The sequence below is a fragment of the Xanthomonas sp. F14 genome (genome assembly GCF_014199865.1).
On the sequence record NZ_JACHOM010000004.1, the window covers coordinates 514007 to 569471 of the forward strand.

51 protein-coding genes, 1 other RNA gene and 1 pseudogene (1 of these 53 only partly in view) are annotated in these 55465 nt (G+C 66.9%); 31 read left to right on the top strand and 22 right to left on the bottom strand.

Going from position 1 to position 55465, the window contains the following annotated elements; all coding sequences use genetic code 11:
- The first annotated feature begins 405 nt into the window (after window positions 1–405).
- Window positions 406–1436, top strand: a pseudogene (locus tag GGR73_RS16320) (integron integrase).
- Window positions 1437–1452: 16 nt separating this feature from the next.
- On the opposite strand, the gene ilvD reads toward GGR73_RS16320, so the two are convergent.
- On the bottom strand, window positions 1453–3291 hold the full coding sequence (gene ilvD, locus GGR73_RS16325; RefSeq protein ID WP_184457896.1) for a dihydroxy-acid dehydratase: 1839 nt from the start codon (window positions 3289–3291) through the stop codon (window positions 1453–1455).
- Window positions 3292–3682: 391 nt separating this feature from the next.
- Here ilvD and GGR73_RS16330 point away from each other — a divergent pair, with 391 nt between their 5' ends.
- Both GGR73_RS16330 and GGR73_RS16335 read left to right on the top strand, forming a co-directional pair.
- A complete protein-coding gene (locus GGR73_RS16330) occupies window positions 3683–5050 on the top strand; it encodes a glycoside hydrolase family 5 protein (protein ID WP_126965403.1) in 1368 nt (455 codons plus the stop codon).
- Window positions 5051–5095: 45 nt separating this feature from the next.
- Window positions 5096–5362, top strand: a complete 267-nt coding sequence (locus GGR73_RS16335) for a YkgJ family cysteine cluster protein (protein ID WP_039513263.1) — start codon at window positions 5096–5098, stop codon at window positions 5360–5362.
- A 13-nt stretch (window positions 5363–5375) separates the two neighbouring features.
- On the opposite strand, the gene GGR73_RS16340 is transcribed toward GGR73_RS16335, so the two are convergent.
- Together GGR73_RS16340 and GGR73_RS16345 are read right to left on the bottom strand one after the other, a co-directional pair.
- Window positions 5376–6272, bottom strand: a complete 897-nt coding sequence (locus GGR73_RS16340; protein WP_046345395.1) for a DUF2167 domain-containing protein — start codon at window positions 6270–6272, stop codon at window positions 5376–5378.
- Between the two features lie 80 nt (window positions 6273–6352).
- The gene (locus GGR73_RS16345; protein WP_167763553.1) at window positions 6353–6898 is read right to left on the bottom strand and encodes a gamma carbonic anhydrase family protein; all 546 of its coding nucleotides are present in this window, start codon (window positions 6896–6898) and stop codon (window positions 6353–6355) included.
- Window positions 6899–7039: 141 nt separating this feature from the next.
- Here GGR73_RS16345 and GGR73_RS16350 point away from each other — a divergent pair, with 141 nt between their 5' ends.
- The 5 genes from GGR73_RS16350 (at window position 7040) to GGR73_RS16370 (ending at window position 10979) form a co-directional block, all read left to right on the top strand.
- Window positions 7040–7210, top strand: coding sequence for a hypothetical protein (locus GGR73_RS16350; protein ID WP_155412948.1), 171 nt, complete (start codon window positions 7040–7042; stop codon window positions 7208–7210).
- 80 nt (window positions 7211–7290) lie between these two features.
- A complete protein-coding gene (locus tag GGR73_RS16355; protein WP_146093122.1) occupies window positions 7291–7854 on the top strand; it encodes a hypothetical protein in 564 nt (187 codons plus the stop codon).
- A 101-nt stretch (window positions 7855–7955) separates the two neighbouring features.
- A complete protein-coding gene (locus GGR73_RS16360) occupies window positions 7956–9479 on the top strand; it encodes an Ig-like domain-containing protein (RefSeq protein WP_184457898.1) in 1524 nt (507 codons plus the stop codon).
- A 45-nt stretch (window positions 9480–9524) separates the two neighbouring features.
- Window positions 9525–10004, top strand: coding sequence for a hypothetical protein (locus tag GGR73_RS16365; protein ID WP_146093121.1), 480 nt, complete (start codon window positions 9525–9527; stop codon window positions 10002–10004).
- 552 nt (window positions 10005–10556) lie between these two features.
- Window positions 10557–10979, top strand: a complete 423-nt coding sequence (locus GGR73_RS16370; RefSeq protein WP_184457900.1) for a hypothetical protein — start codon at window positions 10557–10559, stop codon at window positions 10977–10979.
- A gap of 642 nt (window positions 10980–11621) precedes the next feature.
- Here the strand turns inward: GGR73_RS16370 and GGR73_RS16375 are convergent.
- Complete coding sequence (locus GGR73_RS16375) at window positions 11622–11882, bottom strand: hypothetical protein (RefSeq protein WP_184457902.1); 261 nt, start codon at window positions 11880–11882, stop codon at window positions 11622–11624.
- Window positions 11883–11930: 48 nt separating this feature from the next.
- Here GGR73_RS16375 and GGR73_RS16380 point away from each other — a divergent pair, with 48 nt between their 5' ends.
- The 6 genes from GGR73_RS16380 (at window position 11931) to GGR73_RS16405 (ending at window position 19147) form a co-directional block, all read left to right on the top strand.
- Window positions 11931–13241: an MFS transporter gene (locus GGR73_RS16380; RefSeq protein ID WP_184457905.1), complete on the top strand. Its 1311-nt coding sequence runs from the start codon at window positions 11931–11933 to the stop codon at window positions 13239–13241.
- Window positions 13242–13379: 138 nt separating this feature from the next.
- Window positions 13380–14624 (top strand): HD-GYP domain-containing protein, encoded by a 1245-nt coding sequence (locus GGR73_RS16385; protein ID WP_184457907.1) that lies wholly within the window; start codon window positions 13380–13382, stop codon window positions 14622–14624.
- Between the two features lie 585 nt (window positions 14625–15209).
- Entirely contained in the window at window positions 15210–15686 is a 477-nt protein-coding gene (locus tag GGR73_RS16390) for a MarR family winged helix-turn-helix transcriptional regulator (protein ID WP_126965400.1), read from the top strand.
- A 121-nt stretch (window positions 15687–15807) separates the two neighbouring features.
- Entirely contained in the window at window positions 15808–16836 is a 1029-nt protein-coding gene (locus GGR73_RS16395; protein WP_425523989.1) for a SphA family protein, read from the top strand.
- Between the two features lie 33 nt (window positions 16837–16869).
- A complete protein-coding gene (locus GGR73_RS16400; protein WP_184457909.1) occupies window positions 16870–17637 on the top strand; it encodes a coniferyl-alcohol dehydrogenase in 768 nt (255 codons plus the stop codon).
- Between the two features lie 28 nt (window positions 17638–17665).
- Window positions 17666–19147: a benzaldehyde dehydrogenase gene (locus GGR73_RS16405; RefSeq protein WP_184457911.1), complete on the top strand. Its 1482-nt coding sequence runs from the start codon at window positions 17666–17668 to the stop codon at window positions 19145–19147.
- A 305-nt stretch (window positions 19148–19452) separates the two neighbouring features.
- On the opposite strand, the gene GGR73_RS16410 is transcribed toward GGR73_RS16405, so the two are convergent.
- Window positions 19453–20349 (bottom strand): helix-turn-helix domain-containing protein, encoded by an 897-nt coding sequence (locus tag GGR73_RS16410; protein ID WP_184457912.1) that lies wholly within the window; start codon window positions 20347–20349, stop codon window positions 19453–19455.
- 98 nt (window positions 20350–20447) lie between these two features.
- On the opposite strand from GGR73_RS16410, the gene pobA reads away from it, so the two are divergent.
- On the top strand, window positions 20448–21632 hold the full coding sequence (gene pobA / locus GGR73_RS16415) for a 4-hydroxybenzoate 3-monooxygenase (RefSeq protein WP_184457914.1): 1185 nt from the start codon (window positions 20448–20450) through the stop codon (window positions 21630–21632).
- 258 nt (window positions 21633–21890) lie between these two features.
- Window positions 21891–22403 carry a nuclear transport factor 2 family protein gene (locus tag GGR73_RS16420; RefSeq protein WP_016903479.1) on the top strand — a complete coding sequence of 171 codons (513 nt, stop codon included), beginning with the start codon at window positions 21891–21893 and terminating at the stop codon, window positions 22401–22403.
- Window positions 22404–22539: 136 nt separating this feature from the next.
- Here GGR73_RS16420 and glpK read toward each other — a convergent pair whose 3' ends face one another.
- The 7 genes from glpK to GGR73_RS16455 all read right to left on the bottom strand — a co-directional run bounded on the left by glpK (window position 22540) and on the right by GGR73_RS16455 (window position 30665).
- The gene (glpK, locus tag GGR73_RS16425; protein ID WP_047126261.1) at window positions 22540–24039 is read right to left on the bottom strand and encodes a glycerol kinase GlpK; all 1500 of its coding nucleotides are present in this window, start codon (window positions 24037–24039) and stop codon (window positions 22540–22542) included.
- A 133-nt stretch (window positions 24040–24172) separates the two neighbouring features.
- The gene (locus GGR73_RS16430) at window positions 24173–24991 is read right to left on the bottom strand and encodes an MIP/aquaporin family protein (RefSeq protein ID WP_016904933.1); all 819 of its coding nucleotides are present in this window, start codon (window positions 24989–24991) and stop codon (window positions 24173–24175) included.
- A gap of 177 nt (window positions 24992–25168) precedes the next feature.
- Complete coding sequence (glpD, locus tag GGR73_RS16435) at window positions 25169–26683, bottom strand: glycerol-3-phosphate dehydrogenase (protein ID WP_184457916.1); 1515 nt, start codon at window positions 26681–26683, stop codon at window positions 25169–25171.
- A gap of 222 nt (window positions 26684–26905) precedes the next feature.
- Entirely contained in the window at window positions 26906–27733 is an 828-nt protein-coding gene (locus GGR73_RS16440; protein WP_104590995.1) for a DeoR/GlpR family DNA-binding transcription regulator, read from the bottom strand.
- 55 nt (window positions 27734–27788) lie between these two features.
- A complete protein-coding gene (locus tag GGR73_RS16445) occupies window positions 27789–28772 on the bottom strand; it encodes a PDR/VanB family oxidoreductase (RefSeq protein ID WP_065047047.1) in 984 nt (327 codons plus the stop codon).
- Window positions 28765–29568, bottom strand: a complete 804-nt coding sequence (locus tag GGR73_RS16450) for a GntR family transcriptional regulator (protein ID WP_184457918.1) — start codon at window positions 29566–29568, stop codon at window positions 28765–28767. The genes GGR73_RS16445 and GGR73_RS16450 overlap by 8 nt, the downstream gene beginning before the upstream one ends.
- A 20-nt stretch (window positions 29569–29588) precedes the next feature.
- Window positions 29589–30665 carry an aromatic ring-hydroxylating dioxygenase subunit alpha gene (locus GGR73_RS16455; RefSeq protein ID WP_016904721.1) on the bottom strand — a complete coding sequence of 359 codons (1077 nt, stop codon included), beginning with the start codon at window positions 30663–30665 and terminating at the stop codon, window positions 29589–29591.
- A 256-nt stretch (window positions 30666–30921) separates the two neighbouring features.
- Here GGR73_RS16455 and GGR73_RS16460 point away from each other — a divergent pair, with 256 nt between their 5' ends.
- The 9 genes from GGR73_RS16460 to GGR73_RS16500 all read left to right on the top strand — a co-directional run bounded on the left by GGR73_RS16460 (window position 30922) and on the right by GGR73_RS16500 (window position 39470).
- Window positions 30922–31785, top strand: a complete 864-nt coding sequence (locus GGR73_RS16460) for a CoA transferase subunit A (RefSeq protein WP_184457920.1) — start codon at window positions 30922–30924, stop codon at window positions 31783–31785.
- The gene (locus GGR73_RS16465) at window positions 31782–32570 is read left to right on the top strand and encodes a CoA-transferase subunit beta (protein WP_039517333.1); all 789 of its coding nucleotides are present in this window, start codon (window positions 31782–31784) and stop codon (window positions 32568–32570) included. Before GGR73_RS16460 ends, GGR73_RS16465 begins: the two co-directional genes overlap by 4 nt.
- Window positions 32567–33775, top strand: a complete 1209-nt coding sequence (pcaF, locus tag GGR73_RS16470) for a 3-oxoadipyl-CoA thiolase (RefSeq protein ID WP_053051075.1) — start codon at window positions 32567–32569, stop codon at window positions 33773–33775. The genes GGR73_RS16465 and pcaF overlap by 4 nt, the downstream gene beginning before the upstream one ends.
- A gap of 80 nt (window positions 33776–33855) precedes the next feature.
- Entirely contained in the window at window positions 33856–34584 is a 729-nt protein-coding gene (pcaH, locus tag GGR73_RS16475) for a protocatechuate 3,4-dioxygenase subunit beta (protein ID WP_024938790.1), read from the top strand.
- A gap of 4 nt (window positions 34585–34588) precedes the next feature.
- The gene (gene pcaG / locus GGR73_RS16480; protein ID WP_184457923.1) at window positions 34589–35152 is read left to right on the top strand and encodes a protocatechuate 3,4-dioxygenase subunit alpha; all 564 of its coding nucleotides are present in this window, start codon (window positions 34589–34591) and stop codon (window positions 35150–35152) included.
- Between the two features lie 318 nt (window positions 35153–35470).
- Entirely contained in the window at window positions 35471–36823 is a 1353-nt protein-coding gene (locus GGR73_RS16485; RefSeq protein WP_104569222.1) for a 3-carboxy-cis,cis-muconate cycloisomerase, read from the top strand.
- 10 nt (window positions 36824–36833) lie between these two features.
- The gene (gene pcaD / locus GGR73_RS16490; RefSeq protein ID WP_039517320.1) at window positions 36834–37622 is read left to right on the top strand and encodes a 3-oxoadipate enol-lactonase; all 789 of its coding nucleotides are present in this window, start codon (window positions 36834–36836) and stop codon (window positions 37620–37622) included.
- A 250-nt stretch (window positions 37623–37872) separates the two neighbouring features.
- Window positions 37873–38277: a 4-carboxymuconolactone decarboxylase gene (gene pcaC / locus GGR73_RS16495; protein ID WP_184457925.1), complete on the top strand. Its 405-nt coding sequence runs from the start codon at window positions 37873–37875 to the stop codon at window positions 38275–38277.
- A gap of 269 nt (window positions 38278–38546) precedes the next feature.
- Window positions 38547–39470 (top strand): alpha/beta fold hydrolase, encoded by a 924-nt coding sequence (locus GGR73_RS16500; RefSeq protein WP_184457988.1) that lies wholly within the window; start codon window positions 38547–38549, stop codon window positions 39468–39470.
- Window positions 39471–39486: 16 nt separating this feature from the next.
- Here GGR73_RS16500 and GGR73_RS16505 read toward each other — a convergent pair whose 3' ends face one another.
- Window positions 39487–40344, bottom strand: coding sequence for an IclR family transcriptional regulator domain-containing protein (locus tag GGR73_RS16505; RefSeq protein ID WP_184457927.1), 858 nt, complete (start codon window positions 40342–40344; stop codon window positions 39487–39489).
- A gap of 147 nt (window positions 40345–40491) precedes the next feature.
- Here GGR73_RS16505 and GGR73_RS16510 point away from each other — a divergent pair, with 147 nt between their 5' ends.
- Together GGR73_RS16510 and GGR73_RS16515 are read left to right on the top strand one after the other, a co-directional pair.
- Window positions 40492–41352 carry a PA4780 family RIO1-like protein kinase gene (locus GGR73_RS16510; RefSeq protein WP_039528778.1) on the top strand — a complete coding sequence of 287 codons (861 nt, stop codon included), beginning with the start codon at window positions 40492–40494 and terminating at the stop codon, window positions 41350–41352.
- 324 nt (window positions 41353–41676) lie between these two features.
- Window positions 41677–42645, top strand: coding sequence for an alpha/beta hydrolase (locus GGR73_RS16515; protein WP_024938782.1), 969 nt, complete (start codon window positions 41677–41679; stop codon window positions 42643–42645).
- A 127-nt stretch (window positions 42646–42772) separates the two neighbouring features.
- Here the strand turns inward: GGR73_RS16515 and GGR73_RS16520 are convergent, their stop codons facing one another.
- From GGR73_RS16520 to GGR73_RS16530, 3 genes are all read right to left on the bottom strand, one after another.
- Complete coding sequence (locus GGR73_RS16520; RefSeq protein ID WP_456362993.1) at window positions 42773–43483, bottom strand: DUF2490 domain-containing protein; 711 nt, start codon at window positions 43481–43483, stop codon at window positions 42773–42775.
- A 219-nt stretch (window positions 43484–43702) separates the two neighbouring features.
- Window positions 43703–45607, bottom strand: a complete 1905-nt coding sequence (mnmG, locus tag GGR73_RS16525; protein WP_065033048.1) for a tRNA uridine-5-carboxymethylaminomethyl(34) synthesis enzyme MnmG — start codon at window positions 45605–45607, stop codon at window positions 43703–43705.
- Window positions 45608–46188: 581 nt separating this feature from the next.
- The gene (locus GGR73_RS16530) at window positions 46189–46650 is read right to left on the bottom strand and encodes a hypothetical protein (protein WP_065033047.1); all 462 of its coding nucleotides are present in this window, start codon (window positions 46648–46650) and stop codon (window positions 46189–46191) included.
- A gap of 157 nt (window positions 46651–46807) precedes the next feature.
- On the opposite strand from GGR73_RS16530, the gene GGR73_RS16535 reads away from it, so the two are divergent.
- The 3 genes from GGR73_RS16535 to GGR73_RS16545 all read left to right on the top strand — a co-directional run bounded on the left by GGR73_RS16535 (window position 46808) and on the right by GGR73_RS16545 (window position 48869).
- On the top strand, window positions 46808–47767 hold the full coding sequence (locus GGR73_RS16535) for a pyridoxal-phosphate dependent enzyme (protein WP_184457929.1): 960 nt from the start codon (window positions 46808–46810) through the stop codon (window positions 47765–47767).
- A complete protein-coding gene (locus GGR73_RS16540) occupies window positions 47752–48369 on the top strand; it encodes a YdcF family protein (protein WP_026064498.1) in 618 nt (205 codons plus the stop codon). The genes GGR73_RS16535 and GGR73_RS16540 overlap by 16 nt, the downstream gene beginning before the upstream one ends.
- Before the next feature lie 80 nt (window positions 48370–48449).
- The gene (locus GGR73_RS16545) at window positions 48450–48869 is read left to right on the top strand and encodes a nuclear transport factor 2 family protein (protein WP_039517295.1); all 420 of its coding nucleotides are present in this window, start codon (window positions 48450–48452) and stop codon (window positions 48867–48869) included.
- Window positions 48870–49284: 415 nt separating this feature from the next.
- Here the strand turns inward: GGR73_RS16545 and lpxO are convergent, their stop codons facing one another.
- Complete coding sequence (gene lpxO, locus GGR73_RS16550; RefSeq protein ID WP_016903250.1) at window positions 49285–50190, bottom strand: lipid A hydroxylase LpxO; 906 nt, start codon at window positions 50188–50190, stop codon at window positions 49285–49287.
- A gap of 101 nt (window positions 50191–50291) precedes the next feature.
- Here lpxO and GGR73_RS16555 point away from each other — a divergent pair.
- A non-coding RNA gene (locus tag GGR73_RS16555) (sX9 sRNA) lies at window positions 50292–50367 on the top strand.
- 169 nt (window positions 50368–50536) lie between these two features.
- On the opposite strand, the gene bioC is transcribed toward GGR73_RS16555, so the two are convergent.
- The 5 genes from bioC to bioB form a co-directional block, all read right to left on the bottom strand.
- Window positions 50537–51421: a malonyl-ACP O-methyltransferase BioC gene (gene bioC, locus GGR73_RS16560; RefSeq protein WP_039517288.1), complete on the bottom strand. Its 885-nt coding sequence runs from the start codon at window positions 51419–51421 to the stop codon at window positions 50537–50539.
- Window positions 51422–51613: 192 nt separating this feature from the next.
- Window positions 51614–52396 carry an SDR family oxidoreductase gene (locus GGR73_RS16565; RefSeq protein ID WP_184457931.1) on the bottom strand — a complete coding sequence of 261 codons (783 nt, stop codon included), beginning with the start codon at window positions 52394–52396 and terminating at the stop codon, window positions 51614–51616.
- Between the two features lie 43 nt (window positions 52397–52439).
- On the bottom strand, window positions 52440–53201 hold the full coding sequence (gene bioH, locus GGR73_RS16570; RefSeq protein WP_054591138.1) for a pimeloyl-ACP methyl ester esterase BioH: 762 nt from the start codon (window positions 53199–53201) through the stop codon (window positions 52440–52442).
- A 236-nt stretch (window positions 53202–53437) separates the two neighbouring features.
- Window positions 53438–54643, bottom strand: coding sequence for an 8-amino-7-oxononanoate synthase (bioF, locus tag GGR73_RS16575; protein ID WP_166771578.1), 1206 nt, complete (start codon window positions 54641–54643; stop codon window positions 53438–53440).
- 97 nt (window positions 54644–54740) lie between these two features.
- On the bottom strand, window positions 54741–55465 hold the 3' portion of the coding sequence (gene bioB, locus GGR73_RS16580) for a biotin synthase BioB (RefSeq protein ID WP_104569212.1). The gene runs 310 nt beyond the window's last position; only the last 725 of its 1035 coding nucleotides appear in the window; its start codon lies off the right edge, out of view; its stop codon occupies window positions 54741–54743.

Sequence of the window (55465 nt, forward strand, 5' to 3'; positions counted from 1 at the left end):
GTGTCTCCCATTGAGGCTCGATGCTGTCGAAGTGGCCAAGACACGATAAAAATACAAGCGAACCATAGCGCAGTACGAATGCCATAGGTTTGACGCTCTACTGATGGCGTTTGAGCACTGAAAAATCCGCGCCGCCACAGGCCATAGCCCCAAAAAGCTAATGCAACCGCAAGTATCCCCAAAATTGCATGTGCACTCATGAGCGGCCTAACAACTATTCGAAGTCAAAAAGGTGCGTAGCACCGGGGTGTAGTACGTAATCTCTGACCTCCACACCAAGTGCATTCCCATTGGTTTTACCGCGACATCCCGATCGTGGTGCGTGACCACGGTGCGTAAACATGTCGCATTCCCCTGCGGCGACTCATCGCAATGCGACCGTATCATTCCGACCGAACGGCTTCAATGTCTTCGTCTGCATCGGCCGCCAGGCAGCCATCTTCGGCAGCGCCTAGCGGGCGACGGCCTGCCAGGCTGTTGGACCGCGTCCGCGATCGGTTGCAGCGGCTGGGCCGTGCCAAGCGCACCGAGGATGCCTATGTTGGTTGGATTCGGCGCTTCATCCTGGCCAACGACAAACGCCATCCAGAGACGATGGGAGTGCGCGAAGTGGAGGCGTTCCTGACCATGCTGGCGGCGCGCGATGGCGTGGCGCCTTCCACGCAGAATCAGGCACTGGCCGCCTTGCTGTTTCTGTATCGCGAGGTGTTGGGACGCGATCTGTCATGGATGGACGAGATTCAGCGTGCCAAGCGGCCGCGGCGGTTGCCGATCGTCCTGAGTGAGGTGGAGGTCATGGCGGTGCTGGCGCAGATGGAGGGCGTCACGCACTGATGGCGGCACTCCTCTACGGGACCGGCATGCGCTTGATGGAGTGCGTGCGCCTACGCATCAAGGATGTGGATGTTGCGCGCAACGAGATCGTGGTGCGCGATGGCAAGGGTGGGAAGGACCGCCGCACACTGCTGCCGCAGTCATTGCGCGATGCGCTGCAGCTCCAGTTGGACGAAGCCAAGCGCGTGCATGCGCGGGATATGCAGGTGGGCGCAGGTGAGGTCTGGCTTCCGCACGCGCTGCTGCGCAAGTATCCCAATGCAGCGCGTGAGCCAGGATGGCAGTATCTGTTCCCGGCGCCGCGTCGTAGCGTGGATCCGCGCGGGGGTGAGGTTCGCCGCCATCATGTGGACGAGAAGGGTTTGCAGCGTGTGGTGAAGGCGGCCTGTCGGCAGGCAGGGCTGGACAAGCCGGCCAGCTGCCACACGCTACGGCATTCTTTCGCAACCCATCTGCTCGAAGCTGGGTACGACATCCGCACCGTGCAGGAGCTGCTGGGTCACAAGGACGTGGCGACCACCCAGCTCTACACCCATGTGCTGGGGCGAGGCGCGTCGGCGGTGCGCAGCCCGCTCGATCGTCAGCCGCAGGCTTGGCGATAAGTGCTGCTTGCGCGCCTCAGCCGTCCAGCATCGCCTTGTCGCGCACCGCACCCTTATCCGCGCTGGTCGCCAGCAGCGCATACGCCTTCAACGCCGTGGTGACCTTGCGTGGGCGCACTTCCACCGGCTTCCAGCCCTTGGCATCCTGCTCTGCGCGACGAAGAGCAAGTTCCTCGTCCGAGATCAGCAGATTGATCGAACGGTTGGGGATGTCGATCAGGATCTTGTCGCCGTCGCGTACCAGCCCGATCGCGCCGCCCGCCGCCGCTTCCGGTGAGGCGTGGCCGATCGACAGGCCCGAGGTGCCGCCGGAGAAGCGGCCGTCGGTGAGCAGGGCGCATTGCTTGCCCAGGCCCTTGGACTTGAGATAGCTGGTGGGGTAGAGCATTTCCTGCATGCCGGGGCCACCCTTGGGGCCTTCGTAGCGGATCACCACGATGTCGCCGGCTTTCACTTCGTCGGCCAGGATGCCCTTCACTGCCGAATCCTGGCTCTCAAAGACGCGCACATTGCCTTCGAACACGTGGATGGATTCGTCCACGCCCGCGGTCTTCACCACGCAGCCGTCGCGGGCGATATTGCCGTACAGCACGGCCAGGCCGCCCTCCTGCGAGAACGCATGCGCGACATCGCGGATGCAGCCTTCGCTGCGATCGGTGTCCAACGTGTCCCAGCGCGTTGCCTGGCTGAAGGCAATCTGCGTGGGGATGCCGGCCGGGCCGGCCTTGTAGAACGTGTGCACGGTCTCTGCGTCGGTCTGGGTGACATCCCATTGCGCGATGGCATCGGCCAGCGTGCGTGCGTGCACCGTGGCCGCGTTGGTATGCAGCAGGCCGCCACGCGCCAGCTCGCCGAGGATGGCCATGATGCCGCCGGCGCGGTGCACGTCTTCGATGTGGTACTTCGGCGTGTTCGGGGCGACCTTGCACAGCTGCGGCACGCGCTTGGACAGGCGGTCGATATCGCGCATGCCGAATGGCACGTCGCCTTCCTGCGCGGCGGCGAGCAGATGCAGGATGGTGTTGGTCGAGCCGCCCATGGCGATATCCAGCGTCATCGCATTCTCGAACGCTTCGAACGTGGCGATGCCGCGCGGCAGGGCGGTGGGGTCTTCGCCGCCATACCAGCGGTGGCACAGCTCCACCGCCACGCGCCCGGCGCGCAAAAACAATTGCTCGCGGTCGGCATGCGTGGCCACCACGGTGCCGTTGCCCGGCAGCGACAGGCCGAGCGCTTCGGTCAGGCAGTTCATCGAGTTGGCGGTGAACATGCCCGAGCACGAGCCGCAGGTGGGGCAGGCGCTGCGTTCGAACTCGGCCACCTTTTCGTCGGAGGCGCTGTCGTCGGCGGCGATCACCATCGCGTCGATCAGATCGAGCTTGTGTTCGGCCAGCTTGGTCTTGCCGGCTTCCATCGGCCCGCCGGAGACGAACACGGTGGGGATGTTGAGCCGCAGCGCGGCCATCAACATGCCGGGGGTGATCTTGTCGCAGTTGGAAATGCACACCAGCGCGTCGGCGCAATGCGCGTTGACCATGTATTCGACCGAGTCGGCGATGATCTCGCGGCTGGGCAGCGAATACAGCATGCCGTCGTGACCCATGGCGATGCCGTCGTCCACGGCGATGGTGTCGAACTCCTTGGCCACGCCGCCGACGCGTTCGATCTCGCGCGCGACCAGCTGGCCGAGATCCTTCAGATGCACGTGCCCGGGCACGAACTGCGTGAACGAGTTGGCGATGGCGATGATGGGCTTGTGGAAGTCCCCATCCTTCATGCCGGTGGCGCGCCACAGTGCGCGGGCGCCGGCCATGTTGCGGCCGTGGGTGGAGGTTTTGGAGCGGTACTCGGGCATGGCGAATTCGACGGCTGATTGGCGAGCGGTGGCTGGCAATTAGACCGCGTCGTGACTGTTGCTGCTGCAACGGTCGCGGCGCGCTCCGGTGATCCGGCACGGTAGCACGCGGGCCAGGGCACGCCGTGGCGGTGGGGAGGGCGCGCGCCGCGCGCATCGCACAGGCGGCGGCGGAGCGTTCGCGGGCACGGCGCGCGAACACGCGCCTCCCGCTGGTCGGCGTGGCATGTAATGCGATGTAAACGTATGCGGGGCTGCATGCAGTGCCCGGAGTGCGAACCGGAGCGCAGATTGCGCCGTTGCCACACCGGCACCATCGCCGTCAGACCGGTGCGGCAGAGGGGAGCACCACCGCCAAGGATCTCCACCAACGGCACCGCAGGAGGCGCCCATGTCCGACCATCCACACCCACGCCGCACGGCGGCGGCAGCCCCGCATCCCATCGACCAGACGCCGGCAGCAACCGCCGGGATCACCCGCCGTCGCGTGCTGCAGGGCGCAGCCGGCGCGGTGGCACTGGCCGGCCTCGGGTGGGGCGGTCGCGCGGCTGCGCAGAGCGCCACCCTGCCGTTTGCGGGCCTGAACCTGTCGGGCTTGGCCTCCAACAGCTATGTGGAGAATGCGGAGATCGGCACGCACTATCGCGCCATTACCGCACAGCACGTGGCCGCCGCCGGGGCCTGCCCGTTGTTCCGGCTGCCGACCACCGCCGCGCGCTTCACGCGGGGGCAGGGCCTGGCCTTGAACGAGACCTACTGCAGCCAGGTCCAGGATGCGCTGGACCACATCGCCGCCCGCGGCAAGCGCGCCATCGTGGAGCTGCATGACTATATGCGCCTGCCGCAGCGGGTGGCCGTCAAGTCGGGCTATCGGCGCGACGCCAGCGGCACGCTTGTGGATGCGCGCGGCAACCGTATCGACGACCCGGCGGCCGCCGCGGTCTGGGCCGACACCTATCCGCTGCGCAATTTCGGCTACCAGGGCTATTTCGATCGCCGCGATGGGCTGCTCAAGCTGTACGAATACCGCGTGATCGGCACGCCGGGGTGCACGCTCTACAACGCGTCCGGCCTGCCCGACCTGTGGGCACGCATCGTCAACCGGTTCCGGCAGCACCCGGCGGTGTTCGGCTGGGGCGTGATGAACGAGCCCTATCAGGGCGACGAGCGCGCCGCCGACGGCAGCGTGCTGTCGATGGCGGCGCACTGGCAGAACACCGCCACTGCGTGCTGCAAGACCATCATCGATCGCGACCGCGACCACTTCGTGTTCGTGTGCGGCAACGGCTATGCCAGTGCCCGGCTCTGGCAGGAGGATTCGATGGGCCTGTTCGACATCCCCGATCCCTACAACCGCATCGTCTACGAAGCGCACAACTATCTGGACAACAACGGGGCTGGCGGCGGCAACTGGATCGGACCGGGCGGGCGCAACGAAGTGATCCAGCCCGATACCGGCATCATGATGGTGACGCCCTTCATCGACGCCCTGCGGGATGCCGGCAAGCGCGGTTATCTCGGCGAGCACGGCTACCCGGCCGGCAACCGCAGCGCGGAGGTCGCCACCACACGCATGCTGGCCCATCTGCAGGCGAACAATATCCCCAGCACGCAATGGTGCTTCGGCCCCGGTTGGCCGGATGACGACGTGCTCGGCATGAGCCGCGACGTGGGCGCGGACATCCAGGCCAAGAGCAATCTCGCTGCCGTGCAGGCCTTCTTCGACGTGCGCCTGTCCAGCTACATCCCGCCGCGCTAGCCACGCTGCCGCTGCCGGCACGCGGCGGCGGTTTACACTGGCGGCATGCGCAAGAACCTCCCGTGCCGCGCCGGCTGCGCGGCCTGCTGCATCGCGCCGTCGATCAGTTCGGCCATCCCCGGCATGCCGCAAGGCAAGCCGGCGGGCGTGCCCTGCGTGCAGCTCGACGGCCAGGGCCGTTGTCGCCTGTTCGGGTTGCCGACGCGGCCGGCGGTGTGCGCCAGCCTGCGTCCGTCCGAGGACATGTGCGGCGCATCGCGCGCGCAGGCGCTGGCCACGTTGACGGCACTGGAGCACGCCACGCGGCCGTGAGCCGCGGCACGCCTCAGCTGCCGGTGCCCTGCGCCTTGCGGGAGAAGACCCGCTTGATGCCCGTACCCACGGCAAACACGCCCAACAGCACCAGCTTCCAGCCCTTGGCCAGCAACAGGCCCAGCTTGGCGAACAGCCCGGCCTTGGCCGCCAGGCCACCGCCGATCAGGCCGGCCAGCCCATAGCTGGCGATCTTGTCGGTGGACGGGTTGTGGTCGGCATAGCGCGCGCCCTGGTCGAATTCGGTCATCGGCAGCAATTGCTGCATGCCCTGGCGGACCTGTTCGAGCTGGTCCATGCCGGCGACGGCATTGAGGCTGAGGTAGCCGCTGCGGCCGAGCACGCGGATATCGTAGTTGAGCGTGTGCTGCTGGGCGCCATCGAAGCGCAGTTCCTTGGCCCAATAGAGCTTCTTGCTGCCGGCGTCGTACCGCGGCGGCACCGCCCAGCCGAGCAAGTCGACGGTGCCGTAGCCCTGCTCACGGCGCGCGGCGTTGTCTTCGGCGGTGCCCTTCTGCATGTCGGCCAGCAATTCGCTGTAATCGATCTTGGCGGCATCCTCGTCGGACACATAACCGTCGTCGGCATAGGTCACCACCACTGCCCAGCCACCCGGCGCATCCAGCGCGGGTGTGCGCGGCACGATCATGCCCAGCACGCTGTCGTCGGGCGGGTTGCCCCACAGCTGCTCGAGCACGCGGCGCGTGTCGGCCTTGTCCAGGTAGCGGAATGCCGGGTCCAGATCGAAGTGCGCCTTGGCTTGCGGCACGTCGATGTGGCCGTTGCGGTACTGCAGGGCAGACAGCACCTGCGCTTCGTCGACGGCGTCGGCTGGAATGGCCAGCAGCGACTGGCTCGCGATCAGCAGGCAGGCGGCCAGCAGGCTGCGCAGGGCAAAACGCGTATGCATCGGGTCGAATCCATTCGAGGGCAGCGTCCCCACGCCGCAGGGCGCCGATCTTGCCATGCCTGCGTAGGGCGGACAACGGCTCAGCTGGTGCCGACGGTGCCCAGGTACTGGTCCTTGAGCCGCACATAATGCTGTGCGGAGTAATGCAGGCTTTCGATTTCCTTGTCGCTGAGCGTGCGGGCCAGCCGTGCGGGATTGCCCAGCCACAATTCGCCTTCGCCAACGATCTTGCCCGGGCCGACGACCGCCCCGGCGCCGACAAAGCCGTAGCGTTTGACGGTGGCGCCGTCGAGCACGCAGGCGCCCATGCCGATCAGGCACAGGTCTTCGATGGTGCAGGCATGCAGGATGGTGCCGTGGCCGACCGTGACGTCGGCGCCGATCACGGTCGGGTAGCCGGCCTTGTTGAACGGGCTATGGTGGCTGACGTGGATGATGGTGCCGTCCTGCACGTTGGTGCGTGCGCCGATCTGTACATGATTGACGTCGCCGCGAATCACCGTGCCCGGCCACACCGACACGTCATCGCCCAGGCTCACCTTGCCGATGATGGTGCAGGCAGGATCGACATAGACGCGTGCGCCCAGTTGCGGGGTGTGTTCCAGGAACGAGCGAATCGGGGTCACGATGATCTCCGGCATGGGGCGTGCCGCCCGGTGCGGGCACGGCCTGCATGATAGCCGCCGGTGGTGGCTGCGGCGGGGCTCAGGCACAGCGGTGGAGCGCATTTGCGCACGTAGCGCGCTGACGCCGGAGCCGGTGGCTGCATGGTCGTCAACCTGGGAGCGTCCAGCCAACCCGTGATCGACTGGACGGCCATGGCCGGAACGTACCCAACGGGGCTGGGGAACACTGGATGGGCCGCGCTACTGGGCGGCGCGGTGTCGGGGATCGATCTGCTGGTTGCACAGACAGGTCTGGTGGTGCGGCGCGACTGAGCGATGGCCGCCGCCTTGCCGGGCGGCGGCCATTGAAATCGTTATAGGGGCAAGATGTCCCAACAACCGGAGACCGCAACATGCAAGCCCGTCGATTGATGCTGATTACCACCCTGACCCTGGGGTTATCGATGAACCACCCATCCGCAGCGCAAAATCGTCCTTCCGTCCCCGCAGTGCCTGATGCCGGCACGTCACAGCAGGTCCCGGAAGGTCGGCCCATCGTCCCGGAGTGGACTCATCTCGGCATGTCGATGCGGGCGCTGGAGCGCGCCTACATCGAATCGTATGAGCAGTCCGGATTCCGGTTGGTCAGCCGCCATGTGTCGCCGCCGCCAGGCGACTGGTTGATCGAGCTCGTGTTCCAGTTGAAGAGTGCGCCGAAGGGACCCGGAGCGCCTGGCACCACGCTGCGCATCGCTGGCCCCCGATGCCCATGCGGCGTGAGCAGGCTAGACTTCACGTGGGCTGACTACAGTAGTTCCGATCTGGCGGCGTCCGCACGCGGACAACGTCTTCTCATCAAAGCCGATGCCGCTGCGCTGGCAAAGGTCCGGCAACGGTTGGGGGTAAGCTTGCCCCCTATTGATATGCCCACACCTCCAGACTCACACAAGAGCACTGCATCGCCTCTCGCCGAATGATCCTGGCGTCCACCTGACCCCGGCGTTTCTCATCCACGGCGCATCTCGCCGCACAAATTTAGTCAGAAAGCGAGACAGTCGGCGACACGCCTCGTACCGGCATGTCGCCGCGAGCCCTGGAACGCGCCGGCCACTCCGCGGACTGTTTCTTTACCGGCACCGACACGTTCACCTACGTGGTCAACGATGGCAAAGCCAATTCCAACATCGCGACGGTCACGGTCACGGTGCTGGGCCCGAACCTGCCGCCGCTTGCGTTCGACGATGTGGTGGACCTCAAGGAGAACGGTTCGGTACAGATCGACCCAACCGCCAACGACTGGGATATCAACGGTGACGACCTGAAGGCCATGCTGGTCTGCGGCCCGAGCCACGGTCGCCTGTCGCTCAATCCGGACGGTACCTATACGTACACACCGGATGCCAACTGGTACGGCCTGGACGGCTTTACCTATCAGGCGTTCGACGGTCAGTACCGCTCGAACCCGGCAATGGTCTGGATCCGCGTGGCGCCTGTAAACCAGGCGCCGGTGGCAGCTGTGGATGCCTTCACCGTACGTGCCGGCGTGGCAACGCGCCTGGACGTGCTCGCCAACGACAGCGATGTCGACGGCCTGACCGCGAAGCTCGCCACCTCGCCGAAGAACGGCACGCTTACCCGCAACCGCGACGGCAGCTTCAGCTATACCGCGAAGTCCGGCTTTGTCGGGACCGATACGTTCACGTACGTGGCAACCGATGGCGCACTCGACTCCAGGCCGGTCACCGTCAGCATCACGGTACTGGCGCCAAACCGTGCGCCCGTGGCCAAGGACGACAAGGCCACCACCATGGCCGGTGCCGCCGTGCGCATCGATGTGCTCGGCAACGACAGCGATGCCGACGGCGACCGCCTCGCCGCCCTGCTCGTCTGCGCTCCGTCCCATGGCAAGTTGTCGCTCAACGCCGATGGCAGCTACACCTACACGCCCGACAAGGGCTGGTACGGCACCGACAGCTTCAGCTACCGGGCGACCGACGGCGATGCCCAGTCCGGCGTGGCGATGGTCAGCATCACGGTGCAGAAGGTGAACCGCGCACCCACCGCCCAGAGCGCCTCGTTCCAGGTGCAAAAGGACGGCAGCGTGCGGATCGACTTCGACTGCCTGGTCAACGACCCGGACGGCGACGCGCTGACGCTGAGCCTCACCAATCCGTCGAAGGGTTCACTGACGCGCAACCGGGACGGCAGCTATACGTATCGTCCGAAGAGCGGCTTCATCGGTACCGACACGTTCACCTACTCGGTCAGCGACGGCAAGCTGACCGCCAGCGCGAGAATCACCCTGGTGGTGTCGAAGAACCCGCCCCGCGACAATGCGATGAGCATTGTTGTCGGTGCGTCGGCCTCTGCCGGAAGCGTCCAGGGCGGTGGCTACATCGTCGTCAACCTCGGGGCGTCTAGCCAACCCGTGATCGACTGGACGGCCACGGCCGGAACGTACTCAACGGCACTAGGAAACACTGTATGGGCCGCACTGCTGGGCGGCACGGTGTCCGGATCGATCTGCTGGTTGCACAGACAGGTCTGGTGGTACGGCGCGACTGAGCGATGGCCGCCGCCCCCGCTGGGCGGCGGCCATTGAAATTGTTATAGGGGGCAAGATGTCCAAACAACCGGAGACCGCAACATGCAAGCCCGTCGATTGATGCTGATTACCACCCTGACCTTGGGAATACTGATGAATTACCCGTCCGCAGCGTATAGTCCTGTCGTGACCGAAACTCCCCACGGCGGCATGTCGCGAGAGGCCCTGGAACGTGCCTACATCGAGTCTTACGAGCAATCTGGGTTCCGCCTCGCTAGCAGCAAAAAGTATTCAAATCAGTATGGTTCCTGGAGCACCGTATTGGAGTTCCAGTTAAAGAGTGCACCAGAAGCGCTGGGTGCGCCCGGCACTACTCTGGTCATCTCGGGTAGTAACGCGCCAAGGTGTCAGCCATGCAACCTGAGCAGGGAAACTTTCAGGGCGCCCGACGAGCACAGCTCTGATCCGGCAATCTTCGCGCGGGGGCAGCGCGTTCTCATCAAAGCCGATACGGATGCGCTGGCAAAGGTGCGGAAACGATTGGGCGTGAGCTTGCCCGCCATGGATATGCCCACACCCTGATACTGTCCTTTCTAATGAGACACGTGCTACCCCCTTGGCAGCAATGGCTGGTGGTGACAACGGCCTAGCCGAGTCAGGCCGCCTGTAGCGCTTCACATTAATATCCTGGCGTACGTCTCCAGCGTCCAATGGGCTACAGCCCGACGGCAGCTCGGAGAACCCCTTGCGCATTGCCGGCGCCGATCGAGTCTCGGTGCGTAGGCCTCGGTGCGTCGGCCTCTGCCGGAAGCGTCCAGGCCGGTGGCTACATCGTCGTCAATCTGGGCACGTCCAGCCAACCCGTGATCGACTGGACGGCCACGGCGGGAACATACCCGACGGGGTTGGGGAACACTGGATGGGCCGCGCTACTGGGCGGGGCGGTGTCCGGGATCGATCTGCTGGTTGCACAGACAGGTCTGGTGGTGCGGCGCGACTGAGCGATGGCCGCCGCCCCCGACGGGCGGCGGCCATTGAAATCGTTATAGGGGGCAAGATGTCCCAAGAACTGGAGACCACCACGTGCAAGCCCGTCGACTGCTTATTATCGCCACCCTGACAATGGGGCTACTGATGAACTACCCATCCGCTGCGACTAGTCCTGCCTATAGCGGAACACTCCACGTCGGCATGTCGCGGAAAACGCTAGAAAGCGCCTACATTTCGGCTTACGAACAATCTGGGTTTCGCCTCGCCAGCCGCAAGGAGTATTTGAATCGGTTAGGCACATGGAACACAGTACTTGAATTTCAGTTGAGCAGTGTGCCGAAGGGGCCGAATGCACCGGGCTCTACGTTGATGATCTCGGGCATTGATTCAGGGTGTCCGTGCGAGGTGACCAGGGAAACTCTCAGGGGGCTGGACCCAGATAGTCCCGATCCGAAGGCACGTTTCCGGGGATTTGGTGTTGTCATCAAAGCCGAAACAGCTGCATTGAGAAAGGTTAAGGAACGGTTGGGGGTGAGCTTGCCCGAAATGGGTATGCCCACACCCTGAAGCTACTGCTCCAAGACACGCGCTATCCCTCGGCAGCAACGTGGGATGGTGCGCTAACGGTGACAATGGCCTTGGCGAGTCATCGTAATCGCCGGGGTTAAGCCCGAAGCGCAGCCATGAACGTTGCCGGCGCACGGCTGGTGAAGAAGGCGCCGCTAACGTGGGAGTGATCCACGCGAGCGGAGCAAGCAAAGCTTCGAGAGATCCTGTGCGGACATTCCCGATCCTTCGGCAGTTGCACGGGTTTCGACACATCGTCGATTTTCAGTTCGGTACCAACGCGTTCACCTACCCGGTGAGCGACGGCAAGCTGACCGCCACTGCGAGCATCACTCTGTTAAGTTCCAGGAACCTGCCTTGCGACAATGCGATGAGCATCGTCATCAGTGCGTCAGCATATTCCGGGAGTGTCAGGCAATAGGTTTTTTCTTGGTTGTGCAATGACGCGCCCGCAGGGCACAGCCAGTGCACGGCCACTGCACAGCGGTGTGAGGAAGCATGGGATTGGCCTTCAGCGTTGCATGCGCTGCGTCACCATGGCATCGGCTGCCGCATGCATGGTTGCTTGGTCGGACAGAGAGATCGGCACGGCGCCTGGCATGCCCCAGCTTTTCTATGCGGCATTGCAGGAGCTGTCGTAGGTCACTGATCGCGCTTGCAGTAGGAGCGTGTGACAAGGCACGCATTCGCCGGATTGCCGAACGCGCGGGTGCCCAGGCGAAGCGCTTGCCCGTGGCGTCCGATAAACGCACAGCACTGTGGTAATCCGGATTGAACGATGTCTGCGATGGACCTAGCGTGCGTGAAGTCGCGCTGGTCGTTGTCGCGCAGCGCGAAGTTGGTTTCCTGGTGGTCGCCGTCATCGTGGCGGCGGATAGATTCATGTCGATGCAAGGCCACCATGCGTCCCTGTCTGCAATACACACGCTCGTCTTCCCGCAGGAAACTCCGATGCTACAACGTACCTCAACACCTGCACCCTTCGTACTGCAACGCATGACGCGGTTTCAGTGGAGGGCGGTGGCGGTGTGCGTGTTGCTGACCATGCTCGATGGCTTCGATGTGATGGCGATGGCCTTCACCGCCCCGCATGTGTCGGCGCAGTGGCAGTTGTCGGGCAAGCTGCTCGGGGCCTTGTTCAGTGCCGGCCTGGTCGGCATGGCGGTGGGATCGTTGCTGTTGGCGCCGCTGGCCGACCGCATCGGGCGGCGCGCGACGATCCTGGCATGCCTGGCGATTTTGACCGTGGGCATGGGCGCCTCGGCGCTGGCCACCGGGGTGTGGCAACTCGGCGCGTTGCGTGCATTTACCGGGATCGGCATCGGCGGCATGCTGGCCTGCGTTGCGGTCATCGCTGCCGAATATTCCACCGCCCAGTGGCGCAGCACGGCACTGGCGCTGCAGGCCACCGGTTATCCGATCGGCGCGACGCTGGGCGGCGCGATCGCAGCACTGCTGTTGCAGCACTGGTCCTGGCACGCGGTGTTCGTGCTCGGCGCGCTCGGGTCGCTGCTGTGTGTGCCCTTGGTGCTGGCGTTTTTGCCCGAGTCGTTGGAATTTCTGATCGCGCGTCGCCCACCCAACGCAGGCGCACGCTTCAACGCAGTGCTTGCGCGTATGGGCATGCCGCCGCAGGCGGTACTGCCGTCACCGCCGCCGCATGGCTCCGGTCGGGCGCGGGGCTATGCGGCCTTGTTCGTGCCGGCATTGCGGCGGCAGTCGCTGTTGATCGCGCTGGCGTTCTTTCTGCTGATGTTTGCGTTCTATTTCGTGCTCAGCTGGACTCCGAAGCTGCTGGTCGTGGCCGGCTTGTCGGCAGAGCAGGGCGTGACCGGTGGCGTGTTGTTGAATCTGGGCGGGATCGCCGGCGGTGCGATCTTCAGCGCGCTGGCCGCGCGTGCGCGGCTGTCGTGGCTGACCGCCGGTGTGCTGGGGCTGTCGGCGCTGGCGCTGCTGGCCTTTGGCTGGTACAGCACGGTGCTGGGTTGGGCGTTCGTCATTGCGGTGCTGAGCGGCGCGGCGCTGTTTGCCGCCATCGCCGGGCTGTATGCGGTGGCGCCGGTGGTCTTCACGGCGGCGGTGCGTTCCACCGGCATGGGCTGGGCGATCGGGGTGGGCCGCTTCGGTGCGATCGCCTCGCCGCTGTGCGTGGGCGTGCTGGTGGATGCGGGCTGGTCGCCGGCGGCCCTGTACCTGGCCTGCAGCGTGCCGCTGCTGCTCGCGGCCATCGCCGTGCTGGGCATGCGCCTGCCGGCGCGCTGAACTGCTCAGCCGGCGGTCGCCGCGCGGCGCGAGCGAGTTCTACCGGACCAAAGAAATCCTGCGCACTGCCGATAACCCGACAGACCCTCCATCGTCGTGGCGGGCTCTTCCGCGGACCATTTGCAGATCAGCGCCGGCATGCTCAGAACCATCGATTCAGACCAACTCCGCCCCGGCATGTATGTCTACAAGCTGCTGGGCGCGTGGGTGCACCACCCGTTCTGGAAGACCTCGTTCCTGGTCGATTCGGACGACGTGGAGAAGATCCATGGCAGCCGGATCGAGCAACTGGTGATCGATACCGCGCGTGGCCTGGACCTGGAAACGGCGGCGCCGGACGCGCCCGATCCGCAGCCTGAGCCGGAGCAACCGCCGCCGCCGGCACCGGAACCCCCGGAGCCGGCCACCGCCACGCGCACCGCGCGGACCAATAGCGTCACCGCGCAGGTCGGCATCGAGTCCGAAGTGGTGCGCGCACGCAAGATCTTCGAAGACGGCCGCGATACGGTCGAGGCGATGTTCCGCGATGTGCGGCTTGGCCGCACCGTCGACACCGAGGCGGCGATGCCGCTGGTGGAAGCCATCAACGATTCGGTCCTGCGGCATCCGCAGGCCTTGATCAGCGTGGCAAGGCTCAAGACCGCGGACGACTACACCTATCTGCATTCGATGGCGGTGGCCGGCCTGATGAGCGGGCTGGCGCGCCAGCTCGGTCTGCCCGAAGGGCAGGTCGTCGAGGCGGCCATGGGCGGCCTGCTGCACGACATGGGCAAGGCGGTGACGCCGCTGGACATCCTCAACAAGCCCGGCAAGCTCACCGACGAAGAGATGGCGATCATGCGCCAGCACCCGCTGGACGGTCATCGCCTGCTGGTGGCCGGCGGGGTGCAGAACGCGGTGGTGCTGGAGATCGCGTTGCACCACCACGAGAAGATGGACGGCAGCGGCTACCCGAACCGCTTGGCGGGCGAGAACATCGCGCTGATGTCGCGGATGGGCGCGGTGTGCGATGTGTACGATGCCATCAGCTCGGACCGCCCCTACAAACGCGGCTGGGATCCGGCCGAATCGCTCAAGCGCATGGCGTCGTGGCAGGGGCACTTCGACCCGGTGGTGTTCCAGGCCTTCGTGCGCCGGCTGGGGATTTATCCGGTCGGCTCGTTGGTGCGGCTGGAGTCGCAGAAACTGGCGGTGGTGATCGAGCAGACCCCCGATGCGCTGCTCAAGCCCAAGGTGCGCGTGTTCTATTCGGCCAAGCTGCGCAGCCATGTGCTGGTGCAGGACATCGACCTGTCGCGCCCGGACTGCCAGGACCGCATCGCGCAGATGGAAAGCCCCTCGGACTGGGGCTTCCGCGATCTCGAGAAGCTCTGGCTGCCGTAATCCGTAACCCCGTAACCCGCAGGCCGCAGGCCGCACGCATGCACGCGGCCTACCTGGCGCGGAGATGCGCTGGGCGAGTGGGCTGGGTCCGCAGGCGTCGTCTGGCGACGGCGGCAGCCTTGCCGTCGTGATTGCTACCACCGCTGCCAGGCCCGGCATGCCGCGCGCACCTGTGCCCGGCGTGCCTGTCACAGGCGTTGCCACCACGCCCGCCAGGCCCATTGACCCGCGTAGTCAACCTGGCGAGCGCGACCATGCTGCGCTGCAGCTTGGCAATGTAGTTATGATCCATAACTATTCCGGAACGCAATCACTTGCCGACCCCGGATCCCATGTCGCAGCCGTGCCTGGATGACCGTCGCTTCCCATACCTGCGTGCTGCCGCATGCGGCTGCCACGTGCTGGCGCTGGACTGGCACCAGCCTGTGGCGGCCTGCCTGCACGGCGGTGCCACGTGGCTGGCGGCCACGCCCACATCGGCATGCCTGCGCGCGTCTACAATGCAGCTCACGCCGCGGATCGGCGTTGCGGGCGGTGAGCGTTGCGCGCACCGGTCCGCCTGTCGTCTTCGCTGCGAGAACCGTCATGTCCGTCACTGCCACTGCCGTACCGCTGCCGGATGCCGTCACCACGGTGGATCAGGCACGCCTGCTGCGGCTGCTGGGCTACCGCATCACCCGCACCGAGTTGCTGGTGCGGCGGATGTTTCAGGACTGCGTGGCTGCGTTCGACCTCAAGCCGGTCGACTTCTCGCTGCTGATGCTGGTGGACGGCAACCCGGGCATCAACCAGCGCCAGATCGGCGACGTGCTGCACGTGTCGGCGCCCAACCTGGCGATCGTGGTGGCACGCCTGGTCAAGCGCCGCCTGCTGCGGCAGGTGCGTGGACGCCAGGACCGACGCATGCAGCATCTGTCGCTGACCAGCGCCGGCGTGACCCTGCTGAGCGCTGCCGAGGCCGAAGTGCTGCGCATGGAGCAGCAGCTCAGCGTGGTGCTGGGCAGCAGCGAGGCGCCGTTGCTGCGCGCACTCGACCGGCTGGACCGCCTGGACACCCTGTAATCCGCCGCTGCCGTGCAGGCGCACGGCTAGCTTTCCTGTTGACCTGCGCACGCGCCGTTGCCGGCGTGTCGATCGCGCCTGCCTGACCGTTGTCCCGCCGCAGTTCCCGCTGTTCCTCCCAATGCTGGAGATGTTCGCAGTGAGCTATCGATCGGTCCTGTCTGGGTTGTCTTCCCGCGCGTCGGCACTGCGCCGCGCAGCGCTTGGCATGCTGTCGCTGCTTGCTGCCGGCACGGCCGGCGCACAGAACCTGCCGCAGAGTACGACGCTGACCAACGGCATCAATACCGGCGGCACCAGCTATCTGGACGGTTTCACCCGCACCACGCCCGGCTGGGCGGTGGTCACCTATCTGCGTCAGAGCTCACTGGACGCGATCAAGGATTCGCGCGGCAACGACGTGCCGGTGTTCGACCGCCCACGCATCGATTCGACCCTGCTGCTGACCCAGGTCGCCTATGTCACCCCGTACACGCTCTTCGGCGGCGCAGTGGGCATCAACACGCTGCTGCCGCTGATCAATCTGGATGCCTCGTTCGGGCGCAACAGCATTGCCAGCTTGCGCGACAACGGCGCCGGCGTGGGTGACCTGACCTTCGGCCCGTACCTGCAGATGCTGCCGGTGATCCGCAATGGCAGGCCGGTGTTTTCGCAGCGTTTCGAAATCGATGCGATCGCGCCGATCGGCAAGTTCGACCGCGATCGCGACCTCAATCAGGGCGCCGGCTACTGGTCGCTGGTGCCGCAATATGCGTTCACCGTGTTCCCGACGCCCAACTGGGAAGTCAGCGCACGCATCAACTACATCTACAACTTTCGCAGCGAGCGGCGCCCAAACCTGCCGCCGGGCTTCGAGTTCCGCAACGGCCAGGCCGGCGACGCGGGCTGGATCAACTTCGCCACCTCCTGGGAAGTGGTACCCGACATCCGGCTTGGCGTGAATGCCTATTACCTCACCCAGTTCCGCGACAACCGCACCAATGGGCAGCGCGTGGCCGATACCCGCCAGAGCGTGTTCTATGCCGGCCCCGGCGGCGTGTGGCGGATGGATGCCAACAACATGCTGTTTGCCAATGTGTATCTGCCGGTGGAGGTCAAGAACGCCGCCTCCGGCAACAACGTCAACCTGCAGTACGTCCATGTGTTCTAGCGCCGGCACGGCCGGCCTCTTCGGAGAGTGGCAATGAATTTGCAGAACAAGACCATCGTGGTCACTGGCGTGGCATCGGGCATCGGTGCCGAAGTCGCGCGTCTGGCCCGCTTTCATGGCGCCACGGTGATCGGCGTCGATCGCACGCCGGTGCAGATGTCGCTGCACGGGTTCCACCAGGCCGATCTCGGTGATCCGGCGTCCATCGATGCGCTGGTGCAGGCCTTGCCGGCGCGTATCGATGCGCTGGCCAATGTGGCTGGCGTCCCCGGTACCGCGCCGCTGGAGGTGGTGGCGCGCGTCAACTATCTGGGCCTGCGCCATTTGAGTCAGGCGCTGCTGCCGCGTCTCACGCCCGGCGGTTCCATCATCAATGTGGCTTCCATCCTGGGCGCCGAGTGGCCGCAGCGCCTGGAACTGCACAAACAACTGGCCGCCACCGACAGCTTTACATCTGGCGATGCATGGCTGCAGGCGCATCCGGTGGCGCACGACACCTGCTACCAGTACTTCAAGGAAGCGCTGATCGTCTGGACGCTGCTGCAGTCGCGGCCCTGGTTCGCCGAGCACGGCGTGCGCGTCAATAACGTTTCGCCGGGGCCGGTGTTTACGCCGATTCTTGGCGATTTCGTCACCATGCTCGGCGAGGAGCGCGTCAAGGAAGATGCCAAGCGCATGACGCGGCCGGCCTATGCCGACGAGGTGGCGGAGGCCATCGTGTTTCTCGCCTCCGATGCGGCGCGCTGGATCAACGGCATCACCCTGCCGGTCGATGGCGGGCTGGCGTCCACCACTCTGTAACACCACCCCCTCAGCAGGAGGCTAGACCATGAACGCTCTCCCCAATACCGCCATTGCCGCAAGCGCCGCTCCGGCCTGGCATGGCTGCATCTTCAATGGTGACTGGGTGCCCGGCAACGGCGGCACCGCGCAGATCATCGAGCCGGCCACCGGCACTCTGCTGCACGAAGTCGGCAAGGCCGACCTGGCCGATGTCGCCGCTGCCGTGGCGCTGGCGAAAAAAGCGCAGCGTGTCTGGGCAGCCACTGCGCCGCGCGAGCGCGCTGCGGTGTTTCACCGTGCCGCGCAGCTGATGGAAGCGCGCAGTGCCGAAGCGGCACTGCTGATCGCGCGCGAAACCGGCGGCATCCTGCCCAAGGCCCAGCGCGAAGTGAACGAGTCGGTGGTGATCTACCAGCAGTCTGCGGCGCTGCCGCTGCAGGCGGTCGGCCAGGTGCTGCCGACGGGCGCCGGTCAGCTCAGCCTGGCGCGGCATCTGCCGCTGGGCGTGATCGCAGTGATTTCCCCGTTCAATTTCCCGCTGATCCTGTCGCTGCGCTCGGTCGCCCCGGCGCTGGCGATGGGCAATGCAGTGGTGCTCAAGCCCGACCCGCGCACGCCATATACCGGTGGCGTGGTCATCGCGCAGGTGCTGGAAGAAGCGGGCCTGCCGAAGGGACTGTTGCATGTACTGCATGGCGATGCCGCCATCGGGCAGGCGCTGGTCGAATCGCCGGATATCCCGATGATTGCCTTCACCGGCTCCACCGCGGCCGGGCGGCGCATCGGCGAGATCGCTGGCCGGCATTTGAAGAAGGTGTCGCTGGAGTTGGGCGGCAACAACGCAGTGATCGTGCTCGACGACGCCGATCTGGACAAGGCCGCCGCTGCAGTGGCATTCGGCGCCTACATGCATCAGGGACAGATCTGCATGGCCACCGGCCGCGTGCTGGTCCAGCGCGGGATCGCCGATGCATTCACGCAGCGGCTGGCCGAAAAAGCCAGGCATCTGCCGGTCGGCGATCCGGTCAGCGGCACTGTGGCACTGGGCCCGATCATCGACCAGCGCCAGCTGCAGCGGGTGATCGATATCGTGGACGACAGCATCGCCGCCGGTGCGGTGGTGGAGGCCGGCGCCAGCAACGAAGGCCTGTTCTATGCACCGACGGTGCTGTCCAACGTGCGTCCGGGCATGCGTGCATTCGACGAAGAAGTCTTTGGCCCGGTGATCAACATCACCGTGTTCGATACCGACGACGAAGCCGCAGAACTTGCCAACCATGGCGAGTACGGTCTGGCTGCGGGCATCCTGTCGGCGTCGGTGTCGCGCGCGATGCGCCTGGGCGACAAGCTGCACACCGGCCTGTTGCACATCAACGATCAGACCGTGGCCGATGAAGTCATCAATCCCTTCGGCGGGACCGGCGCGTCGGGCAACGGCACCAGTGTCGGCGGACCGGCCGATTGGGAGCAGTACACCCACTGGCAATGGCTGACGATCAAGAACGAAGTGCCGCAGTACCCGTTCTGACCGGCGCGTCGCAACCGACCGGGCAGCGGGGCTGCAGGCGAGCCGTGGATCAGCCGCTTTGGGGCTGATCTATCTGCGTTGTCCAAGCGCACCGCTCTTAACCTTGCCCACCGACCATCTCAACTGGGCCTTGCCCGCCCGCCGTCGCGTGACCTTACGCGGCATGGATGCCGCGTACAGGGATGTACTTGCGGCGTGTCCTGCGATGGTGGGCGGGCAAGGGCCGTGCAACAAAGCTGCAGATCAACCGCTCTACGATTGAGCTATCGCAAGGGCTCGGCCGCCAAGCTCCAGACCAGCCGCTCCTACTCGCCAGCGCGGAATTGCGTCGGCGAGCAGCCGGCATGGCGTGCGAAGTAGCGGCTGAAGTACGCAGCGTCGAAAAATCCAAGGCTGGCGGCGATCTGCTGCACGCTCAGGCTGGTGTAGCGCAGGCTGCGGCGTGCTTCGAGCATGATCCGGCGCTGCAGTAATTGCAGTGCCGAGGCGCCGGCCAGTCGCTTGCATAACGCGTTGAGATGGCCCGGAGTCAGACCCAGCTGCTCGGCATAGCGGGAGATCGGCCAGTGCGCGCGGTAGTGCTGGTCTATCAAGGCCTGATAACCACGCAGATGGCGCAGTGCCGGGTCGGCGTACGGGCTCACCGCAGCCGCATCCTGTGCGTGCTCCAGCGCCGTGCGGGCGGTCCAGATCAACAGCTGCGCTGCGGCGGCGTGCAATGCGGCCTCGTGGCCGATGCGTCGGTATGCGTGATCGTCGGCAATGCTGGCGAACAGCACGTCGAGCAATCCGCGTGCATGGTGTGCGTGCAGGACGTGCGGGACGGTCAGTGCACGCTGCAATAGTGGCGCGGCACTCAAGGCATTACGTACCAAGGGCATGCACACGGTGATGATGTGGCCGCGCACCTGTGGATCGAATTTGAAACCATGCACGCATAGCGGTGGCAGCCAGATCACGCTTGCGCCACGCACGCGCTGGCTGCGGCCATCCAGCTGCAGTGTCGCCGGCCCGCGTTGCACATACAGCAGTTGCGCCAGGTCTTCGTGCCGGTGCGGGGCGATGCGCCAGTCATGCAGCCGGCTGCGTGCGGCAATTGACTCCCAGTGCAACAGCTCGGGCGTGTCGGCATGCTGTTCGCCATACAGGCCGAAGGCGGGAACCGCAGTAGCTGCGGCAGTGGCGTGCGCGCGTGTGGGCATCGTCGAAAAGTCCAAGCACTGCACGTAATCATCCCTTCAAAGCATGTGCTTGGCTACCCACACTGGCCTGCATCCGTCGGCTGAGGCAGGAGCATTGCATGCGAACCCAGATCGCGATCATCGGCGCCGGCCCCTCCGGCCTGTTGCTGGGCGAGCTGTTACTGCGGGCCGGTATCGATGCCGTGGTGATCGAGCGGCAGACCCCGGAGCATGTGTTGGGGCGTATCCGCGCCGGCGTGCTGGAACAGGGCAGCGTGGCGCTGCTGCAGCGGGCAGGCGTTGGCGCACGCGTGCAGCGCGAAGGCTTGCCGCATCACGGCTTCGAACTGTCGCTGGATGGCCGGCGGGAGCGTATCGATCTGCTGCGCGGCTGCGGACGCAGCGTGACCGTCTACGGCCAGACCGAGGTCACTGCCGATCTGATGCAAGCCCGTGCGCGCGGCGCTGCGCCAACGTATTACAGCGCGCAGGACGTGACACTGTGCGGAGTGGACAGCGACGCGCCTGCGGTGGAATTCACCCACGATGGCCAGCGCCTGCGTATCGACTGCGACTATATCGTCGGCTGCGACGGCTTCCATGGCATCAGCCGCGCCAGCATCCCGCCGGAGCGACTGCGCCTGTTCGAGCGGATGTACCCGTTCGGGTGGCTTGGCGTGCTTGCCGACACCCCACCGGTCAACGACGAGTTGATCTACGCGCAGCACCCACGCGGCTTTGCCTTGTGTTCGATGCGCTCGCCGACGCGCTCGCGCTATTACGTGCAGGTGCCGGCCGATGCGCGGGTGGAGGCATGGAGCGATCAGGCGTTCTGGGATGAGTTGCGTGCGCGTCTGCCAGACGCCTTGTCTGCGCAACTGCTCACCGGGCCGTCGATCGAGAAGAGCATTGCGCCGTTGCGTAGCTTCGTCGCCGAACCCATGCAGTACGGGCGCCTGTTCCTGGCCGGCGATGCGGCGCATATCGTGCCGCCTACGGGCGCCAAGGGCCTGAATCTGGCGCTGGCCGATGTCGGCTTGCTGGCGCAATTGTTCGAGCGCTGGAACGCGCGTGGCGATACCACGGTGCTGCAACAGTATTCGGCGCTGGCGCTGCAGCGGGTATGGAAGGCCGAACGGTTTTCATGGTGGATGACCACCTTGCTGCATACCTTCGACGACCAGGACGCGTTCTCCGCACGCATTCATGCCGCAGAACTGGATTATCTGCTGGACAGCGAGGCCGGGCGGGCCACCCTGGCCGAAAACTATGCAGGCTTGCCGTTGGTGGAGCTGCCGGATTGAGCGTAGCGATGGTTGCCGCCGAGACGCCTCGTGCGTGCGCGCGAGAAAACCGACTGCCGTGGTTATCTTCTGATTACCACCAATACCGCAGGTGCCCTGGTGCACTCCAGGGCGGCTAGCGGGCGAGCGGACGCGGCCGTTAGGCTGGCGGCGACGCGTGAACAACCCTGTATGCCAAGGCGCGTCGTCCCCCAATCAACGGTGCACCGTGTTGGCACCCGGCCGGCACAGCGCCCGTCTCCACGTAAGGAGTCTTCCATGAATAAGCTGTTCTCACGCGCCTTGCTGCTGGTCATGCTGGTGGCGCCGGTGGCTGCGTTCGCGCAGACCGCAGTGACGGAAAATCCCAACCACCAGAAGATGCTGCTTGGCTCCACCTGGTATGAAACCGCCAACAAGCGGCTGGTCTACGATTTCTGGCGCATCGTGTTCGAAGCCGGCCAGGTGCAGTATGCGCCGATGTACATGGACAAGAACTACATCCAGCACAACCCGAATGTGGCCAATGGCCGCGATGCGTTCATTGCCTTCCTGACCGCCTTCGTGAAGCCGACGCCGGTGCAGCCGCGCGTGCAGCTGCCGCTGGTGGCCATCACTGCCGACGGCGATCTGGTCACGCTGGTGTCGGTACGCACCCTGCCCAATCCGAACAAACCGGGCACCACCTACACCACCACCTGGTTCGACATGTTCCGCATCGAAAAAGGCCTGATCAAGGAGCATTGGGATCCGGACACCATTGCCGGCCGCGCCAATAGCGGCGGCCAGTAATCGCTGCTGCATTGCAGGGCTGCAGCGTGCAGCCCTGCAATGCGTGATCCATGCAGCTCGTCAGCAACCATGCAAGTGGTTGACGGAAACGACAACGCCCGCCTGATGGCGGGCGTTGTCTTTTTGAGCGCAGCGCTCAGCTGATGCGGAAGCCCATCGTCGCTTCCACCGCCTGCTGCCAGCCGGCATAGAGTTGTTCGCGCTTGTCGTCGGGCATGGTCGGCTCGAAGCGGCGATCCACCGCCCACTGCTTGGCGATCTCTTCGCGGCTGCTCCAGAACCCGGTCGCCAGGCCGGCCAGATAGGCCGCGCCAAGCGCGGTGGTTTCGGCCACTTCCGGGCGCAGCACCGGCACGTTGAGCATGTCGCTCTGGAATTGCGCCATGAAGTCGTTGGCGATGGCGCCACCGTCGGCGCGCAGTTCCTTCAGCTCGATACCCGAATCGGCCTGCATCGCAGTCAACACGTCGCGGGTCTGGTAGGCCATCGATTCCACTGCCGCACGCACAAAATGTTCCTTGGTGGTGCCGCGGGTCAACCCGAACACCGCACCGCGGATATCGCTGCGCCAATACGGCGCGCCCAGGCCGACGAAGGCCGGCACCAGATAGACCCCGTCGTTGTCGCCGGCACGTTCGGCATAGGCCTGCGAGTCGCTGGCCTTGCCGAGCATGCGCAAGCCGTCGCGCAGCCACTGCACCACCGAGCCGGCGACGAAGATCGAACCTTCCAGCGCGTACTCGACCTTGCCGTCAATGCCCCAGGCGATCGTGGTCAGCAGACCGGCCTTGGACGCAACCGCCTTGTCGCCGGTATTCATCAGCGCAAAGCAGCCGGTGCCATAGGTGTTCTTGGCCATGCCCGGCTCGAAGCAGGCCTGTCCGAACAGCGCCGCCTGCTGGTCGCCGGCGATCCCGGCGATCGGCACCTGCTCGCCGTAGAAATACTGGGTCTGGGTCATGCCGTAGATTTCGCTGGACGAGCGCACCTCCGGCAGCATCTCCTTCGGCACGTCGAGCATGGCCAGCAGCTCGGCGTCCCACTCCAGCGTATGGATGTTGTACATCAGCGTGCGCGAGGCATTGGTGTAGTCGGTGACATGCACCTTGCCGCCGGTGAGATTCCAGATCAGCCAGCTGTCGATGGTGCCGAAGGCCAGCTCGCCGTTACGCGCGCGCTCGCGGGCGCCGTCGACGTGGTCGAGGATCCATTTGACCTTGGTGCCGGAAAAATACGCATCGATCAGCAGGCCGGTCTTGTCGCGCACCATCTGCTCGTGCCCGGCCTCCTTGAGCTGCGTGCAGATGTCCTTGGTCTGCCGCGATTGCCAGACGATGGCGTTGTAGATCGGCTGGCCGGTGGCCTTGTCCCATACCACTGCGGTCTCGCGCTGGTTGGTGATGCCGATACCGGCGATCGAGCGCGCATCGATCTGCGCGTTGTTGAGCAGCTCGGTGATCGTGGTGTAGACGCTGGTCATGATCTCGCGCGGGTTGTGTTCCACCCAGCCCGGCTGCGGAAAGATCTGGCCGAACTCGCGCTGCGCCACGCCGGCCACCTTGCCGTTGCGATCGAACAACATCGCCCGTGAACTGGTGGTGCCTTGATCGATCGCAAGGACGTATTGCTTTTCCATCGGAGATTCCTCGAACAATGCCGGCGCTGGCGCACGGCGAGAAAAGGGGGCAGTGCACGCCGCTGCGCGAAAGGCCGATAAAACCCAGCCTGCCCGGCGGCGGCGCCGTGCTGTCAGTCGTGCAGCGGTGCGATCAGCGCGGATCGAGCGGTTTGCCGCCCTGCAGATGGCGCACGCGTGCCGGCAGGAACGGCAGGATCAGCCACTGGTAGGCGAGCGCGCCGATCGGGCCGCCGATCAACGGGCCGACAATGGGAATCCACCAGTAATTGTCCTTGGCAGGCAACGCGGCCTCGCCCCAGCCGGCAAGGTAGGCAAACAGACGCGGGCCGAAATCGCGCGCCGGATTCATCGCCCAGGCTTCCAGATAGCCCATCGACGCGCCCAGCGTCGCCACCAGCAGGCCGATCATCAGCGCGCCGGAGTTGGCGGTCGGCGCGGCTTCGTTGAATTGTTCGGTGATGGCGAAGATGCCGAAGATCAGGAACGCGGTGATGATGATCTGGTCGACCAGCGCATGCATCGGCGTGACTGCAAGGCCGGGCGCGGTGAAGAACACCCCGGCGGCGCCACCGGCTTCGCGGGTGAGTTGCTGCACCTGGTTGTAGTGGTCGATGACCGGGCCGTACAACTGGTAGACGATGGCCGCGCCCAGGAACGCACCAATCACCTGCGCGCCCCAGTACGGCAGCACCTTCTTCCAGGAGAAACCGCGGAACAGCGCCAGCGCCAGCGTCACCGCCGGGTTGGCATGCGTGCCGGACACCGAGCCGGTGACATAGATCGCCAGCGTCACCGCCAGGCCCCAGGCGATGCACACGCCCCAATAGGCGTTCTGGTACGGGCTGGGGTCGTAGAGGACGTACATCGCCGCGACCGAATCGCCGAGCGCGATGATGATGAACATCGCCACCGCTTCGGAGATCAACTCACCCACGAGTTGGCGGCTCATGCGCGCGTCCTCGCGCCGACGGCGATGATGCAGGCAGGGTGGTGCGATGCGCGCATTGGCGCGCAGGGGTCTTCGGTGATGCTCATCAGGGTGCCCTCCACGTGACTCAGGATGATGCTGGCGAATGCGCCAGGATACGTTGCCGCGCGACCCGTCCTCGCCGGCAACGTGGTTCGATCAGGCCGGCACGCCGTCCGCCTGCCGCACCGAGTGTGTCTGCAGATACGCCTCCAGGCGTGCGTGCCCGGCCGCGTCGATGCGCAGGCCGAGTTTGCTGCGGCGCCATAGGATGTCGTCGGCAGTGACGGCCCATTCGTGGGCACGCAGGTAATCCACCTCGGCCTGGTACAGATCGGCGCCGAAGTGCGTGCCCAGGGCGCCGATGTCCTGCGCCTGGCCCAGCAGCTGCTCCGCACAGGTGCCGTAGTTGCGTACCAGCCGCTGCGCGGTCGGCGCCGGCAGCCATGGGTATGCATTGCGCACGCGTTCGAGCAGGCTGGCGATATCGCGTTGTTCGCCGCCGGGCAATGCATCGCCGCGTGCGGTCCATGCCGGCTTGCGGGCACCCAGCGCCTGGGTGAGGCGGTCGACCGCTTCTTCGGCCAGCTTGCGATAGGTGGTGAGCTTGCCGCCGAACACGTTGAGCAACGGCGCGCCGTCGGTGAGCACTTCCAGCTGGTAGTCGCGGGTGACTTCGGCAGCGTTGTCCTCGGCGTCGTCCAGCAGCGGACGCACGCCGCTATAGCTCCACACCACATCGCTGGGGGCGATCTGCTGCTGGAAATACAGGTTCACCGCATCGCACAGGTACTGCACTTCGGCCGCATCGATCCTGGGCGCGGCGGGGTCGGCCTGGTAATCCACGTCGGTGGTGCCGATCAGGGTGAAGTCGTGCTCGTAGGGGATGGCGAACACGATGCGCCGATCCGGTTGCTGGAAGATGTACGCGTGGTCGTGGTCGAACAACTTGGGCACCACGATGTGGCTGCCCTTGACCAGGCGCAGTGCGTGCTTGTGCGGCACTGCGGCGACCTTGTCCAGGAACGACACCGCCCACGGCCCGGCCGCATTGGCCAGTGCACGCGCCTGCACGGTGCGGCGGCGGCCGTCGCGGTCTTCCAGCTCGGCGTACCAGAAGCCTGCATCGCGCCAGGCACCGACGCAGCGTGTGCGGGTGCGGATCTGTGCGCCACGCCTGGCGGCGTCCATCGCATTGAGCACCACCAGCCGCGCGTCCTGGACCCAGGCATCGGAGTACACGAAGCCGGTGCGCAGCGATTCCTGCAGCGGCTGGCCCACCGGGTGCGTGCGCAGCGACAGCCGACGCGAGCGCGGCAGACTGCGCTTGCTGCCGCCGAGATGGTCGTACAGGAACAGCCCGGCGCGGATCATCCAGGCCGGGCGCAGATGCGGTTGATGCGGCAGCAGGAAGCGCAGCGGCCAGATGATGTGCGGAGCCAGCCGCAGCAACACCTCGCGCTCGGCCAGCGCCTTGCCGACCAGCGCGAACTCGTACTGCTCCAGGTAGCGCAGGCCACCGTGAATGAGCTTGGTGCTGGCGCTGCTGGTATGCGCGGCCAGATCGTCCTGCTCGCACAGGCACACCGACAGGCCACGCCCGGCCGCATCGCGGGCGATGCCGACCCCGTTGATGCCGCCGCCTATCACCAGAAGATCGTATGTCTCGCCCATCGGTGTCTCCGTCCGGGCGCGCCAGTAGCGAACCCAAGTTGTCATGTTCGAACATATTCGAACATCAAACCTTTTCGGGACGTGAAGAGCCATGAGGCCTGGGAGCTAGGCGAATAAAGAGTAAATTGGCCTATCGAAGCCGGAATTTCGATAACCAGAGCAGATCATTAGGCGATCAGATCGGCACTCCGCACCGTAAACGCACAAAAACGAACAATTGGCTCAGCCGGCGTTGCCAGGCTCGGCCAGATGCACGCGGGTGCCGGCCTCGGCCAGCACGGCGGCCAGTTCCTGTGGCGGCGGCCGGTCGGTGAACCAGTCGTGCACCTGGGCAATTGCGCCCAGTCGCACCATGGCGTTGCGGCCGAACTTGCTGTGGTCGGCGGCCAGCAGCACCTGCCGCGAGTGCTCGATGATGGCCTGGGCCACGCGCACTTCCTGGTAGTCGAAGTCCAGCAAGGTGCCGTCCAGATCGATGCCGGAAATGCCGATCACCCCGAAGTCCACCTTGAACTGCCGGATCAGCTCCACCGTCGCCTCGCCGGTCACGCCCTGGTCGCGCCCGCGCACCACGCCACCGGCCACGATCACCTCGAAGCTGGGGTTGGCACTGAGCATTACCGCCACGTTGAGGTTGTTGGTGATCACGCGCAGGCCGCGGTGCTGCAGCAAGGCGCGCGCGACCTCTTCGTTGGTGGTGCCCAGGTTGATGAACAACGAGGCATCGTCGGGAATGAAGCGGGCGACCTGCGCGGCGATGTGCTGTTTCTCGCGCGCCTGCAGCGCCTTGCGCGCGGTGTAGGCCAGGTTTTCCACGCTCGAGGGCATGCTGACGCCACCGTGATAGCGGCGCAGCACGCCGGCATCGCACAGCAGGGTCAGATCGCGACGAATGGTCTGCGGCGTCACCTCGAAGCGCGTCGCCAGCCCTTCCACCTCGGCAAAGCCCTGCTGCCGCACCAATGCCACCAATTGTTCCTGGCGCGGGTTGAGTGCCGGCGCCGGGACCGTCCTGTAGTGAGTCGACTCCATGCGCAGATGATCGCGCATGCGCGTGAGGATGCAAACACGCGCTGCGCGAGCGCCGGCGTGTGGATGGCTGCGCTCAGCCCAGCTCGCCGCGGTAGCCGGTATCGATGCTGATGCTGCCGCCCACCGCGCGCGAGACGCAGGCGCACAGCTTGCGGTTCTCGCGGCGCTGTTCGTCGCTGAAGAACACATCGCGGTGATCGATATCGGCCGCGCTGTCCAGCACCTCGACCGCGCACAGCCCGCATTCGCCGCGCCGGCATTCGGCGATCAGCTCGACTCCGGCGTCGGCCAGCGCATCCAGCATCGATTCGTTCTCGGCCACCGGCACTTCCAGGCCGAGCCCGGGCAGCTTGACCACGAACGCCTGCGCCGGCACCCGCCCGCTGTTGCCGAAGGTTTCGAAGTGCAGCCGCGCGCGCGGACGCCCGGCGGCGTGCCAGTGCTGGCGCACCGCCTCGAGCATGCCGAGCGGGCCGCACACGTACACCTCGGCATTGGGAGACAGCCGCGCCAGCTCGGCAGCAAGATCCGCCGGGCCGGCGCCGTCGTCGCATTGCAGCTGCAGGCGCTCGCCCAGCAGCGCTTCCAGTTCGTCGACATAGGCCATCGCACGGCGCGTGCGCCCGGCATACAGCAGGCGGAACGCGCGGTGCCGGCGCGCCAGCCGCTGCGCCATGCCGATGATCGGGGTGATGCCGATCCCGCCGGCAATCAGCAGGATCTCCTCGCCGCCCTCGTCCAGCGCGAAGTTGTTGCTGGGCGGGGAGATCTCCACCACATCGCCGGGCTGCAGCGTCCACATGTGCCGGGAGCCGCCGCGGCTGTCGGGCATCTGCCGTACCGCGATCTGGTAGTGGCCGTCGGCACGCGGCTCGCCCACCAGCGAGTACGAGCGCACGTCGGCGCGGCCATGCAGCTGCACGCGAAAATCCAGATGGCTGCCGACCTCGAAGCCGCGTGCCGCGGTGCCCGGGTCGAGCACGATTTCGCGCACGCCCTCGCAGGCGTCGGCAATGCTGACCACATGGGCGCGGTGCCACTGGGTGTCTTTACGCATGGGGAACTCCAGGCAGAGGGGTGGGCCGGCTGCTGCCGGCAGTGGCGGGATGGGCGCGGCCGATCAATGCGCCGCCGCGCACCTGGGTGATCGCCGCCGGGGTCTGCAGCACGTGGCGCAGATTGCGATGGGCCAGCCGTGCGTGTTCGCGCATCAGCGCTTCGGCGCGCGCGCCCTGGCGGTCTTCGATGGCGGCCAGGACTTCACGGTGCTGGTCCTGTGCCAGGGTCAGGATCAGCCGCGCCTCGGCGCTGGTGGTCTGCGCCATGACCAGGCTGTTGGGCGAGGCGAACGGCAGCTGCAGCACGCGGGTGAGCTCGCGGCCCAGCACATCGCTGCCGGCCATGGCCACCAGCAACGCGTGGAATTGCGCATTGGCCTGCACGTACGCGCTGAAGTCGATGGCGTGCAGCGGCGAGCCGACGATGCGGTCGAGCGTGTCCAGCAGCTGACGTGCCTGGGCCAGCGCCGCGGCCGATGCCCCGCGCTCGGCCGCCATGCGCGCGGCCAGGCCCTCGAGCGTGCCGCGCAGTTCGATCGCATCGTGCACATCGCGGTCGCTGAAGGCCTGCACCGCATAGCCGCCGCCGGGCAGTGCGCTGGCCAGGCCTTCTTCGCACAGCCGCTGCAACGCGGCGCGCACGGGCGTGCGCGACATGCCCAGCCGCTGCACCACCGCCAGCTCGGACAAGCGCGTTCCAGCCGGCAGGGTGCCGTCGAGGATCAGTTCGCGTAGCGACAGCAGTGCGCGCGTGGTCTGCGCGGCACTGCTGCGAAACGGGGTGGCGGGTGACATGGAAACCTCCGATGCGGTGCTCAGCCCACCATGCGCAGCGACAGTTCCTGCGCGCGCTGCTCCTGGGCGATCAGCCGATCGATCACGCGGCGCGCCCACATCCCGCCGGCATCGACGTTTAGGTTGTAGAAGGTGTGATCCGGATGCGCGTCGATGGCGCGTTGCTGCGCTTCCAGCACCGCCTCGTCCTCGCCGAACACGCCGGTGACGCCTGCACGGGTCAGCGTGGTCAGCGATTGGTCGTGCAGCGCGTAGTTGCGCATGAACGCCCAGAAGTAATGGCAGGTGGTGTCGGTTTCGGGCGTGATGGTATTGAGCACGTAGCCGTTGACGCCCTGACTGCGGTCGCCCTCCGGCGCACCGGTGCCGGCGATGGCCACGCCAACGTCGATGGCGATGGTGCCGGGCGCTTCGAAGCGGATGATCTGCCAGCGGTCGACCTTGCCGCGGTAATCCAGATGGCGTGCGATCTGGCTGGCCCAGAACGGCGGCGCGTCGATATTGCGCATCCAGCGCGACACCACCACCGAGCGGTCGCCATGCATCACCTCGAACGGCGCTTCGGCGATCTCGTCCTGGCCGATGCTGGAGCCGTGCACGAAGGTCTCGTGGGTCAGGTCCATCAGGTTGTCCAGCACCAGCCGGTAGTCGCACTTGGCATAGATGGTGCGGCCATCGCCGGCCCAGGCCGGATCGTGCGCCCAGTGCAGGTCGGGAATCAGGCGGGTGTCGGCCTGCGCCGGGTCGCCAGGCCAGATCCACACATAGCGATGCTTCTCGGCCACCGGAAAACTGCGCACGCACGCGGAGGGATTGATGGTCTCCTGCGAGGGCATGTGCACGCAGCGGCCCTGGCTGTTGTAGACCAGCCCGTGGTAACCGCACACCACATCGTCGCCGCGCAGCTTGCCCATCGACAGCGGCACCAGGCGATGCCAACACGCATCTTCGAGCGCGATCACCGCCCCGGCAGTGGTGCGATAGACCACCACATCCAGGTTGCAGACCTTGCGCGGGGTCAGCGCGTGCTTGATCTCGTGGTCCCAGGCGACGGCGTACCACGCATTGAGGGGAAACAGCTGCTTGGACTGGGACATGACCGTGGCTCCTGGGATTTGTATACAACCTGGGGTGCGGATCGGCAGCGGTGCGCCGGCTGGCGACCAGTTGACGCGCATGCCGGCGCTGGCGTCTGCTTGCAAGCGAAGTTATGTATACACCGGAGACAATGTTGGAGCGTCGGTCGCTTGCCGAAATTGTGCGATTATCGAATTGATGCACCGATAATCGCATTGACCGGGCCGTGCAGCTGCGCCTAACGTGACCACACGCTCGCTGCGCAGGACCGAAGCAATGGCCCAGATCGTCCCCCTTTCAGAAGCGGTGTCCCAGCTGATCGCCGATGGCGACTGCGTGGCGATGGAAGGCTTCACCCATCTGATTCCGCATGCGGCCGGCCACGAGGTGATCCGCCAGCGCAAGCGCGACCTGCACCTGGTGCGCATGACCCCGGACCTGATCTACGACCAGCTGATCGGCGCCGGTTGTGCATCGGCATTGCGGTTCTCGTGGGGCGGCAATCCGGGTGTCGGCTCGCTGCACCGGCTGCGCGATGCGGTCGAACATGCGTGGCCGCAGCCGCTGCAGATCCGCGAACACAGCCATGCCGACATGGCCAACGCGTATGTGGCCGGTGCCTCGGGCCTGCCGTTCGCGGTGCTGCGCGGTTATGTCGGCTCGGACCTGCCGCGCGTCAACGACAGCATCAAGTTCCTGCAATGCCCGTACACCGGCGAGACGCTGGCCACCACGCCGGCGGTCAAGCCCGATGTCACCGTGATCCATGCGCAGCAGGCCGACCGCCGCGGTAACGTGTTGCTGTGGGGCATCCTGGGCGTGCAGAAGGAAGCCGCGCTGGCGGCGCGCAAGGTGATCGTCACGGTGGAAGAGATCGTCGACACGCTGGATGCGCCGCCCAACGCCTGCATCCTGCCGCGCTGGGTGGTCGATGCGGTCTGCCACGTGCCCGGCGGTGCGGCGCCGTCGTATGCGCACGGTTATTACGCCCGCGACAACCGCTTCTACCTGGCCTGGGATGCGATTGCGCGCGACCGTGCACGCTTCCAGGCCTGGATCCAGACGCACATTCTCGACACCGACGATTTCGCTGCGTTCCAGCGCGTGTACGCGCACTCGCTGCTGCAGGTGGCCGCATGAGCGACTACAGCACCAACGAGATGATGACCGTGGCGGCGGCGCGGCGCCTGCCCGATGGCGCGGTGTGCTTTGTCGGCATCGGCCTGCCATCCACCGCCGCCAACCTGGCGCGGCTGACGCATGCGCCGGATGTCACCCTGATCTACGAATCCGGTCCGATCGGCGCGCGCCCGGAGGTGCTGCCGTTGTCGATCGGCGACGGCGAACTGGCCGAAACCGCCGACACCGTGGTCTCCACGCCAGAAATCTTCCGCTACTGGCTGCAGGGCGGGCGCGTGGACGTGGGCTTCCTGGGCGCGGCGCAGATCGATCGCCATGCCAATCTCAACACCACGGTGATCGGCCCGTACGACGCGCCCAAGACACGGCTGCCCGGCGCGGGCGGTGCGCCGGAGATCGCGGCCAGCGCCAAACAGGTGTTCATCATCATTCGCCAATCCAGACGCAGTTTCGTGCCGGCGCTGGACTTCATCACCACGGTCGGGCATCTGGACGGTGGCGATGCGCGGCAGCGCGCCGGCCTGCCCGGCGCCGGCCCCACCGTGGTGGTCACTGACCTGTGCGTGATGGAGCCCGATCCGGTGACCCGCGAACTCACCGTCACCGCGCTGCACCCCGGCAGCACCCGCGAGCAGGTGAGCGCGGCCACCGGCTGGCCGATCCGCTTCGCTGCCGATCTGGCGCAGACCACCCCACCCAGCGCTGCGGAACTGCAGGCGCTGCGCGCGCTGCAGGCACGCACCGACGCCGCGCATGGCAAGCAGGCAGCCGGAGCCGAGGCATGAGCGAGGTCTATCTGATCGATGGCATCCGCACGCCGATCGGCCGCTACGGCGGCGCCCTGGCCGGCGTGCGCGCCGACGACCTGGGCGCGATACCGATCGCCGCGTTGATGGCACGCAATCCGCAACTGGAACCGGCGCTGATCGACGATGTGTACCTGGGCTGCGCAAATCAGGCCGGCGAGGACAATCGCAATGTCGCGCGCATGAGTCTGTTGCTGGCGGGCTTGCCCAGCTCGGTGCCGGGCAGCACGCTCAATCGCCTGTGCGGCTCGGGGCTGGATGCGGTCGGCACGGTGGCGCGCGGCATCCGTGCCGGCGAGCTGGGCCTGGCGATCGCCGGCGGGGTCGAATCGATGACCCGCGCGCCGTGGGTCATGGGCAAGGCCGAAAGCGCGTTCGCGCGCACGCAACAGCTGGAAGACACCACCATGGGCTGGCGGTTCATCAATCCGCGCCTGCAGGGCGCCTATGGTGTGGAGCTGATGGGCGAGACCGCGGAGAACGTGGCACAGCGGCACGCCATCGCGCGCGAAGACCAGGACGCGTTTGCGTTGCGCAGCCAGCAACGCGCCGCCGCCGCACAGGCGGCCGGTTTCTTCGATGCAGAAATCACCCCGGTGCCGGTGGCCGCACGCAAAGGGGGCGAGGCAAGCGCGGTCGATCGCGACGAGCATCCGCGCCCGAACACCACCGCCGAGATGCTGGCCAAGCTCAAGCCGGTGTTCCGCCAGCCCGGCACGGTGACGGCCGGCAATGCGGCCGGTCTCAACGATGGCGCTGCCGCCCTGTTGCTGGCGTCTGCGCAGGCCGTGCACGCGCATGGGCTGACCCCGCGGGCACGCGTGCTCGGCTTCGCCTCGGCGGGCGTGGAGCCGGCCTACATGGGCATCGGCCCGGTACCGGCCACGCAGCGCCTGCTGGCGCGCCTGGGCCTGCGCATCGAGCAGTTCGACGCGATCGAGCTCAACGAAGCCTTCGCCGCGCAGGTGCTGGCCTGCACGCGCGCGTTCGGCCTGGCCGACGATGCCGCGCACGTCAACGCCAATGGCGGCGCCATCGCGCTGGGTCATCCGCTGGGCATGAGCGGTGCGCGACTGGCATTGACCTTGTTGCGGCAACTGGAGGCGGGCAATGGGCGGCTTGGGCTGGCCAGCATGTGCATCGGGGTCGGGCAGGGCGTGGCGCTGGCGATCGAGCGCGTGTAGTGCGCCGATTGCAACCGCCGCCGCCAAGACCGCACACCCACGTTTTGATCCTGCCGTAGCGCAACCGATGGAGATCCCGCATGCGCGACCCCAGCTCTGACACGTCGATCGATCCGCTGCTCGGCTATCGCCGGCCGCGGATCGGCACACAGCCGGCCTACCTGCATCTGCCCTACGCATCCACCGCATTGCGCGGCCCCACGCGTGCGCCCATCGATATCCCGGCCACGCTGTCGGAAGTCACCGGCCCGCAATTGAATCGGCTCACCCTGGGTGAGCATGCCGCCGACCTCACCGCCGGCTTTGCGGGCGAGCCGTTGGGCGAGCGCATCATCGTGTCCGGTCGCGTGCTCGACGAAAACGGCAAGCCGGTGCGCAACAGCGTGGTCGAGGTGTGGCAATGCAATGCCGCCGGCCGCTATCAACATGCCGGCGACCGGCATGACGCACCGCTGGATCCCAACTTCCGCGGCACCGGCCAGGTGCTCACCGACGACCATGGCCGCTACGCCTTCAAGACCATCAAGCCGGGCGCGTATCCGTGGCGCAATCACTACAACGCCTGGCGGCCGGCGCATATCCATTTTTCGCTGCATGGCGATGGCATCGGGCAGCGGCTGATCACCCAGATGTACTTCCCCGGCGACCCGTTGCTGGCGCACGACCCGATCTACAACTGCGTGGACGATGCGCAGGCGCGCGAACGCATGGTGTCCAGCTTCGACTGGGAAAACGCGGTGAGCGAATACGCGCTGGCCTACCGCTTCGACATCGTGTTGCGCGGTCGCAAGCAAACGGTCTGGGAGTGAATCGATGAGCCTGCACACCACCCCGTCGCAAACCGTTGGCCCGTATTACCGGCTCGGGCTGGAGCCGCTGTATCGCGCGCAACTCGCGCCTGCGCAGGCCGTGGGTACACACGTGCAGGTCAGTGGTTGCGTGTTCGATGGCGCCGGCGTCCCGGTGGCCGACGCAGTGCTGGAGCTGTGGCAGGCCGATGCGGCCGGCATCTATGCGCATGCCGCCGATACGCGCTGCCAGGCGCACGATCCCGGCTTCGATGGCTGGGGCCGCGTGCCGACCGACGCGCAGGGGCGGTTTTCCTTCAGCACCGTCAAGCCGGGCCAGGTCGCCGGGCCGGACGGCAAGCAGCAGGCAGCGCATCTGAGCGTGCTGGTCTTCATGCGCGGGCTGTTGCGCGGCGTGTCGACGCGGCTGTACTTCGCCGACGATCCGCAGCTGGGCAGCGACCCCATCCTGGCCCTGGTGCCGGCCGAGCGCCGTAGCACGCTGCTGGCGCATTCGCGCGGTGGCAGCGATTACGTGTGGGACATCCATATGCAGGGCGATGCGGAAACGGTGTTCTTCAACTATTGATCGCGCGGTCGGTGCGCGGGGTGCCATGCATGGTTGTCTCCGTGCGAGCAGCACGCCTGCACCTGCGTGCAGGTGCGGTGCAGCTGTCGCCGCGCGCCGGGCAGGCAGGTGCCAGCGCGCGCTGCCCTCGGTGATCCATCGTGATCGCGTGGTAACCGCGCGCAATGCCGTGATCCCGCCGCGACACGCCTTGTCCAAACGTGCAGCACGCATGACCCGCACCGATCACCACGCGTGCACACCACCCGGCACCGCGCACGCCAGTTGGCACTCTTGCGCATCGGTGCCATGCTGCCGGCACGCCACCAGAGGCCATGCATGACTGCGACGTCTTCCCTGTTGGGATCCCTGTTTGGCGAGCCGGCCTGCGACGCGCTGTTCGACGACGCGGCGCGGGTGCAGGCAATGCTGCACTTCGAATCCGCGCTTGCCCGCGCGCAGGCGCAATGCGGCGTGATTCCCGCCGAGGCCGCGCAGGCCATTGCGGCCGCATGCGACGTGCAGCATTACGATCTGGCCGCGCTGGCCCAGGCCACCGCACTTGCCGGCAACCCCGCCATTCCATTGGTCAAGGCGCTGACCGCGCGCGTGGCCACCCACGATGCGCAGGCCGCGCGCTGGGTGCACTGGGGCGCCACCAGCCAGGACGTCATCGACACCGGCACGGTACTGCAGCTGCGCGCCGCGCTCGACCTGCTGCTGCCGCGCCTGCAGGGCCTGTGCGCCGAGTTGGCTGCGCTGGCCGCGCGCGAACGCAACACCGGCCTGCCCGGACGTACCTTGTTGCAGCAGGCGGTGCCGGTCACGTTCGGGCTCAAGGTCGCCGCTTGGCTGGATGCGCTGCAGCGCGCGCACCAGCGCCTGCAGGCCCTGCAGCACGATGGCCTGGTGCTGCAGTTCGGGGGCGCTGCCGGCACGTTGGCGTCGTTGCAGGAGCACGGTCTGGATGTCGCCCAGGCGCTAGCAACCACGCTGGCGCTGCCGTTGCCCGCGATGCCGTGGCATACCGCACGCGATCGCCTCGTCGAGGTCGGCTGCGCGTTCGGCCTGCTGGCCGGCACGTTGGGCAAGATCGGCGGCGATGTGGTGCTGCTGATGCAGTCGGAAGTCGGCGAAGTGTTCGAGCCGGCCGCAGCCGGCAAGGGCGGCTCCTCGGCGATGCCGCACAAGCGCAATCCGGTCTCCAGCGTCGCCGCGGTTGCTGCTGCCACCCGCGTGCCCGGCCTGGTGGCGACCTTGTTCAGCGCGATGGCGCAGCCGCATGAGCGCGCCGCCGGCCAATGGCATGCCGAATGGGAGACCTTGCCGCAGATCGTGTGCCTGACCGCCGGCAGCCTGGCGCAGATGCAAGGCTGCCTGACCGACCTGCAACTGGACCGCGAGGCCATGCGCGCGCACCTGCACAGCCATGGCGGCGCGTTGTACGCCGAGGCAGCGGTGTTTGCGTTGGCACCACGGCTCGGCAAGCCGCAGGCGCATGCGCTGGTCGAACAGGCGGTGGCACGCGCCCAGGCGCAGCAGCGCCATCTGCGCGAGGTGCTCGGCGACGACGCGCAGGTGAGCGCGGTACTCACGCAGGCGCAACTGCAGGCGGTGTTCGATGTGGACAGCTGGCGCGGCATGTCCTCGGTCTGGATCGATCGCGTGCTGGCCGCTTCTTCATCCCGCTGACGGTGCTCCGATGGCTTATCTCCAGTTGCCCACGCATCGCCTGCATTACCGCCTCGACGGCACCGAAGGCCGCCCCTGGCTGACCTTCTGCAATTCGCTGGGCACCGACCTGCATATGTGGGACGTGCAGATCGCCGCGTTTGCGCCGCATTACCGCATCCTGCGCTACGACCGCCGCGGCCATGGCGATTCGGACACGCCGCCCGGCCCGTATCGCGTTGCCGACCTTGGCCAGGACGTGCTGGCGCTGTGGGATGCGTTGCAGATCGCGCAGAGCGACTTCTGCGGCCTGTCGATCGGCGGACTCACCGGGCAATGGCTGGGCCTGCATGCGCCGCAGCGCCTGCGCCGGCTGGTGGTGTGCGCCACCGCGCAGAAGATCGGCAGCAGCGAGAGCTGGAACGCGCGCATCGAGCAGGTGCGCAGCGAAGGCCTGCCGGGGCTGGTCGATGCCACCTTGCAGCGCTGGTTCACCCCGCCGTTTGCCATCAGCCATGCGCAGCGCCTGGACATGATCGTGGCCGCCTTCGTGTCGACATCGCCGCAGGGCTATATCGCCTGCTGCCAGGCGGTGGCCGACGCCGACTTCCGCGGCGCGCTGGACACGCTGGAGCTGCCACTGCTCGCACTGGCCGGCGACGACGACCCGGTTTGTCCGCCGGCCGATCTGCGCGAGATCGCCTACGCCGCCCCGCACGGCCACTACGCACAGGTGCCCGGCCGGCACATCTGCAACCTGGAGTCGCCGGCCGCGTTCAACCACAGCGTCCTGGGCTTTCTGCAGGCCGACCACGTGTGACCCTCCACCCGGCCAGGCAGCTGCCGGATGCGTGGAGCCGGTACCCCGATCCGGCACGCACGACGCCCGGCATCCCCGCTCATGCGTTGCATCTGCGCCCAGCTGACCACGGCCAGCTGCCTGTCGCCGGCGACATCAATCGCAACCAATGCACCTGATACGTCAGCGCTTGCCCTACGGCCACAGCTGACCTGCAGCAGCCGTCAGCATCCGATTCCCCATTCCCCATTCCCACGCAGGAGAGATTCCGATGCACGAAGACGAGCGTTACCAGGCGGGCTTGCGCGAGCGCCGACGCGTCCTGGGCGATGCGCATGTCGAGCGCTCGCTGGCCGCACGCACCGAGTTCACCGACGAGTTCCAGGCGCTGATCACCCGCTACGCCTGGGGCACCATCTGGACCCGCGATGGCCTGCCCGCGCACACCCGCTCGCTGCTGACCCTGGCGATGATGGTGGCGCTGGGCCACGACGAGGAGTTCAAGCTGCACGTGCGCGCCGCGCGCAACAATGGCGTCACGCCCGAGCAGATCAAGGAGGTCCTGCTGCAGGCCGCGGTCTATTGCGGCGTGCCTGCCGCCAACCATGCCTTCGCGCTGGCCAAGTCCATCCTCGAGGAGCAGGCCGACGAAGAACAGCCGGTGCGCGAAGGCTGACGGCCACGGCGACGCGTGAGTGCAGCAGGCATGCTGCATTTGCGCGGTATGCGGCGGGCAATGCGACCGGTTAGGTTGGCTGTGCCCCCCTGGCCTGCACTGATGGCACGCCGGGCAGTGTGGCGATCCAACGCGCGCACTGCGTTGCACCCTGGCCGTCCCGTAGGCACATCGCCGCTGATGACATCGCCCATCGACGACGGGATGATGCATGTACCGCAACGGACCACCGCTTCCGTTCGCACAGGACATTTCCCATGAGGTTGCCGATGCTGCTGCGTACCGTTTGTTTGCTTTTGCTGCTCACCGTATCCGGGCTGCAGGCACGACCGCATCCCGGGCCCGGAACCGAGCTGGCGCAGGTGCGCACCGACGATGGCCAGACGCTGGCGGTGTGGTCGCGCGTCCCGGCGCAGCCGCGCGGCACGATCCTGCTGGTGCATGGGCGCACCTGGAGTGCGTTGCCCAATTTCGATCTGCAGGTTGCCGACGAGCCGCGCGATGCGCGCTCGGTACTGGCGGCATTGGCGCAGGCCGGTTACGCCGCCTACGCGGTCGATCTGCGCGGCTATGGCGGCAGTGCGCGCGATCGCAGCGGCTGGAACACGCCCGCGCGCGCCGTGGCCGATGTCGATGCGGTGCTGAGCTGGGTTGCCCACCAGCACCCGCAGCTGCCGCCGCCGGCGCTGCTCGGTTATTCCAATGGTGCGCGGGTGGCGCTGCTGATCGCCCAGCAACATCCGCAGGCAGTGTCGGCGCTGGTGCTGTATGGCTTCCCGGACGATGTCGACGCAGCGCCCGACACCACCCCGGCGCCGGCACAGCCATTGCGTGCGCGTACCACGGCCGCGGCGGCCGGCGAGGATTTCATCACCGCCAACGCCGCACCGCCTAGCGTGCGTGCGGCCTATGTGGCGCAGGCGGTATCGGCCGACCCGGTGCGTACCGACTGGCGCGCGATGGAGCAGTTCGCCTTCCAGCCGGAGCAGGTGACCACGCTGCCGGTCTTGCTGCTGCGTGGCGTCGACGATCCCATCGCGACCCAGGCGGACAACGCGCACCTGTACGCACGCCTGCGCAGCGAAGACCGCAGCTGGGTCACGCTGCCGCACGCCGATCACGTGGCGCATGTCGAGGACACCCATGCCGCCTGGGTGGATGCGGTGGTTAGCTTCCTGCGCCGGCCGCGCTGAGCGCGCCCGCCACCCACTAACTCAACAATGCACCCAGTCGCTGCGCCGCCTGCTTCAACGGCTCCAGCAGCGTCTGCATCGTCTGCAGGCTCACGCGCCCGGCCTGGGCGCCGATGTTGAGCGCGGCGATCACCTCGCCGCGCAGGTTGCGCACCGGCACCGCGATCGAGCGCAGGCCGATTTCCAGTTCCTGGTCGGTCAGGCACATGCCTTCGCGGCGCGTGCGTGCCAGCACTTCCAGCAGTGCAGATGCCTCGGTCACGGTGCGGTCGGTACGCGGGCGCAGTGTGGTGCGCTCCAGGTACGCCTGTAAGGTGTCGCCGGGCAGGGCGGCCAGCAGGACGCGGCCCATTGAGGTGCAGTAGGCCGGCAGGCGTGTGCCCGGGCGCAGCCCGATCGACATGATGCGCACCGTCTCGGCACGCGCCACGTACAGCAGGTCGTCGCCGTCCAGCACGCCCAGCGAGCAGGATTCGTGCAACTGGTCGCGCAGCCCGTCCAGCACCGGCTGCGCCGCCGCGGTCATCGACGAAGACGCTGCATACGCACCGCCGATCCCCAGCACGCGCGGCAGCAGCACGTAGCCGCGGCCCTGCTCGCCGACATAGCCCAGCCTGGCCAGGGTATGCAGCACCCGCCGCACCGCGGCACGCGAGATGCCGGTTTCCAGGCTGATCTGCGACATCGTCACCTCGCGCGCGTGCTGGGCGAACACGCTCAGCACCACCAGCCCGCGGCCCAGCGAGGTCATGAAGTCCGGGTCGCCCTGGGCGGCGGCGATCTGCTGCATCAGCTCATGCGGCAGGCCGCGTTCGCTCCCGGCGGTGGCCACGGTGGTGGTGGGTTTGCGGCGGCTGGAGGCGGGCTCGGGCATCGGATCGCAGCTTGGACGGGTCTGTGCATGGTAAGCGCTCACGCCGATACATGCCCCCGGTCGCAGCTTGCGCCTGGACATGTAAGCGCTTCACCCTGGTTGCCGCATAATCGTTGCTGGTTTGTTTCGGATCGGTCTCCTTAGTCCATGAAAACCCCCAAGGGCCTGCAACCGCTGATCGACGACGGCATCATCGACGAAGTGTTGCGACCACTGAAGAGCGGCAAGGAAGCATCCGTCTATGTGGTCAGTACGGGCGCCGACATCCTGTGCGCCAAGGTCTACAAGGACATGGCGCAACGCAGTTTCCAGGCGCGCGTGCAGTATCAGGAAGGCCGCAAGGTGCGTGGCAGCCGCCAGGCGCGCGCGATGGGCAAGGCCACCAAGTTCGGCCGGCGCGAAGCCGAGACCGCATGGAAGAACACCGAAGCCGAGGTGCTCTATCAACTGATGGACGCCAGCGTGCACGTGCCTAAGCCGCGCGGCTATTTCCACGGCGTGCTGCTGATGGACCTGGTCACCGACGAGGCCGGCCACAGCGCACCGCGGCTGGGCGAGGTGGACCTGGAGCCGGAGCAGGCGCGCAGCTTCCACACCAGCCTGATCGGCGATGTGGTCAAGATGCTGTCGCTGGGCCTGGTGCACGGCGACCTGTCCGAATACAACGTGCTGGTCTCGCCCGAGGGCCCGGTGTTGATCGATTTCCCGCAGGTGGTCAGTGCTGCCGGCAACAACGCCGCACGCGACATGCTGCTGCGCGATGTGCACAACCTGCGCGATTGCCTCGGCCGCTTCGCCCCGGAGTTGCTGGACACCCATTACGGCGAAGAGATGTGGGCGCTGTTCGAAAAGGGCGAGCTGCGCCCGGACAGCGTGCTGACCGGCCGCTTCAAGTTCGACACCCGCCGCGCCGACGTGCGTGCCATCCGCGCCTCGATCGAGGACGCACGCCAGGAAAATCTCATCCGTCAGCAGGGCCGCGAGGCCGCTGCCGAGGACGACGACTAGGCCGCTGTTGCGTTCGCGCGCGATGCGGCGTCACAGCAGCGACACAGTTGGCGCGCATGCCGGCATGCATCGCTCACGACTGTCATGCAGGTGCGCGCCGATGCAGGCGCGCAGCCACGATGCAGTGCAGCAAAAAACCAACGGAAGCGGATGGCGCGACTATTCGCCAGGTGTCGCCATGACAGGCGCATGCATCGGCAGCACGGGGTTTTTGCGGTACTGCCGCGCATCCCCGGCACCGCCATTGAAATAATTGATGGCGTTGAATGGTGATTGATCATAAGTATCTGGCAGGCTCAGCCATCGTCTCCTGGAGAGTCCGCCATGTCGTTTGATCCCGATGTCGTGCGCCTGTTCGCCCAGCTTCAACACGCCGCTCAACCACCGATGGAAACCCTGCCGATCGAGGGCGCGCGCGCAATGATGCGTGCGCTCGGCACGCAGCTGGGCTTTTCGCGTGTGGAGATGGCCGAGGTGCGCGACCTGCAGGCCGGCACCGCTGCCGGCCCGGTGCGCCTGCGTCTGTATCGCCCGTCCGGGCTGGCTGCCGGTCCGGCCCCGACCTGCCTGTTCGTGCACGGCGGCGGCGGTGTGGTGGGCGACCTCGATTCCCACGATGACGTCTGCCGGCAACTGGCGGCGCGCGCCGGCTGCCAGCTGCTGGCGGTCGACTATCGCCTGGCGCCGGAACATCCCGCGCCGGCCGGCGTGGAGGACGTGATTGCGACCCTGCACTGGCTGGTTGCCCAGCCCGATGCGGTCGGTGCCGACGTGCAGCGCCTGGCCGTGGCCGGCGACAGCATCGGCGGGGCCATGGCCGCAGTCGCGGCGCTGGCTGCGCGCGATGCCGGGATCGCGTTGCGCTGCCAGGTGCTGGTGTATCCGCTCACCGATGCGCGCGAGGACAACGGCCAATACCCGTCGCGATCGCACAACGCCGGCCTGCCGCCGCTGACCACAGAGGCGGTGCGCTTCTTCAATCGTCATCTGTTGCCCGACCCGGCCATTGCACAGGACTGGCGCGTCTCGCCGATGCTGGTGCCGGAGGTGGCCGGCGTTGCGCCCGCACTGGTCATCGTGGGCGAGCGCGACATGCTCTACGACGAAGGCCGCAGCTATGCCGAACGCCTGCGCGCCGCAGGTGTGGAAGTCACCCTGCACAGCTTTCCCGGCATGATCCATGGCTTCATCAATATGGGCGGCGTCCTGCGCGCCGCCGGCGAAACGCTGGAGATGGCAGCGCTGCTGCTGCGCCAGCGCTTGCTGCCCGCCGTCGAGCGCAGGGCCGCATAAGGGCCTGCGGCAGGCGTGCCATGCGCGCGCTGCCGCAGCGCTGCATGCCCGCATGTGGATCAATGATCGAGGGAAAGACGACGATGCAGGCTCGCAAGTGCGCAAGTCCTGCGGGCCACCAGCAGGCTCAGAAGTTGAAGCGGAACGTGGTCATCAGCACGTGGTTTTCGCGGTCCACCGTGCTGGTGTTGACGAACTGATTCAGATAACCGACGTCGACATTGGCAATGTCGTTGAACTTCCAGTTGATGCCGACGAAGACGCGGTTCTGGTCCAGACCGCGTCGGGCGCCCCACTCGGTGTGGTCGAGATTGACGAACAGTTCATTGAAGGCCACCCACGACAGTTGCGCAGACAATGCGCTGGGCCGGACCGCCCTGATCATCTGGCGCACCCGATACCCCTCGTCGCTGAAACCTTCGCGGTGCCGCTGCTCCAGGCGGGTGCGACTGGTGATGGTGATATTGGCAATTGGATCGAACTGATATTGAAACTGCCCCCACCAGCGATTTTCGCGGTTGGAGGACTGCCCGGCCGGGTGGCTGATGATGGTGTCGTAGCCCATCCAGACACTGGCCTTGGGAGTGAACCGGTAAAACACCGCAGGGCGCAGGATCAACTGGTCGAACTGTGCGCCCTCTTCGCGCCAGCGTGGGTGCACATCCATGCTCCAGTACAGGTTTTCGACCGGCAGCTTGCCCTGGGCATACACGCTCAGCCAGTAACGCCCGTCTTCCTCGGTCTGCGCGGCCGCTTGCGAGGTGCCGCCCAGCATCAGCAGCAGGGCGGGGCAGGCGATCCGGTAGCTGGCCGTCAGCAGCGCGCGCAGTCTGTTCATCGTCAGGAAGTCGTCGGTGGTGCCGGAGCATACCAACTCGTTCGCGACCTCCATCGCGCTTTTCGGCACCGCCGCTGCGATACTGGCGTGTTGCTTCGCTTGCGGCGACATGCCGTCGCGCCATGACATCCGCTGACAAACATTCACGCGTGTGCCGCGTGTAAACGCATGCGTCCGAACAGGCAGCCGCCATGCAGCTGCCCACGCACCGGCGAGCGCTTACGCCACCTGGCTGCGGCGCGCCCGCTCCAGATGCACCAGCAGCAACGAGATCGCCGCCGGCGTCATGCCGGCAATGCGTTGCGCCTGGCCGATGCTTTGCGGGCGCACGCGCTCGAGTTTCTGCTGCACCTCGATCGACAGCCCGCGCACGCCGGCATAATCGAATCCATCCGGAATCGGCGTGGTTTCGTGGCGCTGCTGGCGTGCGATGTCGTCGCGCTGGCGGTCCAGGTAACCGGCGTATTTGACGCTGATCTCCACCTGCTCGGCCACCTGCGCATCGTCCACGCCCGGCCCCAGCGTCGGCACGCGCATCAGCGCGGCGTAGTTGAGTTCGGGGCGCTTGATCAGGTCCAGCACGTTGGTTTCGCGGCTCACCGCCACGCCCAGGGTCTGGGCCACTTCGCGGCCCAGTGCATTACCCGGGGTCGCCCACAGCACCGACAGGCGCGCGCTTTCGCGCTGCACCGCCTCCTGCTTGGCGGAGAAGCGCGCCCAGCGCGCATCGTCGACCAGGCCCATCGCGCGGCCGACGCCGGTCAGGCGCGCATCGGCGTTGTCCTCGCGCAGCTGCAGGCGATATTCGGCGCGGCTGGTGAACATGCGATACGGCTCGGTGGTGCCGTGGGTGATCAGATCGTCCACCAGCACGCCCAGGTAGGCCTCGTCGCGGCGCGGCGACCACGCCGGCAATCCCTGCACATGGCGCGCGGCATTTAGCCCGGCCAGCAGGCCCTGTGCGGCGGCCTCCTCGTACCCGGTGGTGCCATTGATCTGCCCGGCGAAGAACAGCCCGCCCACCGCCTTGGTTTCCAGCGAGGCCTTGAGCCCGCGCGGGTCGAAGAAGTCGTATTCGATCGCATAGCCGGGGCGGGTGATATGCGCCTGTGCAAACCCGTGGATCGAGCGCACCAATGCCAGCTGCACGTCGAACGGCAACGAGGTGGAGATGCCGTTGGGATAGATCTCGGCCACTTCCAGGCCTTCGGGCTCGACGAAGATCTGGTGGCTGCTCTTCTCGGCAAAGCGCACCACCTTGTCTTCGATCGACGGGCAGTAACGCGGGCCGATGCCTTCGATCTGCCCGGAATACAGCGGCGAGCGATGCAGCGCACTGCGGATGATGTCGTGGGTCTGCTCGGTGGTCTGGGTGATCCAGCAGCTGACCTGGCGCGGGTGATCGCCGAGCTGGCCCATGAACGACATCACCGGCAGCGGATCGTCGCCCGGCTGTTCCTGCATGACGCTGTAGTCGAGCGTACGCCCGTCGATGCGCGGCGGGGTGCCGGTCTTGAGCCGGTCGATCGCGAACGGCCGCTCGCGCAGACGCGCTGCCAGCGTGGTGGCCGGCGGGTCGCCCATGCGTCCGGCCGCGTACTGGGTCTCGCCGACGTGGATCTTGCCGGCCAGGAAGGTGCCGGCGGTCAGCACCACCGAGGGCGCTTCGAAGCGCAGCCCGGTCTGGGTGATCACGCCGCGCACGCTGTCGGCTTCGGCAGCGCCGTTGTGGATGATCAGATCGTCCACCGCCGCCTGGAACACGGTCAGGTTTGGCTGCGCCTCGACGATGCGGCGGATGGCGTTGCGGTAGAGGTTGCGGTCGGCCTGGCAGCGGGTGGCGCGCACCGCCGGCCCCTTGGAGGCATTGAGCGTGCGCCACTGGATGCCGGCCTGATCCGCCGCGCGTGCCATCGCCCCGCCCAGCGCGTCGATTTCCTTGACCAGATGTCCCTTGCCGATCCCGCCGATGGCCGGGTTGCAGCTCATCGCGCCCACCGTCTCGATGTTGTGGGTCAGCAGCAAGGTGCGCGCACCGGCGCGCGCGGAGGCCAGCGCCGCCTCGGTGCCGGCATGGCCGCCGCCGATCACGATGACGTCGTAGCGATAGAAGGAGTCGGACATGGGCGTGGACCAGGAGCAGAAGGAGGTTGGCGGCCGCGAAAGTATCGGCTGAAGGGCGAGTAAGGTCACTCGACGGATAAAAATGTGATGTAGATCACATTATCGAACACTGACTCTCAAGTTGGCATGTTCCGTGCGGATATCCCTAGTGCACCCGTCGTGGCATTGCGACATGGGCGCAAGGCTGGAATTGGAACAGGGGCCAGCCACGCGTGCGATGGGGTAGCGTAAGGGTCGGTAGTCGGGGGACTGCCGACCCTTATTTTTTCCCGCGCTCCACCGCCCGCCGCAGCCCTGGCTGCTCGAACGGGGTGCCCAGGCGCGCCAGAGCGGACCGCACGACAAAAACATAAAGCCCCGGCATGCCGGGGCTTTATGCGTTGGAGGCGCCGATATCCGACAGGGCCGGAACAGGGGGGATCCAGATTTCCCTGTCGGACATCGACATAAGTCGGTCAGTGCGCCCGGCCGGGTCAAAACATGACGTAGCGGGTCACACAGAGCGTCTAGCTTGCGACCAAGTGCCGGCTGAACGCAAGCCCCCAACATCGCCATTTGTGGGCCACGTCGCAGTCAGCAACTCAGGGAATCTGCTCACGTGTGTTGCGCGGCGCGGTCTGCCGTTGAATCTCGCGAATCACCCGCGGCGGCGCACCGATGCGAGGCGGCCGCGACGGCGGAGCGCCAGTCGCCGGTGGGCGATTGGGCTGTTGCGGGCGCGGGCCGTTGGGACGGGGCCCATTGTTGAACGAGCCGTGCGGCCGTGGCGGCCGGTACTGCGGGCGGCGATCGTTCTGGCGGTAGTAATAACCGCCGCCGCGGTAGACCGGATACGCCGGGTAGTCGTACAGCCCGATCGAACCGGCGCCGTAAGGGTAACCGTAGGGGTTGCCGTAGAAATATGGCGAGTAGCCCGGCGGGTAGCGGTACTGCACCGCGGGCGCGCCGCGGTAATAGCCGCCCGACCCCGCACCGGTGTAGTCGTAGGTTGCGCAGCCGCCCAGGGCCAATAGCCCGGCGGCGAAGATCAGACGGAATTTCATGGATGGTGCCCTCCTGCAACCATGGTGTCACTTTCGAACCGATGCATTGAATCGGTCCTTAACTGTGCCGCAATGTGGTGCTTCTGCATCGATCCAGCATGCGCGGGTGCCGCGCGTGCAGCCGTGAAGGCGGGGACGATACGTTAATCTTGCAGGCATGATCGAGACGGTCCCGCTTGCCCATTCCGACGTCCTGCAAGCTGCTGCGCGCATCGCGCCGCAGTGCGTGCCGACACCGCTGCTGACCTCGCACAGCCTGGACGCCCTCTGCGGTGCGCAGCTGTTCTTCAAGGCCGAACACCTGCAGCGCAGCGGCGCCTTCAAGTTCCGTGGCGCCTGCAACGCGGTGTGGTCGTTGCCGGAGGAGCTGGCCGCGCGTGGGGTGGTCACCCATTCGTCCGGCAATCACGGCGCCGCACTCGCGCTCGCCGCGCGCACGCGCGGGATCGGCTGCCACGTGGTGGTGCCCGAAGGCGCGGTGGCCGCCAAGCTGGCCAATATCTCCCGTCACGGCGCCACGCTGTGGCGCTGCGCGCCCACCATCGCGGCGCGCGAGCAGATGTGTGCCGACGTCCAGGCCGGCAGCGGCGCGACGTTGGTGCATCCGTATACCGACCCGGCGGTGATCGCCGGGCAGGGCACCGCCGCGCTGGAGCTGCTGCTGCAGAGCGGCGGGCTGGATGTGCTGGTGGCACCGGTCGGCGGCGGTGGGCTGGCCGCCGGCAGTGCGCTGGCGCTGCAATCGGCGCCGGGCTGTGCGCTGGTGCTGGCCGAGCCGAGCGGGGCGGCCGATACCGCGCGCTCGCTGGCGGCCGGCGAGCGCCTGGTCGACTTCGTGCCCGACACGCTCTGCGACGGCCTGCGCGGCACCCTAGGGGCGCCAAATTTCGCAGTGTTGCAGGCCGCCGGCACGCAGGTGATCACCGTGGACGATGCGGCGGTGGTGCAGGCGATGCGGCTGATCTGGCAGGTGCTCAAACAGGTGGTGGAGCCGTCCTCGGCGATTGCGCTGGCAGCGGTGCTGGCCGACCCGGCGCGCTTTGCCGGGCGGCGGGTCGGGCTGATCCTGTCCGGCGGCAATGTCGATCTGGATGCGCTGCCGTGGGCCGCGGCGTGAGCAGGCGGTCGCGTGGGATCGGTCTGTGGGGCTGGTGCTGGCGCCTGTGCATGCTGACGCTGATCTGGCTGGTGGGCGTGGCCGGCTGGATCGTCTGGGTCGGCGATCGCGACCAGGCCGCGCCGGCCGACGTGATCATCGTGCTGGGCGCGGCCGCCTACGACGCGCGCCCTTCGCCGGTGTTCGAAGAGCGCATCCGGCATGCGCTGGACCTGTACGCGCAGGGCTACGCGCCGCGGCTGCTGTTCACCGGCGGCTTCGGCAATGGCGCGCGCTTTGCCGAATCGCAGGTGGCGCGGCGCTACGCGCTACGCCACGGCGTACCGCCGGAGGCGATCGTGATCGAGACGGTCTCGCGCACCACCCGGCAGAATCTGCAGCAGGCACGCGCGCTGATGGACCGGCACGGCATGCACCGGGCGATCATCGTCAGCGACCCGTTGCACATGGCGCGCGCGCTACGGCTGAGCGATGAGCTGGGGGTGGACGCGCTGGCCTCTTCCACGCCCAGCACGCGCTTTCGCAGCTTCCACACCAGCTGGCGCTTCCTGCTGCAGGAGGTCTATTACTTCCATCGCGATCTGGTGGTGCAGGGCGCCTGACGCCGGGTATGCCGCGGGGCAGGCGTGTTGAAGCGCAAAACGCGCTCTATGATGCGGCTTTCCCAGCGGCAGGTTCGAGCATGAGCGAGCGCAATCGGCAACACGCCACCGGCCTGGTCCAGGCCTATTACGCGGCATTCAACCGCGGCGATTGGGACGCCATGCTGGCGTTCCTGGCCGACGACGTCGCGCACGACCTCAACCAGGGCCCGCGCGAGATCGGCCGGGCGGAATTTGCCGCCTTCCTGCAGCGCATGAACGACAGTTACCGCGAGCAGCTGCGCGACATCGTGATCACCGCCAACGAGGATGGCACCCGGGTTGGTGCCGAGTACGTGGTGCACGGGGTCTACCACACCACCGACGAAGGCCTGCCGGAAGCCAATGGGCAGACCTATGTGCTGCCGGGCGGTGCGTTCTTCGATGTGCGCGACGGCAAGATCACCCGCGTCACCAACTACTACAACCTGCAGGAATGGATCGCGCAGGTGTCGCGCTGAGCGCATCAACCGTCACGGCGTAGGAGCGCACCCGGGCGCGATAAGGCGTTATCGGCAATGCCTGGTCGCGCCCAGGTGCGCTCCTACGTGATTGGTGCGGTGTTGCGGCCGGAGCTGTGCCTATGTAGGAGCGCGCTTGCGCGCGATGGGGCGTTACCGGCGATGCCGGTCGCGCCCTGGTGCGCTCCTACGTGATTGGTGCGGGGTTGCGGCCGGAGCTGTGCCTATGTAGGAGCGCGCTTGCGCGCGATGAGGCGTTACCGGCGATGCCTGGTCGCGCCCGGGTGCGCTCCTACGTGATTGGTGCGGTGTTGCGGCCGGAGCTGTGCCTATGTAGGAGCGCGCTTGCGCGCGATGGGGCGTTACCGGCGATGCCGGTCGCGCCCGGGTGCGCTCCTACGTGGGTGGGTGGGGGTTACAGCAACACGATCCCGACCACCACCAGGATGAAGATGCCCCACTTGAGCGTCTGGTACAGCGGGTTGTTGCGTTCCTTCAACGCCTTGGCCTTCAGGCGCGCGGCATAGAAATAGCGGAACACGCGGTTGATGCCGCCGGTCTTGTCGCCTTCCTGATTGGGCGAGGCACCGGCCGAGAGCAGGCTGCGACCGACGAAGCGGTTCACCGCCGCGGCCCAGCGCCAGCGCATCGGGCGCTCGATGTCGCAGAACAGGATGATGCGGTCCTGGTCGGTGTCGTTGCGCGCGTAGTGGATGTAGGTCTCGTCGAACATCGTCCACTCGCCATCGCGCCAGCTATGGCGCTGCCCGTCGACATCGATGAAGCAGCGGTCGTCGTTGGGCGTGGCCAGCCCCAGGTGCAGGCGCATGGACCCGGCGAACGGATCGCGGTGCGGGCGCAGTTCGCTGCCCGGCGGCAACTCGGCAAACATCGCGGCCTTCACCGTGGGGATGGACTTCAGCAACGCAGTGGTCTGCGGGCACAGTTCGGACGCCGACGGGTGCGCGGTGCCGTACCACTTCAGATAGAAGCGCTTCCAGCCACGGCGGAAGAACGAGTTGAAGCCGATGTCGGTGTAGCCGTCGGCAGCGCGGATCTTCTGCATCTGCTGCAGCGCCACCGCTTCATCGCGGATCAGCGGCCAGTTGGCGCGCAGCGGCGCCAGCTCCGGAAATTCCTTGCCGGGATCGATGAACGGCGTGGTCGGCACGCGCGAACACAGATACATCAGCGTGTTGATCGGCGCCATGAAGGTGGAATGGTCCAGCAGCTGCCGGCTGAGCCGGTGCCGCACACGACCGCGGTAATGGATGTACAGCGCCGATGCGATGAACAGCGCGATGATGAGCCACTTCAACATTGGGAAGGCCGATTGGGGGACGGGGGCCGCAAACCTAAGAGCGGCTATCAAAACGTCAGTGCAGCAGCCGGGCGGGGGCGCTGCCGGTACTCGGAACCGGCATGTACCACGCGTACATGCAGATTCCTGGGCGCCGTCTGCAGCCACCTGACGGCTGCGTGCTGCGTTTTGCTAGCCACGCCGGTTCAGGCGTCGAAAAGGCAAGCCGCAACAGGAACATGCGGCCATTGACTACTGAATTCTACCGGGTGTCGCGACCGAGCCTGACAGGTCAGCATTGGTGCTGTCGCAAAACTGTGTGTCTCGCCGGCAACGGCTGCGTTGCTGCCGGCGATCTGCACCGCCGCTAGTCGATGCGGCGGCGGATCGGGATCGAGGCCACCGGGACGCTGGCGACATCGTGTCCCTGCTCGCGGATGGGCGCGCCCGGCGCCGGTGCCCAGGCGTGGGCATAGATCACTTCCCAGGAGCTGGGCAGGGTGCCGTCCGGCCGCCGCAAGGGCTCATAGGCGGCGCTGGCCGCGGCAAAGCGGCCGCGTCCGGTCAGGGTGGCGCGGCGGTTGCTGAGTGCGTTGGTGGCGCCCATCGCGCGCAGCTCGCGCATCAGCGCGGGCAGGTCGCTGTAGGTCAGCGTGAACAGGTCGCGGTCCAGCACCGGGTCGCGGAAGCCGGACATCAGCAAGGCATCGCCGAACTGGGCGATCGGCGGAAAGCGGCTGACATGCGGGGCCGGGTCGGCCTGGGCGAAGGCCTCGCGCAACTCGATCAGCGTCTCCGGGCCGAAGGTGGAGCACAGCAACAAGCCGCCCGGCCGCAGCGCGCGGCGGAAACCGGCGAATACCGCGGGCAGGTCTTCCACCCACTGCAGGCACAGGTTGCTGAAGATCACGTCCACGCTGCCGTCGGCCACCGGCAAGGCGCGTGCATCGGCGCAGACCTGCGCGAACGGCTTCCACCAGCCCGCCGCCTTGCGCGCCTGGCGCAGCATCGGCATGGCCTGGTCCAGCGCGATCACCTGCGCCTTGGGCCAGCGCTTCTTGATCGCGCCGCTGGCATGGCCGGGGCCGGCGCCGACATCCAGCACCACCTTGGGCACCTGGTCGCCCAGGTAGTCGAGCGATTCGAGCAGGCGCGCTTCGGCCTCGCGCTGTAGCGCGGCGGCGGCGGCATAGCTGCTGGCGGCACGCGCAAAGGCGCGCCGGACGTGGCGGGGGTCGAAAGTACTGTTCATGAGCGGCGCTATTGTCGCCTGTGGCCGGGGCGGAGGGAATCGATGGATGGCCTGGCATCGGCCTGGCGAGTCTGCAGACGTTCGGTCTGCCGGTGGCTGCGCTGCGAGCGGCACGGGGTTCAACGGGGCCTGACCAAACACCCACCGGATGCCCGCGGCGGTCGCCACGACTCGCCGCGTGGCCGAGGCGCTCTAGAACGTGCCGGGATAGCTGCCGCCGTCGATCAGCAGGTTCTGCCCGGTGATGTAGCCGGCCTGCGCGCTGCACAGGAACGCGCAGGCCGCGCCGAATTCGTCCGGCTCGCCGAAGCGTGCGGCCGGAATGCCCGCACGCTTGCGCTCGGCGACGTCTTCGGCGCTGCTGCCTTGCTGTTGCGCGATCGCCGCGAAGTTGCCGCGCAGGCGGTCGGTGGCGAACTGGCCGGGCAGCAGATTGTTGATGGTGACGTTGTCGGCCGCCGTGCTGCGCGCCAGCCCGGCGACGAAGCCGGTGAGGCCGGCGCGCGCGCCATTGGACAGGCCCAGGATGTCGATCGGCGCCTTCACTGCACTGGAAGTGATGTTGACGATGCGGCCGAAGCGCCGCGCGCGCATCGCATCGACGCTGGCGCGGATCAGTTCGATCGGCGCCAGCATGTTGGCGTCCAGTGCGCGCAGCCAGTCGTCGCGTTCCCACTGGCGAAAATCGCCGGGCGGCGGGCCACCGGCATTGTTGATGAGGATATCCAGCTGCGGACAGGCGGCGAGCGCATCGCTGCGTCCTTGCGGGGTGGCGATATCGGCCACCACGCTACGCACTTCGCCGGCGCCCGGCAGTGCGCGCAATGCCTGGGCGGACTGCTCCAGGGCATCGCGGCCGCGCGCGACGATCACCACGTTGACGCCTTCGCTGGCCAGCGCGCGTGCGCAGCCCAGCCCCAGGCCCTTGCTGGCGGCGCAGACCAGTGCCCAGCGCCCGGCGATTCCCAGATCCATGCGTGTGTCCTCGATCAGCGATGCCGCATGATCGACGATCCGCTCATGGCACGGACGCAACGAAGCGTTGCAGCGCCTCGGCGACCTGATCGGCATGGCCAAGAAACGGTGCGTGCCCGCCACCGGCAATGGTCAGGGCCTGCGCGTGCGGCGTCAGCGCGGCGGCGGCGTGCATGCCGGCTGCCGGCACCAGCCGGTCGCGTTGGCCCGCGATCCACAGGCTGGGGCGCGCGAGTTGCGGCAGCGCGCGGCGCAGGTCGCTGCGTTCCAGCAGCTGCAGGCCTTGCTGCAGTGCTTCGGCGGCCGGTTCGCCACGCGCCACCAGCGTCTCGCGCAGGCTGCGCAACTCGCTGCGGGCATGCGCCGAGCCCAGCGTATCCAGCGCCAGAAACCGCTCCAGCGTGCCGCGGTAGTCGCGCGCCAGGTCCTGGCCGAATTGCACGAACACCTCGCGCTCGACGGCGTCGGACCAATCGTGGCCACGCACGAAACGCGGCGTGGCCGCGATCATCGCCAGCCCGCGCACCTTGGGCTGGGTGGCTGCGGCATGCAGCGCGAACAGCCCGCCCAACGACCAGCCGACCCACACCGCCGGCGGCGTGGCGGCGGCAATGCCGGCGACCACGTCCGGCAGCGCCAGCGGCGTGCTGTCGCCACGGCTGAAACCGTGCCCGGGCAGATCCACCAGATGCAGTTGATGCTGCGCGGCCAGGCGTTCCACCAATGGCGCGAACACGCCGCCGTGCAACGCCCAACCGTGCAGAAGAACCAGCGCAGGCCCGTGGCCGATGACATCGATATGCATGCGGGGATTGTCGCTGATGGCGCTGACCGGCGCATGGGTCGGCGTGTGCGGCGCAAGGTGTCTTGCGTCAGCCTGCGCTGCGCGTGGAGCCGATCTGCGCGGCACGTCAAGCCGGTTGCGGACACGGAGGACCGCACCGACAGTAGCGATCTGCTCACATCAACGACGCGGACACTGCTACGTCGAGCACAGGCCGCCGTCGCGCGGCTACTGCGCAATCATCTGGATCGTCGCCCTCAGGCAGACGCACGCAGCGGTTGCCGGCTGACCACATCGCGCGCCTGCACGATGGCCTCGATCAAGGCCTGCACCTGCTGCGGTGTATGCAGCGCGGACAGGGTCACACGCAGACGCGCCTTGCCTTCGGGCACAGTGGGTGGGCGGATCGCGCCGACCAGGAAGCCGGCCTGTTCCAGCGCGGCGGACATCGCCATCACCGTGGTTTCTTCGCCGCATAGCAGGGGCTGGATCGGCGTATCCGAGGCCATCAGCTCGAAGCCATGCCGGCGTGCGCCATCGCGGAAACTGCCGATCGACTCGACCAGCTTGGCGCGCCGCCAATCGTCGCGACGCGCCAGCCGCACGGCCGCCAACGTCGCAGCGACCTGCGCCGGTGGCAACGCGGTGGTGTAGATGTAGGGGCGCGCGGTTTCGGCCAGATGACGCACCAGCGCTGCATCGCCGACCACCACCGCGCCATAGCCGCCGAGCGCCTTGCCCAGGGTCACCAGCTGCAGCGGCACTTCGGCCACGCCCAGTCCGGCATCGGCAACGCAGCCGCGCCCCTGCGGGCCGAGCACGCCCACGCCATGTGCGTCGTCGACGTAGAACAGCGCCTGCTGCATGCGCGCCACCAGGCTCAACGCACGCAGCGGCGCGACATCGCCATCCATGCTGAAGACGCCATCGCTGGCCAGCATCGCCGCGCCCTCGGGCGAGCCCTTGAGCTGACGCATCGCGCCTTCCACATCCAGGTGCGGATAACGGCGCAACCGGCAGCCGGCCAGGCGTGTGGCATCGAGCAGGCTGGCGTGGTTGAGCCGGTCCTGCACGCAGACATCGTCGTCCTCGCTGAGCAAGGCCTGCTGCACCGCCAGGTTGGCGATGAAGCCGCTGCCGAACAGCAGCGCCGACGGATAGCCGAGCCACTCGGCGATCTCGCGCTCCAGCGTTTCGTGCGCGGTGTGGTGGCCGCAGATCAGGTGCGAGGCGGTGGCGCCGGCACCATCGCGCGCGGCGGCGTCCTGCAACGCGGCGACCACTTCGAACTGCTGCGACAGGCCCAGATAGTCGTTGGAGCAGAAACCGGTCAGCCAGCGGCCATCGACTTCCAGCCGCACGCCATCGCGACGGCCCACCAGCCGCCGCACCCGCACCCGTTCCTGGGCCACACGCAAGGTGCGCAGCGACGAAATCCGTTCGTGCAGATCGGGGCGGGCCATGGGGGCGTTCAACGGCAGAAGGGGGCGTTAGCGTAGCCTGCCGCGCCCGGCACGCCCAGCCGGCACCGACGACCGGTGCCGGACGTTCGATTCGCGGTTAGGCGGCGTGCTCGCAGGCCGTGCTGCGGGTGATTTCCGCATGCACGGTGCCGGGGTGGTCGTGGTCGGCGGCGTCGACGGTGATCTGCATTGGGCGCAGGCCCAGGCGCTGGAACAGGGCCTGGTCGCGTTCGGTGTCCGGGTTGCCGGTGGTGAGCAGTTTCTCGCCGTAGAAGATCGAGTTGGCGCCGGCCAGGAAGCACAGCGCCTGCAGTTCGTCGCTCATCGCCTCGCGGCCGGCGGACAGGCGCACCATCGAACGCGGCATCGTGATGCGGGCGACCGCGATCATGCGCACGAACTCGAACGGGTCCAGTTGCTGGGTGCCGTGCAGCGGGGTGCCGGCGACCTGGACCAGCTGGTTGATCGGGACCGAATCCGGATGCGCCGGCAGCGTGGCCAGCGCCAACAGCAGGCCGATGCGGTGCTCACGGGTCTCGCCCATGCCGACGATGCCGCCGCAGCAGGTTTTCAGGCCGACATCGCGCACGTGCTCCAGCGTGTTCAGGCGGTCCTGATACTGGCGGGTGTGGATGATCGAGTCGTAGTAATCCGGCGCGGTGTCCAGATTGTGGTTGTAGTAGTCCAGCCCGGCGTCCTTGAGCGCGCGCGCCTGGCCGGCGTCGAGCATGCCGAGCGTGGCGCAGGTTTCCAGGCCCATTGCCTTGACCTCGCGGATCATCGCCGCGACCTTGGGGATGTCGCGCTCCTTGGGCGAGCGCC

What these genes read in the sequence shown, in the direction of transcription:
- GGR73_RS16420 (WP_016903479.1), top strand. Translation starts at nt 21,891, where the DNA reads ATGAATAAGCTGTTCTCACGCGCCTTGCTGCTGGTCATGCTGGTGGCG.
- pcaF (WP_053051075.1), top strand. Translation starts at nt 32,567, where the DNA reads ATGAGCGAGGTCTATCTGATCGATGGCATCCGCACGCCGATCGGCCGC.
- GGR73_RS16400 (WP_184457909.1), top strand. Translation starts at nt 16,870, where the DNA reads ATGAATTTGCAGAACAAGACCATCGTGGTCACTGGCGTGGCATCGGGC.
- ilvD (WP_184457896.1), bottom strand. Translation starts at nt 3,291, where the DNA reads ATGCCCGAGTACCGCTCCAAAACCTCCACCCACGGCCGCAACATGGCC.
- GGR73_RS16405 (WP_184457911.1), top strand. Translation starts at nt 17,666, where the DNA reads ATGAACGCTCTCCCCAATACCGCCATTGCCGCAAGCGCCGCTCCGGCC.
- pcaH (WP_024938790.1), top strand. Translation starts at nt 33,856, where the DNA reads ATGCGCGACCCCAGCTCTGACACGTCGATCGATCCGCTGCTCGGCTAT.
- GGR73_RS16395 (WP_425523989.1), top strand. Translation starts at nt 15,808, where the DNA reads ATGCTGGAGATGTTCGCAGTGAGCTATCGATCGGTCCTGTCTGGGTTG.
- GGR73_RS16340 (WP_046345395.1), bottom strand. Translation starts at nt 6,272, where the DNA reads ATGCATACGCGTTTTGCCCTGCGCAGCCTGCTGGCCGCCTGCCTGCTG.
- GGR73_RS16330 (WP_126965403.1), top strand. Translation starts at nt 3,683, where the DNA reads ATGTCCGACCATCCACACCCACGCCGCACGGCGGCGGCAGCCCCGCAT.
- bioF (WP_166771578.1), bottom strand. Translation starts at nt 54,643, where the DNA reads ATGGCCCGCCCCGATCTGCACGAACGGATTTCGTCGCTGCGCACCTTG.
- GGR73_RS16460 (WP_184457920.1), top strand. Translation starts at nt 30,922, where the DNA reads ATGGCCCAGATCGTCCCCCTTTCAGAAGCGGTGTCCCAGCTGATCGCC.
- GGR73_RS16335 (WP_039513263.1), top strand. Translation starts at nt 5,096, where the DNA reads ATGCGCAAGAACCTCCCGTGCCGCGCCGGCTGCGCGGCCTGCTGCATC.
- GGR73_RS16410 (WP_184457912.1), bottom strand. Translation starts at nt 20,349, where the DNA reads ATGCCCACACGCGCGCACGCCACTGCCGCAGCTACTGCGGTTCCCGCC.
- GGR73_RS16365 (WP_146093121.1), top strand. Translation starts at nt 9,525, where the DNA reads ATGCAAGCCCGTCGATTGATGCTGATTACCACCCTGACCTTGGGAATA.
- GGR73_RS16510 (WP_039528778.1), top strand. Translation starts at nt 40,492, where the DNA reads ATGAAAACCCCCAAGGGCCTGCAACCGCTGATCGACGACGGCATCATC.
- GGR73_RS16360 (WP_184457898.1), top strand. Translation starts at nt 7,956, where the DNA reads ATGTCGCCGCGAGCCCTGGAACGCGCCGGCCACTCCGCGGACTGTTTC.
- pcaC (WP_184457925.1), top strand. Translation starts at nt 37,873, where the DNA reads ATGCACGAAGACGAGCGTTACCAGGCGGGCTTGCGCGAGCGCCGACGC.
- GGR73_RS16465 (WP_039517333.1), top strand. Translation starts at nt 31,782, where the DNA reads ATGAGCGACTACAGCACCAACGAGATGATGACCGTGGCGGCGGCGCGG.
- GGR73_RS16350 (WP_155412948.1), top strand. Translation starts at nt 7,040, where the DNA reads ATGGTCGTCAACCTGGGAGCGTCCAGCCAACCCGTGATCGACTGGACG.
- GGR73_RS16370 (WP_184457900.1), top strand. Translation starts at nt 10,557, where the DNA reads ATGAACTACCCATCCGCTGCGACTAGTCCTGCCTATAGCGGAACACTC.
- GGR73_RS16545 (WP_039517295.1), top strand. Translation starts at nt 48,450, where the DNA reads ATGAGCGAGCGCAATCGGCAACACGCCACCGGCCTGGTCCAGGCCTAT.
- pcaG (WP_184457923.1), top strand. Translation starts at nt 34,589, where the DNA reads ATGAGCCTGCACACCACCCCGTCGCAAACCGTTGGCCCGTATTACCGG.
- GGR73_RS16375 (WP_184457902.1), bottom strand. Translation starts at nt 11,882, where the DNA reads ATGGTGGCCTTGCATCGACATGAATCTATCCGCCGCCACGATGACGGC.
- GGR73_RS16430 (WP_016904933.1), bottom strand. Translation starts at nt 24,991, where the DNA reads ATGAGCCGCCAACTCGTGGGTGAGTTGATCTCCGAAGCGGTGGCGATG.
- GGR73_RS16450 (WP_184457918.1), bottom strand. Translation starts at nt 29,568, where the DNA reads ATGTCACCCGCCACCCCGTTTCGCAGCAGTGCCGCGCAGACCACGCGC.
- pcaD (WP_039517320.1), top strand. Translation starts at nt 36,834, where the DNA reads ATGGCTTATCTCCAGTTGCCCACGCATCGCCTGCATTACCGCCTCGAC.
- glpD (WP_184457916.1), bottom strand. Translation starts at nt 26,683, where the DNA reads ATGGGCGAGACATACGATCTTCTGGTGATAGGCGGCGGCATCAACGGG.
- GGR73_RS16440 (WP_104590995.1), bottom strand. Translation starts at nt 27,733, where the DNA reads ATGCGCGATCATCTGCGCATGGAGTCGACTCACTACAGGACGGTCCCG.
- GGR73_RS16445 (WP_065047047.1), bottom strand. Translation starts at nt 28,772, where the DNA reads ATGCGTAAAGACACCCAGTGGCACCGCGCCCATGTGGTCAGCATTGCC.
- GGR73_RS16520 (WP_456362993.1), bottom strand. Translation starts at nt 43,483, where the DNA reads ATGAACAGACTGCGCGCGCTGCTGACGGCCAGCTACCGGATCGCCTGC.
- GGR73_RS16485 (WP_104569222.1), top strand. Translation starts at nt 35,471, where the DNA reads ATGACTGCGACGTCTTCCCTGTTGGGATCCCTGTTTGGCGAGCCGGCC.
- GGR73_RS16565 (WP_184457931.1), bottom strand. Translation starts at nt 52,396, where the DNA reads ATGGATCTGGGAATCGCCGGGCGCTGGGCACTGGTCTGCGCCGCCAGC.
- bioH (WP_054591138.1), bottom strand. Translation starts at nt 53,201, where the DNA reads ATGCATATCGATGTCATCGGCCACGGGCCTGCGCTGGTTCTTCTGCAC.
- pobA (WP_184457914.1), top strand. Translation starts at nt 20,448, where the DNA reads ATGCGAACCCAGATCGCGATCATCGGCGCCGGCCCCTCCGGCCTGTTG.
- GGR73_RS16500 (WP_184457988.1), top strand. Translation starts at nt 38,547, where the DNA reads ATGCTGCTGCGTACCGTTTGTTTGCTTTTGCTGCTCACCGTATCCGGG.
- GGR73_RS16535 (WP_184457929.1), top strand. Translation starts at nt 46,808, where the DNA reads ATGATCGAGACGGTCCCGCTTGCCCATTCCGACGTCCTGCAAGCTGCT.
- bioC (WP_039517288.1), bottom strand. Translation starts at nt 51,421, where the DNA reads ATGAACAGTACTTTCGACCCCCGCCACGTCCGGCGCGCCTTTGCGCGT.
- GGR73_RS16390 (WP_126965400.1), top strand. Translation starts at nt 15,210, where the DNA reads ATGTCCGTCACTGCCACTGCCGTACCGCTGCCGGATGCCGTCACCACG.
- mnmG (WP_065033048.1), bottom strand. Translation starts at nt 45,607, where the DNA reads ATGTCCGACTCCTTCTATCGCTACGACGTCATCGTGATCGGCGGCGGC.
- GGR73_RS16385 (WP_184457907.1), top strand. Translation starts at nt 13,380, where the DNA reads ATGCTCAGAACCATCGATTCAGACCAACTCCGCCCCGGCATGTATGTC.
- GGR73_RS16515 (WP_024938782.1), top strand. Translation starts at nt 41,677, where the DNA reads ATGTCGTTTGATCCCGATGTCGTGCGCCTGTTCGCCCAGCTTCAACAC.
- lpxO (WP_016903250.1), bottom strand. Translation starts at nt 50,190, where the DNA reads ATGTTGAAGTGGCTCATCATCGCGCTGTTCATCGCATCGGCGCTGTAC.
- GGR73_RS16505 (WP_184457927.1), bottom strand. Translation starts at nt 40,344, where the DNA reads ATGCCCGAGCCCGCCTCCAGCCGCCGCAAACCCACCACCACCGTGGCC.
- GGR73_RS16380 (WP_184457905.1), top strand. Translation starts at nt 11,931, where the DNA reads ATGCTACAACGTACCTCAACACCTGCACCCTTCGTACTGCAACGCATG.
- GGR73_RS16455 (WP_016904721.1), bottom strand. Translation starts at nt 30,665, where the DNA reads ATGTCCCAGTCCAAGCAGCTGTTTCCCCTCAATGCGTGGTACGCCGTC.
- GGR73_RS16530 (WP_065033047.1), bottom strand. Translation starts at nt 46,650, where the DNA reads ATGAAATTCCGTCTGATCTTCGCCGCCGGGCTATTGGCCCTGGGCGGC.
- GGR73_RS16355 (WP_146093122.1), top strand. Translation starts at nt 7,291, where the DNA reads ATGCAAGCCCGTCGATTGATGCTGATTACCACCCTGACCCTGGGGTTA.
- glpK (WP_047126261.1), bottom strand. Translation starts at nt 24,039, where the DNA reads ATGGAAAAGCAATACGTCCTTGCGATCGATCAAGGCACCACCAGTTCA.